The sequence below is a fragment of the Williamsia sp. D3 genome (assembly GCF_000506245.1).
GTDB lineage: Bacteria > Actinomycetota > Actinomycetes > Mycobacteriales > Mycobacteriaceae > Williamsia > Williamsia muralis.
The window spans coordinates 113834-169549 of record NZ_AYTE01000020.1 but is presented as its reverse complement, the minus strand read 5'-3'; the positions used below and the strand labels follow the sequence as shown (position 1 = coordinate 169549).

Below are 55716 nucleotides of genomic sequence, written 5' to 3'. Positions count from 1 at the left end.
ATGATGTACCCGGTGCTCGCCAAGGTCCGCTACGACCGTCTCGACTCCGTGACCGGCGACAAACGACTGCTGGTGGGCTCGTTGGTGCTGAACTGGCTGATCGGCCCCGCACTGATGTTCGCCCTGGCATGGCTGTTCCTCCCAGATCTGCCCGAGTACCGGACCGGCCTCATCATCGTCGGGCTGGCACGGTGCATCGCGATGGTGATCATCTGGAACGACCTCGCGTGCGGTGATCGCGAAGCTGCCGCAGTGCTGGTCGCGATCAACTCGGTGTTCCAGGTGGTCATGTTCGCCGTGCTGGGGTGGTTCTACCTCTCAGTACTCCCGGGGTGGTTGGGCCTGGAACAGACCACCATCGAGGCGTCGCCCTGGCAGATCGCGCAATCCGTGCTGATCTTCCTGGGAATCCCGCTCATCGCCGGGTTCCTGTCCCGTTATCTCGGCGAGAAGCGCAAAGGCCGAGAGTGGTACGAGACAACCTTCCTACCGCGAATCGGCCCCTGGGCGCTGTACGGGCTGTTGTTCACGATCGTCATTCTCTTTGCGTTGCAGGGTGATCAGATCACGTCGCAGCCTCTCGACGTGGTCCGGATCGCGCTCCCGCTACTGGTGTACTTCGCGGTCATGTGGGGTGGCGGATACGCGTTCGGGGCTGCGATGGGGCTGGGGTACGCACGCACCACCACACTCGCGTTCACCGCGGCGGGCAACAATTTTGAACTCGCGATCGCCGTCGCCATCGCCACCTACGGCGCCACGTCGGGGCAAGCGCTCGCCGGCGTTGTCGGGCCCTTGATCGAAGTGCCGGTCCTCGTCGCACTGGTGTACGTGTCGCTCGCCCTGCGTCGACGCTTCACCCCGCAACCTTCCTCCCGGTCAGAGGGCGCGACGCGCAATGTCTGACGAAAAGCCAATGGCCAACAGGGTTCCCAGCGTGCTGTTCGTATGCGTGAGCAACAGGGGCAAGTCGGTGATGGCGCAGGGCCTCGCCCAGAAGATCGCCGGCGCCAAGCTGTCCGCAGGCTCAGCGGGCACCGATGCGAAGGTCGATGGCCGGGTGAACGAGCTGTCCGCCCAGACTCTCGCCGAGGTCGGGGTGGATGTCTCCGATCACCGGCCCCGCCAGCTCACCGACGACCTGATGCGCGCCGCTGACGTGACCGTGGTCGTCGGGACAGCCGCGCAGGTGAACCCTCCCGAGGGAACGACACTCGAGGTGTGGGACACCGATGAACCATCACTGCGGGGGGTCGAGGGCATCGACCGGATGCGCGTGATCCGCGACGACATCGCAACCCGGGTCACCGACCTCATCGCCCGATTGACCTGAGCTGTTCGAGCGGCTCGGTGGTCAGCCCACGAAACCCGGGGAAGCTCGCGCTACAGGCCGAGCAACAGCGAGAACCCCGAGCCGGTCGCGGGTCAGCTCAGCCTGCGGCGCGAGCGCCAGCGAGGGGGCTCGGTGGGCAGCTCACAAAACTCGGGGAGGCTCGGTCTGCGGCGCGAGCGCCAGCGAGAACACCGAGCGGGGTTTCTGGTCAGCTCACCAAACTCGGAGAAGCTCGCGCTACAGGCCGAGCAACGGCGAGGAAGGCGAGCCGGGTAGCGCGTCAGGGCACGAAACTCGCACACGATCGCACTACAGGCCGAGCAACAGCGAGGACCCCGGGCGGACTCGGTGGGCAGCTAGCGAAACGCGCGAAGGCTGGGTCTGCGGGACGAGCGTCGACAAGGACACCGAGCCGGTACGCGGGCCTGCTCGGTCTGCGGCGCGAGCGCCAGCGAGAACACCGAGCGGGGTTTCTAATCAGCTCACCAAACTCAGAGAAGCTCGCGCTACAGACCGAGCAACAGCCAGAACCCCGAGCGGGGCGGACCAGGAACGAACCAACTAGCAGCAGGACTTGCTGAGATCTTCCCCTGTAGCTGAAGCACAGCACACCGAATCAGTCGGGCTCGCCTCGGTACTGCTGTCCAACAACAATTTCGGGCTGGTGCCGAACGTGTCCGAATCCGCGAAGACGGTGTACACCTCCCACTTTTCACCCGCCGGGCCGGTCACCCACACCTTGTCCTGGGTGGCAAAGCAGCATGTCGAGTTGATCTCTTCTTCGGTGAAGAGTCCTTCGCCACTGAGTCGGGCGATTTCGTTGTGAACCTTCTCGCTCGACTCCACCTCGACCCCGAGATGGTTGATCGTTCCGCCTTTGCCCGGGTTTTCCAGCAGGACCAACTTCAGTGGAGGTTCGGTCACCGCGAAGTTCGCATATCCGGGCTTGAGTTTGGCCGGCGGGACGTCGAACAATTTCGAGTAGAACGCGACCGCCTGGTCCAGATCGTCAACATTGAGTGCCAGCTGCATACGGGACATGGTTTGACCTCCACCTGTGAGACATACGTCGAATTACTTGCCACACCCACCCTGGCTACCTTTTCGACATATGTCAAGGAAGTCGGTAGAGTTCAGGCATGCCCAAGACTCTTCCGGTGATCGACATGACGGCACCCATCTGCTGCGCGCCGGTCTCGGCGTCACCGATGGACGATGCGGCCGCGCTGGAAGTTGCGTTGCGGCTCAAGGCACTTGCCGACCCGGTGAGGATCAAGCTCATGTCGATTCTCCTCACGGCTGAGTCGGGTGAGGTGTGCACCTGCGACCTCGCCGCGGCCGTGAAGTTGTCCGAGCCGACGGTCAGTCACCATCTCGGACAGCTCAAGAAGGCGGGCATGGTGCGGCCGGAGCGACGCGGCATGAACGTCTACTACCGCGCCCACACCGACGCGTTGCAGGCCCTGCGGCAGGTTCTCGACCCCTCCTGCTGCCGCTGAGTGCGTCGCCCGGCCGCACACGCACCGATCAGTTCGCCATCTGCGCGAACATGCCTGGGACATAGCCGCCTGCCGGCGTCTTCACGATCACGTTGATCCGATTGGCTGCGTTGATCAATGCGATGAGACAAATCAGGGCGCCAACCTGATCGTCGTCGTGGTGTTTGCGCACCTCCGCCCAGGTTCCATCGCGGACGCCGCGGTGATGATCGGCGAGTCGGGTGGCTTCTTCGGTGAGAGCCAACGCAGCACGCTCGGCGTCTGTGAACACGGTTGCCTCACGCCACACGGCAATCAAATTGAGCCGCGTCGATGTTTCCCCGGCCGCAGCCGCCTCCTTGGTGTGCATGTCCGTGCAGAATCCACACCCGTTGATCTGACTGGCGCGAATCTTGACCAGTTCCTGGGTCGATCTCGGCAGTGGCGAATCGTCGATTACCAGGCCGGCGTTGAGGAACCGCTTGCTGAACTTCGCGGCGACGTCATTGTCGAGCATGTCGAATCGGGCAACCATTGATCATGTCCTCACTTGAGATGGTGTCTGTCGCGGAATGCGACAACCACGAGATGTCGGCGCGCCTCCGGTTGTGACACCCCCAGCCAGGTGTCACACATTCGCCGACACGGGCGTCTGATGGGAACAAGCGACCAACGCAAGGAAGGCACCGATGACCGACGAGCCCCTGACCGCAGCCGGCGCCCCCGGCGGACATTCTGATGCCGCGACCGACGTGTTCCTCGCTCATCGCAATCTGCTGTTCACGATTGCCTACGAGATCCTCGGTTCGGCTGCCGACGCCGAGGATGCGTTGCAAGAGACCTGGATGCGCTGGGCGGGAGTCGACCTCGACGACGTGCGTAACGAGCGCGCGTATCTGGTCACAATCGCCACCCACCAGGCACTGTCACGGTTGCGGACGCTGGGACGCCGACGTGAGTCCTATGTCGGCCAATGGCTGCCGGAACCGTTGCTGACAGCACCCGATGTGGCGGATGACGTCGAGCTGGCCGAGAGCGTGTCGATGGCGATGCTGCTCGTGATGGAGACTCTTGCACCCACCGAGAGGGCGGTGTTCGTATTGCGGGAGGTGTTCGACCTTCCGTATGACGAGATCGCGATCGCCGTCGACAAGACCTCCGCCGCCGTCAGACAGATTGCTCACCGAGCCCGCGCTCACGTTGCCGCTCGCCGACCGCGAGGCTCTGTGAGTCCCGACGAATCGCGGGTTGCCCTGCAAGCCTTTCAGCACGCCGTCGAAACGGGTGATCTGCAAGAGCTGGTCGACCTCCTCGCACCTGATGTGGTTCTCCTCGGCGACGGAGGCGGTGTCAAGAAGGCCGTTGTGCGCCCCATCGTCGGGTCCGACCGCGTGGCACGACTCCTCGCCGGCGGCCTGCCACGAATCGAGGGATCGGTGTCCACCGAGCGAGTCCTGATCAACGGCTCCCCCGCTATCATCGTCAGCATCGATGGACAGATCGACAATGCGGTGTCGTTCAGGTTCGACGAGGGCAAGATCACGGGCCTCTACATCGTGCGCAATCCCGATAAGCTCTCCCGTCTTGCCCAAGAGGTCTCACTTGATCGGTGAGTTCTTCCCCATCGAATATTTCCGAATTCGGTTCGCCCGATAAGAACGCGGAGTACATTCACTGCTCGAACACGCCGAAGGTGCGACTCCTGAGGAGGGCGTATGAGCACCTCACGAGAACGCGCCGAGCAACTCGACCTGATCGCCCGACTTCAGTCGTCCTATCCCGAACTCCCTGACGCACCGACACCAGACCTTCTCGACCACAAACGGTTTGTCGCGTACATGAAGCCCGTTCACGACGTCGGCGGCGAACCCGATGCGCCGTTGAAGTACGAGAACAAGGCGTACGAGTACTGGGAGCACATGACATACGTGATGTGCGAGGTTCTCGCGTGGCGGGGAATCTGGCTGTCCGAAGAACGCCGGCGCATCGGCAACGTCGACGTCGGCCGAGCGGTGTACCTCGGGATACCGTATTACGGCCGTTGGCTTTACGCCGTTGCGCAAATACTCGTAGAGAAGCACCACATCGGGCTCGGAGAACTCGCCGAGCGAATGTTGGAAGTCCAGAACCGCTACCCGGACGGACTGTCCGGCAACAGACTCGAGGCCACACCGCGCCACGAGGGCGACGGGTCCGGCGTCATACGCAACACCCATCATCGGCACGCGGTGGGAATCGGGGATCCGCAGATCTACGCGGGACGGGCCGGTGAGCCCGCGTTCGCAGTTGGCGATCGCGTCCTCGTCCGCGAACTCCCGGTGCTGCTCTACACCCGCACACCCGAGTATGTGCGCGGAGCCCATGGACGGATCGAATCCGTCGCCTACGAGAGTCCGGCACCCGAAGACGAGACATGGGGTCGCGAGGACGCGAAACCGGAGTGGTTTTACGTCGTCGGGTTCGAGATGGCGGAGCTGTGGGAGGGCTATACCGGCACACCAGATGACATCCTGCGCACCGAGATACCGCAACGGTGGCTTGCATCGGCGTAGGGGAAGGACAGGGGGAATGACCGAGCACAACCACAACCACGACCACGACCACGAGCGGACTGTCGCCCCGATGGTCGATGAGGTGACCGATTTCGAGGTGCTCGAGATCGCGTTGCGCGAACTCTGCATCGAGAAAGGACTTTTCACCGCAGAAGAGCACCGGCTGTTCACCGAGTTCGCGGAGCAGATCGGGCCGACGCCCGCGGCGCGCCTCGTTGCTCGCGCCTGGCTCGATCCCGAGTTCAAACAACTCGCCCTGAGTGAACCGATGGCGGCAAGCAAGGAGGTCGGTGTCGATTGGCTCGAACCCACCGGATTCGGAACCCCCAGCGATTTCACTGCCTTCTCCATTCTGGAAGACACCCCCACCGTTCACAACGTCATCGTCTGCGCGCTGTGCTCCTGCTATCCGCGACCCATCCTCGGCAACTCGCCAGAGTGGTACCGCACCCCCAATTACCGGCGCCGCATGGTTCGGTGGCCCCGTCAGGTACTCGCCGAATTCGGTCTCTACCTTCCCGACGATGTTGCTGTGCGGGTGCAAGATTCGAATCAAAAGCACCGATTCATGGTGATGCCCATGCAACCGCCTGGCACCGAGGGTTGGAGCGAAGACGAGCTCGCCGAGATCATCACCCGCGACAGCCTCATCGGGGTGGCGCTGCCGAAACCCGGCGTGACCACCAATGTCATCACCGAGACACGGGCCGCCATCCACCCCGCAGAGGACAATTGATATGGGAGACAGCACTTCCGGGAGCAAGAGCGACTACGCACCGCTCGCCGAGATCGTCGAACGAGGGCAGGTGTGGCCGACAATGGCGCAGAAATACGGCGTCGAGAACCCGGTACCGCCGTGGAAGACCAGTCTTGATGGCGTCTGTGACGCGCTCGATCGAGCCGCTTCTGCACAAGCGCCGAGTGTCACCGACCGTAGGGATGACGAGGACCGCTTGTCATCGACGATCTATGCGGATGTGCCCTACCCCGAGAGCCAGTTGATCTCGCTAGCGCACTCCCTCCTGGATCGTGGCGTGATCGACGAGGCCGAGCTACGTCAGCGGCTCTCCGCCGTCCGTGCCAGACTCGAGGCCTGACGCCTCGCCGTACCGGTGTGCGATCCATGTCCCGAGCGCACGCAACCTGTCGTTCAGTGCGGGCGGCTCCAGCACATCGAAGTCGAAGTTTTGGTAAATCAGCCAGCGCGCAGCCCAATCCAGGTCGTCGGCACCAAGCGTCAGAACGCAATCGTCGCCGTCGTCGGTGACCGAGCCGACCACCGGACGCACTATTCGTCTCGCTTCGTCGCCCGACATGTACAGCCGCACCCGGATGTGGTGCCGCCAGCCGTGAGCGAAGGCGTCTGCTACAAAGGCCGCGGCATCGGGGGGTGGGGGCGGGGTACCGAACCTCGTGCCCAGCGGCCTCACATCGCTGATTCGGTCGAGGGCGTAGGTCAGCCACTGCTGCGATCCACGCTGGTTGCCCACCAGATACCAACGCCCACTTGCCCGGACGAGATTCAGTGGCTGAACATCGCGTGCCTCGCCACGGTGATCTGTGCGTCGGCGATGCCGGAAGCGGACGGCCTCCCCTGATCGGCACGCAAGCGCCAAGGTGACGAGCACACCCGCGTCTGCAGACACCATCTCGCCACCCTCGAGCGCCTCGGCTGCCGCCACCGCCTCGAACCGCCCGCGCAGGCGCGACGGGATGGTCTCGGTCAACTTGGCGAGTGCGGTGACCGCGGCGGGAGCCAGTCCCCCGACCCCCACCGACCCGTGCAGCCCGAGGGCGACCGCCAGTGCCTCGTCGGCGTCGAGGACGAGAGGTGGAGTCACCGATCCGGCGGCGAGCGTGTACCCCCCGAAACGGCCAGGTTCGGCGTCGATCCGATAGCCCAGATCTCGGAGATGTTCCACATCGCGTCGCGCCGTGCGCTCGGTGACATCGAGACGATCGGCCAGCCGGCCCGCGCTGATACCCGGGTTCGACTGCAAGATCGCCAGCATCTGCAGGCGACGACCGGTCGGTGTGGACATTTCGTTGATGATGATGCCAAACCCTGACAGTTCTTGGCAGGGTATTGGTCTAGCTTCACCTCCATGGACACAATCACATTGCTCAGACCCGAAAAGCTGGTACGCAGCCCGGCGTTCAGTCACGTTGCCGTCGTCCCGCCTGGCGCCACCACCATCTACATCGGCGGCCAGAACGCGGTCGATGCCACCGGGGCGATCGTCGGTGGTGACGACGTCGGAGCCCAGACCGCACAGGTCATGAAGAACCTGCAGACCGCGTTGGCCGCCGCCGGGGCGACGATGTCGGACGTGGTGAGCATGACGCTGTTCGCGGTCGACGGCATCGACCTCACCGCTGGTTATGCCGTTGCCGCACAAGCTCTCGACCCGACAGGCGATCCGCCCTTGATCGCGGCGGCGATGGTCTCATCGATGGCGGTCCCCGGCGCACTCGTCGAGCTGTCCGCGATCGCCGCCGTCATGCGATGAGCTCGCGCGAGACCGGTCAAACCAAGGACGCGGGGTGGCAGATCGGTGTCTCGAAGACGGTGGATTGTCCGATCGATGTCGTCTGGGATTTCCTCACCTCGGCCGAGGGGACGCCACTGTGGCTCGGGCACGGGGTGTCGGTGCTGGACGAAAAGGGTCGGGCATACCAGACCCAAGACGGAATCGTCGGCGAGACAAGGACTTTCCACCCGCATGACCGGATCCGACTGACGTGGCAGCCACCCCACTGGGATCACGACAGCACCGTGCAGCTCGCGGTGAGGGCCGGCGGACCCGGCAAGACGATGATCCGCTTCCACCAGGAGCGACTGCTCGATGCAGGCGAGCGAGAACAACAGCGCACCCACTGGCGGGCCGTCATGGCCTCTGTGGTCGCGGCACTGGACGCCCTCGACGCCTGACCACTCCGCAGAGAATCTTTTTTTGACTGATTCCAGAAAAACCTTCCCATCGGGCCGACACTTTGCTTATCGTGGTCACCATGGCCACCACATCGGACAACGCGGAACGGCTACGCGCCGCAGACCTCCGCGTCACCCAACCCAGGGTGGCCGTTCTGGAAGCCGTGGACAGTCATCCGCACGCCGACACCGACACCGTTTTCGGTCTCGTGCGCGCAGTGCTGCCCTCCGTCTCGCGCCAAGCCGTCTACGACGTGCTGGGCGCGTTGACAACTGCACGGCTCGTGCGCCGGATACAACCGGCCGGCCACGTCGCACGGTACGAATCCCGGGTCGGCGACAATCACCACCACGTGGTGTGCCGCGCGTGCGGCGTGATCGCCGATGCCGACTGCGCGGTCGGAGAAGCGCCGTGTCTCAGCGCTTCGGACTCGCACGGATTCCTGCTCGACGAAGCCGAGGTCACTTATTGGGGTCTGTGCCCCGATTGTGCCGACGCGACCAGAGTTTGATCACAGCCCGTGATCACAGCCCGATCAACCTAACCGCGAAAGGAACGCAGTGACCTCCGATAGTCGCCCGCCCCATTCAGACGCCGGAACCGCTACCGCCAGTGAGAGCGAGAACCCGGCGATCCCATCGCCGAAGCCCAAGGGGCATGCCCCGCTCACCAACAAGGACTGGTGGCCGGAACAGATCGACCTGTCGATCCTGCACGCGCACACGTCCAAGTCGAACCCGCTGGGTGAGGACTTCGACTACGCAGCAGAGTTCGCGAAGCTCGACGTGGAGGCACTCAAGGCCGACGTCATCGACCTGATGACCACGTCGCAGGACTGGTGGCCGGCCGACTACGGGCACTACGGCGGCCTGTTCATCCGCATGAGCTGGCACTCGGCGGGCACCTACCGGGTGTTCGACGGACGCGGTGGCGGCGGTCAGGGCGCACAGCGTTTCGCGCCGCTCAACAGCTGGCCCGACAACGCAAACCTCGACAAGGCCCGCCGGCTTCTGTGGCCGGTCAAGCAGAAGTACGGCAGCAAGATCTCGTGGGCCGATCTCCTGGTCTTCGCCGGCAACTGCGCACTCGAGTCAATGGGTTTCCAGACCTTCGGTTTCGCGTTCGGCCGGGCAGACATCTGGGAGCCCGAAGAGGTGTTCTGGGGTCCTGAGGACGAATGGCTGGGCACCGACAAGCGTTACGAAGGCGAACGTGAGCTGAACGAGCAGCTCGGCGCCACCACCATGGGCCTGATCTACGTCAATCCCGAAGGGCCAGAAGGCAAACCCGACCCCATCGCGGCAGCCAAGGACATCCGCGAGACGTTCGGCCGCATGGCCATGAACGACGAGGAAACCGCTGCGCTGATCATCGGTGGACACAGCTTCGGCAAGACCCACGGCGCCCACAACGCCGATAAGATCGGTCCCGAGCCCGAAGGCGCGCCCAAGGAGCAGCAGGGTCTGGGCTGGAAGAACGGCTACGGCAAGGGCAAGGCCGAGGACACCGTCACCAGCGGCCTCGAGGTCGTGTGGACCTCCACCCCCACCCAGTGGGGCAACGGGTTCCTGCAGAACCTCTACGGCTTCGAGTGGGAACTGACCAAGAGCCCCGCCGGCGCATGGCAGTTCGTCGCCAAGGACGGTGCCGGAGCGGGCACCATCCCCGATCCGTTCGACGGACCGGGCCGCGCCCCCACCATGCTGGTCACCGACGTCGCCCTGCGTGAAGACCCCATCTACGGCGAGATCACCCGCCGCTGGCTCGATCACCCCGAGCAGCTCGCCGAGGCCTTTGCCAAGGCTTGGTACAAGCTCCTGCATCGCGACATGGGACCCGTCACCCGCTTCCTGGGCCCCTGGGTCCCCGAGGCACAGCTGTGGCAGGACCCGGTTCCAGCAGTCGACCATGAACTGGTCGACGACCAGGACATCGCGTCGCTCAAGAGCAAGGTGCTCGACTCCGGCCTGTCGGTGGCTCAGCTGGTCAACACCGCCTGGAAGTCGGCCAGCAGCTACCGCAGCACCGACATGCGCGGTGGTGCGAACGGTGCACGTATTCGCCTTGAGCCGCAAAAGAACTGGGAGGCCAATGAGCCTGCCGAGTTGTCGAAGGTGCTCACGGTTCTCGAGCAGATCCAGCAGGACTTCAACGGTTCGGGCGGCAAGAAGATCTCGCTGGCCGACCTGATCGTGCTCGCCGGGTCCGCTGCTGTGGAAAAGGCGGCACAGGACGCCGGCCACGGTGTCACGGTGCCGTTCACCCCCGGTCGCACCGATGCCTCGCAGGAGGAGACCGATGCGGAGTCGTTCAAGGTGCTCGAACTGCGGGCCGACGGGTTCCGCAACTTCGTTCGCACCGGAGAGAAGACACCAGCGGAGGTGCTGCTGCTCGACCGCGCTTACATGCTGGACGTGACCGCTCCGGAGCTGACCGCTCTGGTCGGTGGTCTGCGCGCACTGGGTGCCAATCACGGCGACACCAAGCACGGCGTCTTCACCGACCGCCCGGGCACGTTGACAAACGACTTCTTCGTCAACCTGCTCGACATCGGCACCGAGTGGAAGGCATCCGACTCCGATGCCGGCATCTACCAGGGCAGCGACCGGTCGACGGGTGCTCCGAAGTGGACCGCGACGGATGTCGATCTGGTGTTCGGATCGCACTCTCAGCTGCGTGCGCTCGTGGAGGTCTACGCCCAGGACGACGCCAAGGACAAGTTCGTCAACGACTTCGTCGCCGCATGGGTGAAGGTCATGAACAATGATCGCTTCGACCTGAAGTGATCGTTTGATCAACTGACAGAACAGATCACGTCGGTGCCGGTCCCGTTCACGGGGCCGGCATCGACTTTTGTCACGGCTTGCCTGAAGTACCGATCCCCGAGCGCGGGGCAAACCGGCGAGCCCACACCTCACGCATCGCAACCGCGACCAGCACCAATCCCAGCGTCTGCATCGTCCCGAACCGAACACTGTCGAGGACGCCGGGAGTTGCCAACAACAGCAACCCGAAGGCAACGCACGGCGCCGCAACCGTCACGGCCCCAGGCACCAACCGGCGTACCGAGATGGCCTCGGCAACAGCTGCGAGGATCACCACTGCGAACGCAATCACCGACAACACCTCGAGCTGCGTCCACGGATCGTGTTCGAACGACGACGAGCCGGTGAAGTTGGCGATGGCGACCGGAGCTGTGATCTCGCTGTAGGCCTGCCGATTTCCCGACCACCCCGTGCCGGACGCCGGGCCAAGGTACTCGCTGGCCCCCGTCCAGGTGATGCCACCTGCGAACAACGTCACCACCACGAACACCCACCAGGCAACATGGCCGGTGATGCGGGCGAGCGGGAATATGCGGTGCCAGGTCATCGGCACAGTCTTACATCACCGAACGTCCGCTCTACCGACTTTCCACAGCTGTGCGCAGTGCTTCAAGCGTTTTCGCGATGTTCCGGCGTTGGAACTGCGAGAACGTCATGCCTCGCGTGGCGACCCGGTCAAAGACTGCCGCGACCGCATCAGGCCACTTGATTCTGTCGTCGGACCACGTTTCGGTGACGCGGGTGCGACCGGCCTCCACGGTGTGGAACCTGTACTCCCACGTGGCAATCGGGCCCTTGAGCCGCGGCGTCTTCGGGCCGATCGCATCCACACGAAAAGCAAAATGCGCACCGGGCTCGGCAGCGGTGACCGTGCAACGTGTAACCCAGTTGACGCTCCCACGTCTGTTCCGCCCGTGAAACACCATCCCCACAAAAGCTGCACCGTCGGCCGCCGGGTTCACCACGGTTGCACCCAGGTTCTCCGGGCTCCATTCACCCATCCGGGCCGGGTCACTGACCATCTCGTACAGACGACCGGGGTCCGCAGCGATGTCGATGCTGTCGGAGACCTGCATGAGGCGCTTGGTTTTGGGCATCTCTCGACAGTAGTGGTGGGTAGGCCGCGGCGGATACCTCGCGTCAGCGAACGTGCAATCCGTCCATGAGCAGTCCGACCATCCGTCGTGCGTCGTAGCTCGAGTTGCCACCCGATCCGATGCACAAGTTGCCGACGCCCCTCATCAGCTCCAATGCGGCTACGTCTGAACGGGTTTCGCCGGCTGCCGCGCCGGCTTCGAGCAAAGACGCACACACGGGCACGAGCCGCTCGAGAAAGTAGCTGTGCAAGGTCTGGAACCTGGCGTCGTCCGACTGCAGGGCCTCGGCCAAACCGTGCTTTGTCACCAGGAAGTCGACAAACAGATTGATCCACTGGGTGAGCGCGGCGTGCGGAGACGTCACGGACGTCAGGAGCGCCGGACCGGCCTGCGCGCATTCTTCGACCTGGTGACGGTAGACGGCGACGATCAGGTCGGCCCGCGTCGGGAAGTGCCGATAGATGGTGCCGACGCCCACCCCCGCTCTCGCGGCGATGGCGCGCACGGGCACTTCGACTCCGGAAGTGACGAACGCGGCAGCCGCTGCATCGAGCAGGGTCTTCTCGTTTCGCCGCGCATCTGACCGCTTTCGAGGCTGGGACGTGCCCGTGTCCATCTCCGCCACGTGAGGGCTGGGCGTTTCCGACGTGCGTTTGGCCACCACAGTGCCGCGTCACCCCTTCCGCTTGGCAAACGGAACATTGTTCCGTATCGTTCTTTGCGGAACGTTGTTCCGCTTTATCCAGTATGTCAGAGCCGGACAGCTCTCGCGCCACACCGTCAGAGGAGAACACCATGAAGTACCGCACCCTGGGTCGTACCGGCGTCCAGGTCAGCACGTTGGCGCTCGGAGCGATGAACTTCGGCGCCATCGGTCGCACCACACAGGCGGAAGCGAGCGCCATCGTCGATGCCGCGCTCGACGCTGGGATCAATGTCATCGACACAGCCGACATGTACGGCCAGGGAGAGTCCGAAGAGATGGTCGGCCGCGCGATCTCCGGTCGCCGCGACGACCTCATCCTGGCGACGAAGGCAAACATGCCGATGGGCGAAGAACCAAATCATCAAGGCAGCTCCCGCCGTTGGCTCACCATGGAACTCGACAACAGCCTCCGCCGGCTCGGGGTAGACCACGTCGATCTGTACCAGATCCACCGCTGGGACCCGACCACCAGCGACGAAGAGACACTGTCGGCCCTCACCGACCTCCAGCGGGCGGGCAAGATCCGCTACTTCGGATCGTCGACGTTCCCCGCATATCGCATCGTCCAGGCGCAGTGGACAGCCAGTGAACGCCACCTGAGCCGGTACGTGACCGAACAGCCCAGCTACTCGATTCTGCAGCGGGGCATCGAGACCCATGTGCTGCCGGTGACCCAAGAGTACGGACTGGGTGTCTTGGCGTGGAGCCCACTGGCGTCGGGTTGGCTGTCTGGCGCGATCCGCGAAGGTCGTGAGATCGCAACCAGCCGTTCTGGACTGATGCCGGCCCGGTTCGACACCACGATCCCGGTGAACCGCACCAAGATGGAGGCAGTGGAGCAGCTGGCGGGTGTCGCCGACCAGGCGGGCCTGACCATGATTCAACTCGCGCTCGGCTTCGTCACCGCTCATCCCGGCGTGACCAGTGCGATCATCGGCCCCCGCACGCTGCCACACCTGCATTCCCAGACTGCGGCCGCCGACACGGCGCTCTCGTCAGACATCCTCGACGCCATCGATGAGATCGTCTCCCCCGGAACAGATATCGCCCCGGACGAGAAAGTGGACGCCCCTCCTTCCCTCCTCGACCCCTCTTTGCGACGTCGCTGACGTCCATCGCCACCTAACATTCAAGGACGCATGCTCATGGCCACCCCCAGTTTCGGAATCCTCACCGCCCAACAACAGGTCGATTACCGCGACATACTCCGCGTGTGGCTCGAAGCGGACGCTATCCCCGACATCGAACATGCGTGGCTGTTCGACCACCTCATGCCGATCGGAGGTGACGCCGACGGGCCGATCTTCGAAGGCTGGACGCTACTTTCGGCTCTCGCCGCACAGACCGAGCGCCTACGCCTCGGTCTGCTGGTCACCAGCAACCGATTCCGCCCACCAGCGATGCTCGCGAAGATCGCCACCACAGTCGACATCATCTCCGGCGGCCGGTTGGACTTCGGGATCGGAGCAGGCTCGCGGCCGAACCCTCCAGAAGCTCGACGCGAGTACCCCGCGCACGGCTTGCCGTTCCACGACGTCGCTCATGCGGTGGGGAGTCTCACCGAGGCCTGCGTCGTGATCAAACGCCTGTGGACTGAGGACTCGCCGTTCGACTTCGATGGCCAGTACGTGCAACTGACCGGGGCGTTGCAGAATCCGAAACCTGTTCAGCGTCAACATCCGCCGTTGTTGATCGCCGGGCGTTCGGCCGCAGTGTTGCGCATCGTGGCCGAGCACGCAGACATCTGGAACATTCCCGGCGGTGACATCGCCGATGTCATCGCGCGCAGTGCTTTATTGGATCGCTACTGCGTCGAGATCGGTCGCGATCCTGCTTCAATCACTCGGTCGATCCATGTGCCGGTCTCCTATGAAGAGCCGGAGCGCACCCGGGACGCGATCGGCCGAGTGGTCGATGCGAGCTTCGGGCACATCGTGCTGGGTCTGCCCGCTCCGTACCCGGTCGGCGTGGCCCGCTGGGTGGCCGATGAACTCATCGCCACCTTCACCCACTCGACGGTCTGAGGCCGGGAGTCAGTCCACATCCTCCGACATCGGCCACATCCCCCGACTGCAACCGGAGGAACTCCCTGCAACCGGAGGGTCTGCGGGCCCCACCCTGCTCTGTGGCAGCCTGGCTACATGGCCAAGGAAGTCGAACACACCGACGACGGTCGCTACATCGTGGTGGGCGGGCGCCGCTGGCGCGCCACGGATCCCGCGATTCCTGAGGATCGAAGTGCCGAGTTGCGCTCGATACTGATGGCCTGGCGTCGCGAGGTGAAACGGACCAGCGGCGCGCCGGAGTCACGAGCGGGTGTCCAGGCCACGAAAGTGGCTCTCGGCGAACGCGGTACACCGTGGTGGGAACAGACGGTGGACGAACGGCGCGCACGCTGGGAGGCCGACGTGCCTCGCCCTGGTGAAGACGGCCAGTAGCGCCGTCAGAGTCTGTCCCGTTGCGACCACGGCTTGTCGCGGTCTTCACGCGGCTCAGGCGGAAGGCCGAGTACCCGCTCGCCGATGATGTTGCGCTGGATCTGGTCGGTGCCACCCGCCAGCCGGTAGCCCGGACTGCCCAGTAGATGCTCCGTCCAGGCGAACTGATCAGGGTCCACGGCAGCGGTGATGTTGTTGCCCAGCAGGTCTGCGGCGATCTCACCGATACGTCCGAGCACATCGGAAGCCATCAGTTTGCCCACCGACGCAGCCGGGCCGGGCGAGCGTCCGGCTGCAGCGGCACGAGCGACCCGGTCGGCGGTCGCGGCACGCAGTTCTGAGCGTATGTAGGCGTCCGCTAGGTCTTGACGTACCAGCGGATCGTCCACAAGACCCAGCGATTTGGCCAACGCAACGAGTTCGGCGACCGAACCGCCCTTCTTCCGGGTGACCGACCCGGACGCCGTACGTTCGAATGCCAATGTGGCACTGGCGACCTTCCAGCCCTGACCGACCGAACCGAGTCGCATGCTGTCCGACACCCGAACGTTCTGGAGGAACACCTCGTTGAACGAGGCGCCACCACTCATCTGCCGAATCGGCCGGATGTCGACGCCCTCTGCATCAAGAGGGATCAGGAACGCGGTGATCCCCCTGTGCTTTGGGGCGTCGGGGTCGGTTCTGGCCAGCAGCATGCCCAGATCAGCGAATCTGGCACCCGACGACCACACCTTCTGGCCGTTGAAGATCCAGTCGTCGCCCTCCCGGACACCTCGACAACTCAGAGCGGCCAGATCTGAACCGGCGCCAGGCTCACTGAACAGTTGGCACGCCAGAAGATCGGTACGCAGCAACGGGTTCGCGTAATTTGCCCGCTGCTCGTCAGTTCCGAACATGGCAACGGCGGGACCGACAAGCCCGGTGGTGACGCTGATCAACTCAGTGGACGGTGGGACGTCGAACTCCCGCTCGGCCTGTGCAATCGCCGATGCGAAAGAGGCAGGCAGTCCACGGCCTCCGTGTTCGACGGCGAGCGTGACGGCGCCATAGCCGGCATCAAAACGCTGTCGGCGATACGCCCGGACGGCATCGAGCAAATCGAGTTCGTCTTCGTCGGACAGGTTACGGAACACCGCGAGGTCGGGCTTGTCCGTTGGAGTCGGCGCCGGCCGCGGGTCCACGATGGACGCCAGCCAGTGGCGTACCTCCTCCTGGAAGTCGGCGAGAGCCGGCACGGTGTCGAAAGTTTCGGTCACGATGGTCCTTTCGTGCTCAGACGGTCAAGACCGTGCATGCCGACAGGCCCGGGGCACCGTAGACGTGGGTGAAACCGATCTCCGGCTGATCTGGCACCTGGTGGCCTTCGGCGCGCCCCTGCAACTGGCGGACCACCTCGTGTACCTGGCGTAATCCGGACGCACCGATGGGCTCGCCGCCGGCCAGACAGCCGCCGTCGGTGTTGATGGGCAGTTCTCCGTCATGACGGGTGGCACCCGAGTCGAGCAGTTTGGCTTGCTCGCCGTGCCGGCACAGTCCGGTCTCGGCCATATGGATCAACTCTGAGCCAGAGTCGGTGTCCTGCAACTGCGCAACGCCGACATCAGCCGGGCGCACACCCGCAGCATCGAACGCGGCTGCAGCGGCGTCGATGCTGGGGCTGTTCACCGGGTCGGTGTGCAGCCAGGGTGCGAACACCTCGAACGACCCGAAGCGCCGGGTTCGGACCTCGACAGCCGCGAGCCGAATCGGGTTGTCGCACAGATCATGGGCACGGTCCCCGCGGGCGAGGATCAACGCCACACCACCTTCGCCGGGCGAGCAGAACATGTACTGCGTCAGCGGATCGTTGACTGTCGCGGCGTCGAGCACCTGCTGTGAGGTGAGCGGTGTGCGACGCCACGCCATCGGATGCGCTGCACCATTGGCGAAAGCACGTTCGGCGACTGCCGCCAGCGCTGTCCTGTCGATGCCGTATTGATGCAGATACCGCTGGGTTTTCATCGCGAAGTACTGGGTGGTGACCATCATCCCGCTCCGGGCGTACCATTGACCGAGTCCGTACGCGGCGGGATCCGAGCCGAACGCCCCCCGCTCGTGTTTGTCGAACCCGACGACCGCAACCACATTCGCGCGTCCGGCAGTGAGCATGTCGGCCGCGGTCGACAATGCCACTCCGCCTGTTGCACAGCCGTTCTTGACGGTGGTGAACGGTATGCCGGTCAAACCGAGCCGCGACACAAGCGAATCCGGCTTGCCGGACACATTGCTCCCACCGACGGCGGCATCGATGTCGGACCATTCGAGTCCTGCATCGACGAGAGCGGCCCGCAATGCGTGCTCACCCATGTCCATACCGGTCACCCCGGGGTGCCGACCGAACGCGTGCATGCCTGCACCCACGATGTAGACGTCCCTGGCGCTCATTCGGCGACCTTCTCGAACGCAAAGGAGATGTCGCCCCCGGCCAATGGGAGAAGACGTAATTCCACCTCGTCACCGATGACCACCGGTCCGAGAATCCTTGACTCCACCAGTACCGAACCCAGATCGACGTAGCCGACCACAAACGGCTCGAAACCCGACTCAGGTACCTCGTACGGCGGCTTCGGCGCGAACGACTGCGATGTCCAGGTCCACACCCTGCCGCGGGTCGGGAGTGACCGTTGCTCCATCGCTGCACTCGGACACGCAGGACACCGGGTCGCGGACGGGAACACCACCACACCGCATCCCGCGCAACCCGACCCGGCCAGCACCGGCGGTTCCACTTGGGCGAACAACGTCTCGTCTACAACGCTTCCTTCCATGCCAGAGCCCTGACTAGCGCCCGGCCAACAGTGAGAGCGGACGACCCAAGATTGCACTCAGCGTCTTGAGGTATTCGGCGGCCGGTGCCCCGTCGACTGCGCGGTGGTCAAAGGTCAAGCTCAACGTCATCACCTGCGTGCGGGCGGGAGTCTCACCCTCCCAACGGAAGCCGTCTTTCACTCGGCCGACGCCCAGGATCGCGACGTTGCCCGGGTTGATGACGGGGGTGAAGAAATCGACACCGTACGCGCCGAGCGTGCTCACCGAGAACGTCGCGCCCTCCATGTCCGACAGACCCAGTTTGCCGGTCCGCGCCCCGGACGCAAGGGTTCGGGTGCGGTCGGCGACCTCGGCCACCGACAGACTGTCTGCGTCGCGCACCACGGGCACGATCAGACCACCGTCGACCGCAACCGCCACACCGACGTTGATCTCCTCGAACAGCGTGATCTTGTCGTCGGCGATGCCTGCGTTGAGCAGCGGGTGCTCACGCAGCGCGAGAGCCGCTGCCTTGACGACGAAGTCGTTGAGACTGGGCGCCTTTGAACCGGATTGTGCTGCCTCGGCCTTGAGTTGCTGGCGGACGGCCACAAGTGCGGTGACGTCCACCTCGTAGCCATGGGTCAGCTGCGCCATCGTCTGCAGGCTGTCGATCATGTTGCGCGCGATGGCACCTCGCATGCCTGTCAGCGGGATGACCTCACCCGCTTGGGGACCCGTTGTCGGCGAGCCGACGCCGAGGACCGCCGGAGCTGCCACCGTGCCCGCTGCCGCCTCCACATCTGCCTTGGTGATGCGGCCTCCGATACCCGACCCCACGACCGCCGCGAGATCGACGCCCAGTTCATCCGCGCGACGACGAACGAGTGGTCCAACGAATTGGCCTGCCGCGCCGACGGTCTGGGTGACCTTGTCTGTGGCCGGAGTCGCTGCGGTCGGTTCAGGTGCCTTGGCGGGAGCTGCGGCGAGATGTTCCTCGACGTCCTCGGACACGATCCGGCCGCCGGGCCCCGTGCCACGGATGGTCGAGAGGTCCACGTTCGCAGCAACGGCGACCCGCCGTGCATTCGGAGAGGACTTGATCCGGCCCCCGTCGTCGGGGCCACCCACGACCACCGAGGCAGGAGCGGTGCGCGTTTCGGCGACAGGTTCCTGCTGCGCGACGGCAGCCGTTCCGTCGGGCGCCGACTCGCCTTCGCCCAGGAGCCAACCGATCACCGCTCCAACCGGCAGGACGTCACCGGCCGAAGCACCGGTGGCCAGGATGCCCTCGGCCTCGGCCTCCACGTCCACCTCGACCTTGTCGGTCTCGAGCCGCAGCAACAGGTCGCCCACCGCGATGTGCTGGCCTTCGCCGGCCAGCCACTCACCGATGACGCCCTCCTGCATCGTGAGCCCCAACTTCGGCAGCACGATCTGCTGAGCCACGATCAGTTCCTTTCGAGCAGTCGGCGCGCTCCTGCGACGATGCGGTCCGCGTCTGGGACATAAGCCTTTTCGAGCGGGGTGCTGAACGGCACCGGCGTGAAGGGTGCTCCGATCCGCAGGACCGGGGCATCGAGGTAGTCAAATGCCTCTTCCTGGATCTGGGCGGCCACTTCCGCACCGATCCCGCCGAAGGTCACTGCCTCGTGGACCACCAGGATGCGGTTTGTCTTGGATGCGGACTTCACGATGGTGGCAGTGTCGAGCGGCTGGACCGATCGGGGGTCGACCACCTCCACGGAGACGCCGGACTGCTCGAGGATGTCGGCCGCTTTGAGTGCTTCGGCAACCATTCGTCCGAACGCGACGATGGTGACGTCGTCTCCTTGCCGCGGGACCGCTGCCTGGCCCAGCGGGATCTCGTAGATCTCTTCGGGTACTTCGCCGCGGGCGCCGAGCAAAACCTTGTTGAGCATGAACACCACGGGGTTGTCGTCACGCACCGCAGACACCATGAGGCCCTTGGCGTCATACGCGTTGGACGGCATGACCACCTTCAGACCGGGAGTGTGCGCCAGCCAGCTCTCCAGGCTCTGCGAGTGCTGCGCGCCCGCGCTCACGCCGGCGCCGTATGCCACCGCGATCACCATGGGGACCTTGACCTCCCCGCCGTACATGAACTTCATCTTGGCTGCCTGGTTCACCACCTGGTCGAGCGCGACCGCGAGGAAGTCCATGAACATGATGTCGACGATCGGACGCAGACCCCGCGCCGCGGCACCGACGCCCAGCCCGATGAGGCCCATCTCCGCGATGGGGGTATCGACCATCCGACGATCACCGAACTCAGCGAGCAAGCCGTCGTACATGTGGAAGACGCCGCCGTATGCTGCGACGTCCTCGCCGATGACAAAGACGTCCTCGTCTTCGCGCATGATCTGCGCGATGGCCTCGTTGTAGGCCTTGACGTAGGTTGTCTGACGCGCGGCCGGAGACGTCTCGGTCGTCGTCAATTCTGTTGCAGTAGACATGTGTTCAGCCTTCTCGGGTTCAGTCGCTGTAGACGTTCAGGGCGAAGTCGGCCAGGTCCGGGAATGGGCTGTTCTCAGCGAACTTCACGGATTCGGCGATGTCGGCGTCCACCTCGGTCCAGATCTGTGCGAACTCGGACTCGGTGACAACACCTTCGGAGACCGCGCGGGCCTCGAGCAGCTTGATGGCGTCCCGTTCTTTCCAGGCCTCGACCTCTTCGACGGTCCGGTAGGTCTTGCGCAGACCCTTGACTCCCTGGTGGTCGTAGTACCGATATGTTTTGGCCTCGACCAGCGTCGGACCGCCGCCATTTCGAGCTCGTTCAACGGCGCGCCCCACCGCGGCACGCACGGCGATCGCGTCCATTCCGTCGCAGATCTCGCTGGGGAAGCCGTACGCAGGTGCGCGATCGGCCACGTTCTCGAGCTTCATGTGGTCGCGCAGTGCGGTGAACTCCGCGTAGCCGTTGTTCTCGCAGACGAATACCACCGGGAGGTTCAGGATCCCGGCCATGTTCGCTGCTTCATGGAACGCGCCGATGTTGCTTGCGCCGTCGCCGAAGAACGGGATGGCAACGGTGTCCTCGCCGCGGTAGTTGGCCGCGAACGCAGCTCCGACGGCGATCGGGATACCGCCTCCGACAATCCCGTTGGCGCCGAGCATGCCGATGGAGAGGTCGTTGATGTGCATCGAGCCGCCGCGGCCCTTGCAGTAGCCGTCGACCCGGCCGAACAGTTCGGCGAACATCTGCCGGAACTGCGCCCCCTTGGCCACGGCGTGACCGTGTCCGCGGTGGGTCGAGGAGATCTGATCGGTGTCGCGCAGATTGCTCATGGCGCCGGCGGCCACCGCTTCCTGGCCGACGTACAGATGCAGGAAGCCGGGAAGCTTGCCGCCCTCCATGAGGCGACCTGCCTCGGTCTCGAACTGCCGGATCCGGACCATACGGCGGTGCAGGTCGAGCAGCACTTCTTTGCTCGGAGTGGGGTCATTGGATCCGACGGGCTCAATGGCCTCGCGGGTTGCGTTGGTCGCGGTCGAAGTCACCACGAGCACCTCTTCTCTCGTTTCGTACCTTGCAGTCATGGACGCCGGGGGCGACTTTGTTTACTTCTTCTGCAGTATCGACCACTACTGTAGCCGAATGTAAGTAGAATCACTATAAAGTTACTGCAGCAGATCCGCGGCCCACGTCTTACTTGACTTGGTATCCAGTAAATCGCACGATGGGCGCCTACACGGACGTATTGGAAGGACTGAGTCGATGCTCGACCGAATCCGCGATCGGGCGATGACCGATCCCGCCGGCACAGCCCTGGTGGACGACCGCACCGTCACGACCTGGCAGGAGGTCCTGGGCATTCTCGACGCCCTCGGCGAGCGGCTTATCGGCCTGGCAAGCGATCCAGACGAGCGCATCGCGGTGATCGGCGAGAACAACGTGGAAACCCTGCTCGCGCACGCTGCAGCCATCGGCCGCGGCGTGGGGCCGGTCGCGGTATCCCGCCAGCTCAAGGGTGGTGAGATGGCCGACCAGTTGATCGACTCCGGATCCGTGGCGGTGGTCACCGGACCTCTCGGCCTTCAGTCGGCGACCGAAGCCGCCGGCAAGGCGAACTTGCGCGCCGTGATCGCACACAACGCTCCCGCCGCCGACGGTGTTGTCACCTGGGCTGACTTTCTGGACTCTCCCACCACCTCGGGTGCCACAGCGGCTCCCGGTCAGCGACCCGCACGGCCCCCGTTGGTCTACACGTCTGGCACAACCGGGCGCGCTCGGGGAACCGAGGTGCACTGGCTGCCGGCGCCCGCGGCCAACGCCGCCGACTTCGCGACGCAGTCGCAGGCCGATCGGGGTACCCGGCGGGCACCCACCTCGTGGTCGGTCCCCTGCAACACAACGGACCGCTGACGTCGATTCGCCATCTGCTCTCCGGCCAGCCGGTGGTGATCCTCGGCCGTTTCGATCCGGAGCGGACCCTCGAACTGATCGAGACGCATCGGGTGACCTCCACGTTGATGGTGCCCACACACTTTCAGCGCCTGCTGGCTCTACCCGAAGCCGTGAGGGCTGGGTACGACGTGTCGAGCCTGGAGTATGTGGCACATACCGGCTCGGCCTGCCCGGCGGACGTGAAGCGCGCGATGATCGACTGGTTCGGGCCGGTGCTCATCGAATCGTACGGCGGCAGCGAGATCGGGACCGTGTGCAAGATCGACTCGGCGGAATGGCTGGAGCATCCACGCTCCGTCGGCCGGGCCGTGCCGCCGTTCGAGGCCGTGGTCGTGGGCGACGAGGGCACCGAACTCGAGCGCGGCGCCGTCGGCGTGCTGGGATTTCGTACCCCACCCGAACGCGGTGTGGTCTACCACGCTGATCCCGAAAAGACCGCTGCCGCCTACATTTTGCCCGGCGTCGCGACTCTTGGGGACGTCGGCTACGTGGACGACGACGGGTACGTCTTCATCACCGACCGGGTGGCCGACATGGTGGTGTCCGGCGGGGTGAACCTGTACCCGGCCGAGAGTGAGCGCGTGCTGCTGACCCATCCGGATGTTGCCGAGGTCGCCGTGATCGGTGTACCGGACGGTGATCTCGGTGAAGCGCTCCTCGCGCTTGTTGTTCCCGCACAGGGCACTTCGCTGGACGTCGACGCGCTTGCATCGTTCGCCAAGGAGTCGATGGCCTCGTACAAGTGCCCCAAGCAATACGTGGTCGTCGACGAGCTGGCACGAAACGCGATGGGCAAACTCGACAAGAAGGCCCTGCGCGCCCCCTATTGGGCCACCGGCCGCACGATAGCCGGCTGAGTCACCCGTTCGTCCGCACGACCTGATGCTCTTCGAAAGGCACCGATGATCGAGATCCTGTTCGTCCGGCATGGCCAACCTGTGTCGGGGGTTCGTGATCCCGTCCTGGCGCCAGAGGGGATCGCCGACGCCGGCAAACTCGCCGAATGGTTGCGACACGAGACGGTCGATGCGATCGTCTCCAGTCCTCTGGCCCGCGCGCGTGAAACCGCTGACACCATCGCAGCCGGGTTGGGCCGCGAGGTGGATCTTGTCCTCGAAGATCTTCGTGAATGGGACGACGACATCAGCCCTGAAGACTATGTCGCCCTCGAAGACATGGAACCGGACGATCCCCGGCTGCTCGCCGTGGCGGCCGGCCGGTTCGAAGACTATGTGCCGCAACTTGATCTGCCGAAGTTCCGGGCCCGCGCCAGGAGTGCGATGGAGCAGGTGATCGAACGTTACGGATCGGGACGGGTGGTGGTGGTCGCCCACGGCGGCATCCTCAACGCAGCCATCGCGGACGTACTCGAGATGCCGAAGACGTTCTGGCACAACCCCGCCTACACCTCCGTGGCCCGGCTGCTCCGACTCGATTCCGGTGTAACCGTTGTTGATGCCATCAACGACACCGCCCACCTGCGTGGCACGGTGAACCCATGACACAGGTCGACAACACGGTCACCGCTACCCCAGACACCACCGCCGCCGACACCATCGCCACAGCCAGTCAGATCATCCTGGTCCGCCATGGACTACCTGGAGGCCCCGCAGTGGCCGACCCTTCACTGGGCGCCGAGGGTGTCGCTCAGGCCCGGCGTCTCGCCGAATGGCTGAGCGCGGAGCCGGTGGCCCAGTTCGTCTCCAGCCACTACGCCCGAGCACACGAAACCGCGCTGCTGGCAGCGCAGCCGCACGCCCTGGATGTGCAGGTGGACAAGCGGCTTCGCGAGTGGGACAGCGACCGCACCACCTACGCCACGCCCGAGGCCATCGCAGCCACGCCGCGAGGAAAAGCCTTCGCGGAGGGCCGATATGACGAGTTCATCCCCGACTACGACAAGGTCGCAACAGCGGCCCGCATGCGCACAGCGGTGACCGAGGCGGCCGAGCGGGCATCAGGGCAGCTGACCGTCATCGTGTCCCACGGCGGTGTGATCAACACCCTGCTGACCGACATCCTGCAGGCCCCTTCGCCGTTCTTCTTCAACCCCGGCTACACCTCGATGACGCGCGTCGCGGTGCTGCGCTCGGGCAGGTTTGTCATCCAGTCCGTGAATGAAACCGCGCACCTGCGGGATTAGCAGGTCAGCGACGCCGGAGATCTCCGGCGAGCCGAACTCGGTGGGGATTGTCAGACCCCCCCGATATACTCGAACACATGTTCGGGGGGACAAGATCAGAGCAGGAACGGGCAACCGGAATAGTCGCCGCGGCGGTGTCGCGGCCCAATGAGCTGCTGCGTAACGCCGAGGCAGCGGTTGCAGGCCAGGCCTACTTGGAGTGGGCGCGTTACGACGCTGCCGCACAGCTGCATCGGCGACTGGTTGAGCCACATGACGACACGGCGGTGGCGCTGAGGGCGCTCGACCCGTTCGCCGTCTGCGCGGCGCGCTTGGCAGCGGCGCAGCAGATCACACAGCAGGGTGCCGAGCACCACCTGTCGCGAGCATTGGCTCTGCGAGACCGGCTACCGGCCGTCAACGAACAACTGCGGCAAGGACGGGTTGTAGCTCATCACATCGCGACGATCGTCTCGAGGACCGACCTGATAGACGGGTCAGCGTTCATGGCCGACATCGACCACGAAATAGCTGGGCACCTGCAACGAAACGGATCGTGGTCGAAGAACCGTATGCGAGACATGGTTGACTCCACGATATTTCGCCGCGACCCTGACCTCGTCCGTAACGATCGGGAAGACGCGAAGAACAAGCGCGGCGTGTGGTCGAACAACATCGAGCACGGAATGTCCGCCATCGATGCGGTCGCGAGCGCCGAAGAGACCGCCATGATCATGGCGCGTCTCGAGAGGCTGGCGATGTCGGTCTGCAAGGCCGACCCACGACGCAAGTCCGACCGGATGGCCGACGCTCTGTTCGCAGTCGTGATGGCCCGCGAGTTCTACTGCCAGTGCCCCAACGACCCGAAGCACCCCTGCACAGCCGACATTCGCACGGTCCCGACCCACGAGGCCGTGGCGTCGGGCATCGACGTGAAGATCATCCTTCACGTGATCGCCGATCAAGCCACCGTCGACGGCAGCGCAGACAGCCCCGGATACCTCGCCGGACATGGGGTGATCAGTGCTGACCATGTGCGCGACATCGCAACCAAACCGGAAGTCGTCGCCCGTTCCATGGGAAACGACTACCGGGAGGTGCGACGGGACGAGTCTTTCGCAGAGACCGCCCCCACGTCGCATCTGGACGACCCCCGGTCCGCAGAAGCCCCCAGTTTCGTTCGCGACCGCGGAGATCCCGAGCAGGTGTCCGAAGAACACACATCATCCGACGGTGACCTCACCCCGCGGACGTTGTATCGCCGGGCACCACGGAGCATTCCGAGCGTCGACGTCAGAGGTACGCCGGACGCCGTCGAACCGCCTTTTGTGCAGGCCGTTCCACTGCCTGCCGTACAACCAGGCGACCCGTACAGGCCATCCGCAGTCGCAGACAGCTACATACGCATCCGCGACTGCTACTGCACGTGGCCTGGCTGCGACCGCAAGGCCTGGGGCGCCGACCTCGACCACACCCACGAGTACAACCACAACGATCCGGCCACCGGAGGACATACCCACCCGGGCCACATGAAGGTTCTCTGCCGCTTTCACCATCTGCTCAAGACCTACTCCGACTGGCTCGATGACCAGTACCCGGACACGCGCAACGGTCGCACCCGGCCCGTCTTCATCACGCCTGAAGGGCGCACCTATCGCGGCCCAGCCTGGACCGGCGAAGACCTGTTTCCGGTGCTCGCGCGTCTCGTCTGGGACGCCGGCCCGGTGCCCCGCAGACGCCCATCATCTCAGTCGCCACCATTCACGGACGGCCGACAGAAGACGCGTACCGCTGCCAAACACGTACGCCGTCAACAGGAAAGGAAACGAAACCGCCGACGAAGTCAGGAGACGGACGAGCTCGCTCCTCCACCCTTCTCAGTTACTTGACAACGCCACCTGTTTGTTGATTGACTGTCGATATTGAGACGCGCGTCACAGTGTGCGTATCGTTCGCCGAGGGAGTCCCCTATGAGCACAGCCGGGTTGGTCGCGAGCAAGAAGCTCGCCGAGAGGTACTCGGACGTTGTCCGCAGCCTTACGGCCGACGAGTGGGAGGCGCCAAGCCGCTGCGCCGGGTGGTCGGTGAAAGACCTGGTGGCACACACGGGTTCGAACTTCAAGGTGATGGTCGATCCCCCGGCCGAGGATCCCGGAGCACCGGCTCCCGCCACTGCCGAGGAGATGCAGGAACTGCTCGTGGCGCAGCGCCGCGACTGGACCAGCCTTCAAGTCGCCGACGAGTTCCTGAGCAGCGCCGACGGCGCCATGGGCGTGCTGGAGATGATGCAACAAGACGGTGTGGCAAGCACTCCGATGACCATGACAGACCTGGGAACGTATCAGAGTCACCAACTTTCGGATGCCTTTGCGTTCGACATGTGGTGCCACATGTATGTGGATCTACTGGCACCCGAAGGCCCGGTCACTCGCTCGGTCGCCGAGCCGGACAACGAGGTGCTGAGCGCTGCGATCGGCTGGATGTGGGCCGGACTGCCGCAGATGTGCAAGCCGGTCAGTTCGGTGCTCGACCGCCCGCTGGGCGTCCGTCTTTCCGGCCCGGGCGGCGGCGAGTGGACCCTGCGACCCGGCTCCGAGCTCCTCACCGTCGTGGCCGGAATCATCGACGCAGACACCGTGATCGCCTCTACTGCAACGTCTTTTGTGATGTGGGGCACAACTCGTACTTCATGGCGTGACCACGTGTCCGTCGATGGTGACTCCGACTACGCCTCGACCGTGTTGGACACCATCAACATCGTGTGACGGCCGACTCCCTGGGTTCCGAAACGGTTTGCCCGTGCGCGACGATGGGTACAGCGAGCGTGATCAGCCGGGTTCTGCCCATGTGCCCGGTGATCTGACGCCACGTCTGTCTCTCACCCACCACCTTTAGGGCTCGCACATGGGATCCATCCGGAAACGCCGCTTCGCTGCGTGCACATTTGTCGGCCTCGTCGGCGCCACACTCATCGGTGGAGGTATCGCCAACGGCGATCTGCCCATGAACTTGTCGATCTCTGGTCAGTCGTCACTGGCGACGATTTCGTCGGGCACGGCGCAGAACGTCACCTTGTTCGCCCGGGAGGTGGAGACCACCACCGAAGGAAATCTGCCCAGTGCCGCCATAAGCATGGAATCCGCGCAACTGACCGACGTGTGCCTCTCGACTGTGGCACACGGCCTTCCGTTCATCGGTGACGTGACCATGTACATCCGGGTTCCAGGCAACAACACAACCGTGGACAACCTGGTTGTCGATGCCTCCTCCGTGGGAGGGTCCGTGAAGGCGGGACCGGCGCAGCTCGGACTCGACGTCTCCGCGACGGGCCAGGCCGAGGGCGTGGTGACAGCCGGGAAGACGGCAGCGAACGCGACGATGACGCAAGCCCGCATCGACGTCATCTCCCTGAACGCCAGCGCGGTGTCGATGAAGAACTTCACCATCGACGTCGACAAGGGATCCACAACTTGCTGACCACGGAAAGCACTCAGACCCGACGCGCGCGATTCCGGAACTGGCGGACACAACGTCCGTTCTGGGGTGCCACCTTGATCATCTTGTCAGGTCTGTGCCTGCTGCTGCCCGCCTACACGACCATCCATGTCGGCGATGTCCTGGTCACCATCAGCACCATCTCCGGCGTATCCACCCTGTTGCTCGGCGCGCTGATGTTGCTGTGCGGAGTGGCTTCGTTGTTGCGTCCGAGCGTGAAGTTGCCCGCGGGTGTCAGCGCCATGATCATCGCGCTGGTAGCACTCCCGGCAGCCAACTTCGGCGGCTTCATCATCGGCACGTTGCTCGGCATCATCGGTGCGAGCCTGGTGCTGGCCTGGTCTGATGCCCCGCGTTCACCGGTCTCGGCAGAAAGCGCGGCCGACCGCCACGCGTAGGGCCGCCCGTCGTCGGCTGTGATCCTCCGGGCGGTCGTCACCGGTCGCGGTGTAGACGATGGCATTCTGGGCCCAGGTGCTCGCCAACGCGATCAACATGGACCACAAGTCTTCCGCACCTACATCGTCGACGAGGATCCCGCGCGCCTGGCCGTCCGAAATCGCCTGAAGCACATCGGCATCGCGGTTCGGTAGGTGCGCGAAGAGGGCGCCTGTGGGCGTGCGCTCCAACCTCGCCCAAGACAACAACCGAACAAGACACGGGTCCTCGAGGTACATGTCGTACAGACGTACGGCGTAACCGGGGAGATCGTCCGCGTCAAACGGCACGGTGTCCACGTCGGCATCAACACGCGCTGCGAACACGGCGTCGAACAACTTGTCCTTGCTGCCGAAGTAGCTGTAGATCTGCGACTTGTTGATCGGTGTGGTGGCAGCGATCCGGTCGACCCGGGCGCCGGCGATCCCGTAGGCCGCGAACTCCGCGGTGGCCGCGGCCAGTATTCGCCGCCTGGTCTCTGATGCGTCGCCCATGAACGCCCACTCTACCCAAAACCAACTCGTTGGTTGCACGGTCGGCGAACATGCCCTACCGTCAGATCCAACTGGTTGGTTGGTTATCGAGATGAGGAACAGATGCGAACAGTCACGGGCTATCGAGCGAGCACCACAACGTCAGGTGTCGAACCCTTCCGCTTCGAACGGCGAGAGCTCCGGGATGACGATGTTGCCGTACAGGTCACGTTCTGCGGGGTCTGCCATACCGACCTGCACGCGGTGCGCAACTCTGCGCCCGACCGGGGCTCGTCCCCCGTGGTCCCCGGTCACGAGTTCGTCGGGACAGTCACCGCGGTGGGAGGGGCGGTCACCGCATTCGAAGTGGGCGATGAGGTGGCGGTGGGCAACATCGTCGACTCGTGCGGGGACTGCGACATGTGCGGGGTGGGTCAGGAGAACTTCTGCCGAAACTATCCGACATTGACCTATGGCGGCACGGACCGACGTGACGGTTCGACCACCCTGGGTGCGTACTCCACCGAGTACGTTGTTCGCGACCGTTTTGTCTACCACCGTCCTTCGCTCCTCGATCCCGCAGCAGTGGCGCCTCTGATGTGCGCGGGAATCACGGTGTGGGAACCATTGCGCAGCAACTCTGTCGGTCCGGGCATGTCAGTCGGTGTGGTGGGAGCCGGCGGCCTCGGCCACATGGCCGTCAAGTTGGCGAATGCGCTCGGCGCCGAGGTCACGGTGTTCACGACGTCGACCGGAAAGGCCGAGGACGCCTCTCGGCTCGGCGCTCACCGCGTGGTGATCTCGACCGATTCCGCCTCGATGGCGGAGATGACCGGGAAACTCGACCTCATCATCGACTGCGTACCGGTGGAGCACGACCCGGCCCCATATCTCCGCTGTCTCGCTCTGGACGGAACCCTCTGCGTGGTGGGGCATCTCGGGCCGATGACGATCGACACCGTCGACCTGCTGATCGGCCGCAAGAGCCTCAGCTCTGCGGGCAGCGGCGGCCGCAGACACACGCAGGACCTGCTCGACTTCTGCGGTGAGCACAACATCACCGCAGATGTCGAAGTGCTGCCTTCACGCCAGGTGAACGAGGCATTGGAGCGGTTGTCTCGCAACGACGTGCGTTACCGGTTTGTCCTCGACATGGCCGATGCCGCCGAACTCAGCCGAGTCTGACCAACATCTTGCCGACGTTCCCGCCGCCGAGCATCGACAGGAAAGCGTCCACGGCGTTGTCCAGACCGTCGTAGATGGTGGATTCGGCGACCAGTTCGCCAGCCTCAAGCCAACCGACAACCCGATCCTCGAACTCGGGCCTCAGATCTTCGTGGTCACGGACGATGAAGCCGCGCAGAGTGATTCGCTTGAGGATGGCGTTCATCAACACGTCGATGGGCGGACGGTCAGGCCCACCGTTGGAGATCATCCCGCACAGCGCAACTCGGCCCCCGACCTTCAGAGACGACAGCGCGGCGACAAGATGGTCTCCACCGACGTTGTCGAAGTAGAGGTCGATGCCATCGGGAGCCGCGGCCCGCAGAGCCGAACCGATCGGCTCGCTGCGATAGTCGATGCCCGCGTCGAAGCCTAGATCCTCTATGAGCTTCCCCGCCTTCGACGGGCCTCCCGCGCTGCCGATCACGGTGCGCGCACCCATCAATCGCGCGAACTGGCCGGCTGTGCTGCCGACCGCACCGGCGGCAGCCGAGACGAAGACGTCGTCACCCGGACGTAGTTCGCCCGCACGGACCAAACCTGCGTAAGCGGTGAAACCTGTTTGCCCCAGCGCCCCGAGCCAGTGGTGCAGTTCGAGCCCGCGGGGATCGATGACCGCCGCGGCGGAAGCGTCGACCACGGCGTGTTCGCGCCAGCCCAACCGGTGGCGCACGTACGACCCGTTCGGGATCAGGCCGTTCCCGTCGACCACCACGCCCAGCGCCGAGCCGTCCAGCGGGGCGTCGACCTGGAAGTTGGTGGTGTAGTGCATCTCCGAAGTGCCCAGACGGCCCCGCATCGACGGGTCGACACTCATGAACAGGTTCTGCACCAGCACCTGACCGCCCGAGATCTCGGGCACAGCCGTGTCACGAACCTCGAAATGCTCTGGACGGGGCTCCCCGTCTGCCGGCCGCTCCTTCAGGAAGACCGCGCGCGTGGTGGTGATGACACCGCTGCTCACGGCAGCTCCAGGATTGTTACCGTGCCCTTGGAGCCATCGACCTCGACCAGCGCGCCGTCCGGGATCCTTCGGGTGGCCGCGGGAACGCCCGCTGTGCAAGCGATTCCGAGCTCGCGACTGACGATCATGGCGTGCGAACCCATGGCACCCACGTCGTGATCGCACCGGCGGACACCATGAACAGCGGAGTCCACGACGGATCGGTCTGCGGCGCGACGAGGATCTCGCCGACCTCGAACGTGTCGAGTGCGTCCATCGAGGTGATGACGCGGGTGCGCCCCGTGGTGACGCCCGGCGAAGCACCCGAACCCTGCAGCACGTCACCGACTTTCACACCCTCGACGACCGATTCGCCCTTGCGCTTGAGACCCGACAGCGGGGGCATCGGCTCCCGGGTGTCAAGGAACGTCGGCAGTTCCAGTCCGAACAGCTCGCGCCATTGCCGGTGCCGGTCGGCCAGTGTTCGTGTCATCGACTCCGGCGCGCTGGCCAGGGCGTCGAGTTCGTCGTCGACTGCCATGAAGACGTGGTCGGGTGAATCGAGATGACCCTGCGCGTGCAGCCGTCGGCCCAACTCGACCAGCGGGACACGTGCCTCGTGCAACACCTTGATGCAGTTGGTCTTTGCCCGTTCACGCCAGGCTGCGAACCGTCGGGCCGATGCGACCGCGGCGTCGAGGGTCGCGAGTGCCTCGGTGTCGTCACCCACGATGGCCCGGGCACGCGCCAACGCGTCGTCGGTGGCGGACGCATGTTCTGACAGCCGAGCGGCGGGTGATGCCGAATCGTCTTGCAGCCGGAGGCGATCGATCAGCGAGAAGACCAGGTCGGGCTTGGTCTCCCAGGAAACCGAACCGAGGTCCCACTCGTTCGGTCCTCGGTATCCGAAGTCGAGGAGGAACTGCTCGAGGGACGCGTCGAACTTCGGATCGATGCCGGCGATCCGCGCACCCACCCCGGCGACGCCACCGTCGAAAGCCGCCATCAGCTGCTCGTCGGCGCGGACAAGGCGACCGAGCTCCCACAACGCATACGACGGCAGGGCCGAATCGACGTCGCCGGCCGAACCGACAAGCGTGACGATGAGGTCCTGATGATCGGCACCCAGCAGTTGGCCGAGCACGGCGGGGCCGACAGCGGCGCAGTTGGTGGCCACCACCTCGCCACGCCAGGCGACCCGCTCCAGCGGCATCACCGAACGTGCTCGCGCGACGAGGGCTGCCGGGGTCAGCGACGTGAGGTCGGGCCGCTCGGTACGCAGTCGATCCGCGAGCGTGCGATCTTCCTCCAGTTCCGGGAAGGTTTCTGTAGATAGCGCCCAGGCGTTACGGTCGGCCAGGCGACGGCTGGCGTCTGCGTTCTCGTCGTCCGGATGGCCCACGTAGGCGGGGATGTCGGGGTCGCCGCCGTACCAGAGCTGGTCTACCAACTCCACCGGCAGTCCACCGCGGATCCCGACGAGCCGCGACATCGAGAGGTTGATGTACAGGTGGCCGTAGAAGATGCCGGATGATGCGGCCACGTCAGGCTTCTCCGCCAGCGAATAGCTGCCCAAGCTGGCGTAACCGAAGTTCCAACCGGGCAAGATGTTCTGGATCCATCCGAGATCGGCGCCCAGTGGGGTGATCGGATCGGACAGCACGTCGCTGGCGTTCAGCCGGGTGTACACGGGCAGGCGGTTGCTGGGATCGGTATCGACCAGCCAACGTTCTTCGGTCATCTCATCTCGACTCTGGGATAGTTTCTATATTTTGGGTGCAGTACTGTATGTGACATGTAACACTGTACCGAGACTGTAGACGAATACAAGTAACTTGTCTGCACTCACCGACCGTTGGTTCAAGGGAGATTTGATGAAGCTGCAAGACAAGGTCGTCGCCATCACCGGCGGTACCCAGGGCATTGGACGAGGGATCGCCGAGGCGGCTCTCGCCGAAGGCGCCAAGGTGGCGCTCAACGGACGGTCGGCCGAGAAGGGCGAGAAGGCACTGGCCGATCTCGGAGTCGGCGAGCGAGCCGCATTCTTCCCCGGCGACGTGACCGTACAGGCGGACGTCGAGGACTTCATCGAGCAGACGGTCGCCACGTTCGGACGCATCGACGTGCTGGTCAACAATGCCGGTGGTGCGAAGGACCTTCAGCCCACCGCCAAGCTCACCGATGACGAGTGGAATCTGGTGATGAACTGGAACCTCAACGCCAACTTCTGGGCCACCCGCCGCGCGCTGCAGCACATGCTTCCCAACAAGTACGGGCGCATCATCAACATCTCGTCGGTGGAGGGCAAGCAGGGCAAGCCTGTCTTCACCGCCTACGTCGCCGCCAAGCACGCGATCAACGGGATGACCAAGTCGATCGCCCGGGAGGTGGGCACCGAAGGCATCACCGTGAACGCGATCTGCCCGGGCCTGGTGATCACCGACATCATCAAGGACAACGGCCCCGCCACCGCCGAGGCGATGGGTATGTCATTCGAAGAGATGGTTGCTCTGTTCGCCGAGGAGTCGGCGATCAAGCGCCCCAACACTGTCGAGGAAGTTGCCGCAATGGCGATGCTGCTTGCCTCGGACGCGGGCGCCGGAATCACCGGAGCGCTACTCAGCGTCGACGGCGGCACCGCGTCCTACTGACTTCACCGGACTTCTCCGACCACGGAGGAGAGACATGAACCCACCGGTCGAGCCGCACATCGGCCGGTGGGTCCACTGTCCGATAGACCCGCGCCACCCCTGCGGTGTCACCTACGATTGCTCATCATGGACACACCCACGGCGCCTCTCGGCCACCGATGATCGGCCGCATCCGAAACCGCGCCGAGTTCCATCCCGACCTGCGCTTGGCATCGATGCTGTTGCCGCCTCGACTGGTGAGCCGTCGGACCCTGCCGATCATGCGGAAATTGAGGACCATCCTCCCCTCGGGCGGAGATGTGAAGGTTCACCAGCTCGAGACAGGCGCCTCTGCGCGGGTGTTCAGGCATCCGGGTGCCACCGCGCCATCGCCTGCACTTCTGTGGATACACGGTGGCGGATACGTCATCGGTGCAGCCGCGCAGGACGACGGCCTCTGCCGTGCCTTCGCCGAGAAGCTCGCCGCGACAGTGGTTTCCGTGGACTATCGGCTGGCTCCGGACAATCCGTACCCGGCCGCACTCGACGACTGCGACGCCACCCTGCAATGGATGGCCACTCGGCCGGACATCGACCCTGCCAACATCGCAATCGGTGGTGCAAGCGCAGGAGGTGGGCTGGCGGCGGCACTGGCGTTGCGTGCTGCCGACCGCGGCGAGATCAACCCGGTGCTACAGCTCCTGTCGTATCCGATGCTCGACGACCGGTCGGAGACACCTGATCGACATCATCGGCTGTGGGACGCGCGGAGCAATCGCTTCGGCTGGCAGAGCTATCTCGGCGACGCCGATCCGGCGACGGCGGTGCCGGCACGTCGCGAGAACCTCAGCGGCGTCGCGCCGGCATGGATCGGGGTCGGCACACTCGATCTGTTCTTCGACGAGGACAAGAGGTATGCCGAGCGCCTCGAAGAGGCCGGCGTGCCGTGTGAGTTCGTCACCGTACCGGGCGCCTTCCACGGGTTCGATCTGGTGGCGCGAGGGGCAGAGGTGTCCAGGACGTACTTCGGATCGCAATGTGATGCTCTGAGAAGGGCTTTCGCAGCCTAAGCGGGTCCCGGGCTGATCAGTCCGGTGATGGCCCATTCGAGGCACCGCGCCAGGATGGTGTCGAATTGGGGAACCACCCAGCTGCCCCGGTCCACCTTGCCGAGGTCGTCGATGCCCAGGTCCTGCACGTCGAATCGTCCCCGGCAGTGACCGAGAGTGAAGTAGCAGACCGTTCCATCGCCGTGGTCCTTGAGGTACAAGACGGGCCGGGGCTCGTCCACACTGGTATGCCCCTCCTCGAAACCTGTTGATGCGCCGACGAACCGGGTGTGCGCGAGCACCTGAATGGGCGGGTGCAGTTCGCTGATGTACAACTCGTCGGTCACCTCGAACGGTTCCACGTCGGCCACGAACGGATGGCCCGGATCGGTGATCTCGACGAGGTACGGTGCAATCGGCGGGTGTCCGAGGAACTGACTTCCGATCACAGCCGGCAGCTCACCCATCGACCTGGGGGTCACGTACTTGCTCGGGCTTCCCGGCGCCGTCGGCTCGATCGCCGAGTTGGTCCCGTGCAGGGCGAGCCATCTACCGCCACGTCCGACGAAGTCGATCAGTGCTTGTTGCTGGCCGGCGTCGGGGACCACGTTGCACGTATAGGTGATCAGCATGTCCGCCGAGTCGATCGCTTCGAGACAGTCGTAGTTCTCGAAGACGCGGGTACGCACGTGCTCGTAGTCCGCCAAGGCCGAGAGCAGTTGCAGCCGAGCGTAGTCGAAGTCGTGCCATTGGCCACCACACACCAGTACCGCGTCGGTACGGCCCGAGGGTCCAGACATGTGTTCCTCTCTCCGCGTGAACCGGTACCGCGTTCAGCCGTGTGCGTGCAGTGCCTTGCCCGCCAACGCGAGATGCGCCTCACCGAGCGCTTCAGCCTGTGTGGGATGGGCGTGGATCAACTGGGCGACATCGCCGGCAGTCGCTTCCCAGTTGTAGATGAGTTGTGCTTCACCGATGAGCTCACCGACGCGGGCACCAACCATGTGGATACCGACAACCGGTCCGTTCTCGCCGGCACGCACGAGCTTGATCCCGCCTGTCGTGCGCAGGATGCGGCTCTTGCCGTTGCCACCGAGATCGTAGACGGCCGTGGAGACGTCGCCGTACTTCTCGGCCGCCTCCGACTCTGTCAGGCCCACCGATGCCACTTCCGGGTTCGAATACGTCACCCGGGGAATTCCCTTGTCCGCGATGGGCATCGCGTCCAGTCCGGCGAGTTGCTCGGCCACCAGGATGCCCTGGGCAAAGCCACGATGCGCCAGTTGCGGCCCGGGCACGATGTCCCCCACCGCGAACACACCTGGCACGCCGGTCTGCAACAACTCGTCGGTGATCACCCACCCGCGGTCGACTTCGACGCCGGCCTCTTCGAACCCCAGCCCGGCAGTCCGTGGACCCCGTCCCACCGACACCAGCAGCAGATCCGCGCTGACGTGCCTGCCGTCGGCCAACCCGACGTCGACGCCGCCGTCGGCGTCCGTGGCCACGGATGCAAAAGCGGTACCCGTCAGGCTCTTGATGCCTCGTTTGCGAAATGCGCGCTCGACCTGCTTCGAGCTCCACTCGTCCTCGGTGGGCAACAGGCGCGGAGCAGCTTCCACGATGGTCACCTCGGTGCCCAGAGATGCCCAGACACTGGCGAATTCGCATCCGATGACACCACCACCGAGAACCACCACCCGATCGGGAACGGTGTCGAGTTCGAGTGCCCGGTCACTGGTCATCACAGGCCCTCCGAGCTCGAGTCCGGGGAGGCTCCTGGCCTGTGAACCTGTCGCGAGCACCAGCGCCTCTCCGCGGTATCGGGCACGCCCACCCGCGGCGAGTTCGACTTCGACCGTGCGGTCGGCGACCACTCGGCCGTAGCCGGCGACAACCTCGATACCGCGCGAGGCCACCAAGCCCTGGAGCCCGCGATAGAGGCCGGCGATGACGTCGTTCTTGTAGCTGTTGACGGCACTCATGTCGATGCCGTCGAGGGTGGCCTTGATGCCGAAGCCGTGGGCTTCGCGCACCGAGTCGGCCACCTCGGCCGCGTGCAGCAACGCCTTGGTGGGGATGCACCCGTTGTGAAGGCATGTGCCGCCGAGTTTTCCGGCTTCGACGAGGACCACCGACATGCCCAGCTGCGCCGCACGCAGGGCGCACGCATAGCCGCCGGATCCGCCGCCGAGGATGACCACGTCGGCCGGCTGATCATTGTTGACGCTACTGGTCATGTCGTTTTCCACTCGCCGAGATATCGATCAGAAGTCGAAGCGGTTCGTGAATCCGCCGTCGACGACCAGGTTGGTTCCGGTGATGTGACCGGCAGCGGGGGATGCCAGGAACACCACGCGTTCGCCACGTCCTCGGCCGAACCGAGTTTGCCCATCGCCGCGGCCTCGAGCGCACCCTCGTAGAGAGCCGGACGACTGGTCTTGATCGTGTCCCAGGCGCCGCCTTCGAAGAAGATCGGCCCCGGCGATACCGAGTTGACGCGGATACCCTTGGGGCCGAGTGCTTTTGCCTGTGCTGAAGCATGCTGCAACGCGGCCGCTTTCAGGGCGCCGTAACTGTTGGCCGTGGTGATCGGGCCGGCCTCGAGAGCGAGGTGGTCGCGATGGCGACCACGGCGGCCGCCTCGCTGTTCTCGAGATGACCGGAGGTCGATTCGATGAAGTTGACCAAGCTCATCAGATCCACGTTGAAGCTGTTCACCCACGCCTGCGGGCCCTTGCCGGTGGCGGCAGATGCGTTGACGATCACGATGTCGATTCCGCCGAGGGCTTCTGCGGATGCATCGACAAACGACTTGACCGACTCACTGTCGCCGACGTCGACCGCCTTGTGAAAAACCGTTCCGTACTCGGACAATTCGGCGGCGACCTCATCGAGGTGTTCCTGACCGCGCGCACAGATTCCGACGGAGGCACCCTCGTTCAACAGGGTCCGGGTGATGGCCAGGCCGATGCCGCGGCTCGCACCACTGACGATTGCGCGCTTGCCTTTGAGATCGAGATCCATTGGTACTCCTTGTGATGGCGGAGGCGGGTGGCCCCCTGGAAGGTCAGAGATTCATTGCTCCCACGTGTGTCTGGAACGACAGCACGTGGGAGAAGTCGTTGATGGACTGCACCGCGCGGCGCGTGTCCGCCCCCCGCAGAACCGAGATGGATGTGTGGTGCACCCGCACCGGCATGTCGAATCCACTGCCCAGTGCGTCGGCGAGCGCGGCGTTGATGACGCCGCCGTGAGCGGTGACGACCACCCGTTGACCGGGATGCGCGTCGATGATGCGCGACAGCTCGCCGAGCACACGTGCCCGGAATGCGGCCCCGTCCTCGGCGTACGGAAAACGCCTCGTACCGTCTGGTGCGGATGTGTTCGCGGAAGATGGTCGAGATCTCTTCGTGAGGCAGCACCTCGAACGGCGACTGGTCTGCGGGGAAGTTCTGCCACGGTTCGAACTCGGTGAGGGTGTCGCGCACCTCGGGGGTCAAACCGTGCCGGGCACCGATCTCGGTGCCGGTACGCAGCGCCCGTTGCAACGGCGAGCTGTACACGGCGTCGACCCGGGTGGCTGCCAGGCGGTCGGCAACCGCCTGCACCTGGCGTTCACCGGTCTCCGACAGCGGCGGGTCCACGATCTCCCCGGCGCTCAACTCCTTGGTGAGCTGCTGCTCACCGTGACGCACCAACACGAGCTCGCACAAGCCGTCCAGAGGCGCGAACGGATTGTCGAGGTCTATGGAGCGGGCACGCGGCTGACTGAGCACTCTGCCAGTGAACCACAAACTGTCGTCGGTCTAAAGATACGTTTTCGAATTGCCAGCTAGATGCCCTGAGCGAGCGTCAAAAGTGCGGTCGGAGACCAGCGATGTGCATCACACGCTGCAGATGTCCGCCGCCAACTCTCGGACCTCGTCGGAGAACTTTCGGCGGCCGAGGTTGGCCAGCACAGCGTCTTCGGTGAGCCATGACGCGGCTGAGACCTCCAGCAGACTCGACAGCGCGGTTGCGGCGGCAGCCTGCTTCGCCTTCGACGCGACACGATTTCGCGTCCGCAGCTCGGCCGAGAACACCGCGAGCATCTCGAGGCGCACCTCTCGGCGTAGTGCCTCGATCGACAGACTCCAGCCGGGCGACCGGACGAAGTAGACCAGCGACGCAGACCGCTGGCTGTCGGTCCATTCCAGCAATCGCACGATGATGTCGCCCAGCGGTGCGTCTGGATCCTCGGCCACTGTGCCCCGCAGCTCATCGAGCAGTTGCTCTGCGAAAAGGCGCAGGCCACCGAGCAGCACCTCGTCTTTGGACGGGTAGTGGTAGTAGACCGCGGCCGACGTCATGTGCGCTTCGGCAGCGATGTCGGCGACGGTGACGTCCTCGATCGACCGGACGGAGTACAGGTGCATCGCCGCTTCGACCACCACTTCGCGCCGCGAGGGCCTGTGTGCTGCTCTTTTGGTCCCCTTGCCCACCGGGGTCGCGGCAGCAGACGTACCAGCGCCGGACCTCCCTGGCTCCCCACCCTTGCTTGTCATGCACTAGATGATGACAGGCGGAACAAGTTCTCGAGGCTGTGACATCCTGATGTGGTAACTCAAGGGGCAATGCAGTCATCCGGGGCGAGGAGGAACGACTGTGGCACGGCGGAAGACAACCACACCGGCATCGAACGGTGAACGCACCACCGACAGCCGGACGCTGGACACCGACGAGAACTGGCTGGGCTGGGACTCGCTGCCTGCGGCGGATGACCAACCGGGCGGTGGCCTCGGGTCGCCGACACCCGAACCGGCAGACGACTCCGACCCCGATGAGCCCGTGAAGAAGACCGCACCGGCAAAAGGCACGGCGCACCGGCCGTCACGGCGCCACCTGATCGTGAAAGCGGCGGTCAGGGTGTTTTCGAAGAAAGGCTTTGCCGAGGCCTCCATCCAGGAGATCGCCGAGGAAGCCGGCATGGTCCCCACCGCCGTCTACTACCACTTCGCCAGCAAGGAAGAGCTGTTCGAGAGCGCTCTGGGATACGCGATGGACGCCAGCTCCAAGGCGGCGTACTCGGCCCGACCCGATGACGTCTCTGCAGATGCCGACTCGTTCAAAGAGGTCGTCTCGGCCGTGTGGGACTGGACCGCGGAGCACCCGAACTCGGCACGCATGCTGTTCCTGCAGATGGCGGGCGGCGCGACTCCCGGAACACGCCTGCTCACCAAGGAGTACGAGGAACGGCACATCCGCCGCGCATTCGACTACTTCCCGGTGACCGATGTGCCTCCCAACAAGCGGGCCGCCGCGGCACAACACGCAGCCCGCTCACTTCGGGTGCGCACGATGATCGCGATGACCATCGCCATCCAGCCACTCCGTATCGAGGGTGGGCCGCTCGCCGACATCCCCGCCCCCCGGCTACGGACTGCGACCACCGAGGTCTGCTCGAGGATGATCGAAGGTCGCTGACCCACCCCTCCATGCCACTCCGTCGAGTAACTTGACAGCAATACCAGTTGAGTTCGATGAAGTGGAGCGTTTCGATGCGAGTTCTGGCTGTCACGGGTGGGCATTCCTTCGACCGGGAGGCCTTCGCGGAGTTCCTCGACTCCCTGCCTGCGGACATCACGTGGCGTGAGCATCCGGACGCAGACATCTCCGCTGCGGAACTCGCCGAGTTCGACGCATCACTCCACTACGACATGCCCGGGACCCTTCCGGAGCCGACCGATCCCCCAGAATCGATCCGTGAGGCCGTCCGATCAGCGCCCGACACGGGCCACGGGTACGTGGTGCTCCACCACGCGCTCGCATCCTGGGCGCGCTGGGATGAGTGGGCAGAGTTCGTCGGGGGTCGCTACCTCTATCAGCCAGGCGTGGTCCGTGGCGTCACCTGCCCCGATTCGGGCTATCGACACGCAGTGCCAGAGACGATCTCGGTGGTCGACGCGGCTCACCCGGTGGTCTCGCGGGTGCCCGCAGAGTTCGGGCTGACCGACGAGACGTACCTGTGCGAGGTCTTCGAAGACGACGTCGAGCCACTGCTGCGCACCGATGCCGAGATGACCGACGCCGTCCACTGGTCGACGTCGCTGGCCATGGCGGGCCGCCGCGACCACCGCGAGGGCTGGCGACATCGCGAGGGCTCCTCCCTGGTCGGGTGGACGAAGACCAATGGACGAAGCCGGCTGGTCTACCTGCAACCCGGCGACAAGGCCCCCACGTTGCGCGACGCCAACTACCGAGCCCTGGTGTCGGGTGCACTCGAATGGGTGGGCCGTCGCCGCTGACCTACTTTTTGGTGACAACCTAAAGAAATCTGTGCTCGCGATCACTCTTCGCTGCTACAGTTAGTGCATTCGGTACCAAGTAAGGCAGCGAGTCTCAGAAGAGGGAGCACGCGATGCGTCAGATCAAGCATCCGATGAGCCGGGCGATCTATGAATTCGATGAGGATTTCAACGTCCGGGTCACCACCAAAGACGGCAAGACCGGCACGTTCGACCCCGAGGGTCGGTACCTGCACGGTGAGGTGAAGGCTGTAGATCCCGAACTGGCCCGGTGGGTGGGTCTCGGACCGCGCGAACCGGTGCCGATCACCCAGAACCGGCGTTTCATGGGCGCAGCCAAGCTGCTCGAGAAGATGCAGGCCGACAAAGCAGCACAGGATGCTCTCGCCGTCAGCCTGGAACAAGGAGGCAAACTGTGACCACCGAAGCGCGCCCCACCGGGCAGTCGGCAGCCGACGACGGTTTCATCGAGAACGGAACCGCGTACCAGCGACTGCTCGACACCGACACCCATCCGGTGCCCGACATCCTGCGCGAGGAGTCGCACGAGAAGTACGAAGACCAGAACTTCGTGCCGGTCTCCCGCTACATCAGCCGCAAGTACCACGAGCTCGAGCGCGACCGCATGTGGTACAAGGTCTGGCAGATGGCATGCCGCGAGGAAGAGATCCCAGAACCGGGCGACACCCTCGTCTACGAGATCTGCGAGAAGTCGATCCTCATCGTGCGGGGCAAGGACATGAGCATCCGCGCGTTCTACAACTCGTGCCTGCACCGTGGCCGCACGCTGCGCGAAGAGGACGGGCCAGCAGGTAACGAGATCCGTTGTCCTTTCCACGGATTCGCCTGGAACTTCGACGGGTCGCTCAAATCCATGACCTGTGCCTGGGACTTCCCTCAGGTCGACCAGGGCAAGATGGATCTGCCGCAGGTCAAGGTCGACACCTGGGGTGGTTTCGTCTTCATCAACATGGACCCGGCGTCTGAATCGCTCGCGAGCTTCCTCGGCGATCTCGGAAAGCACTTCGAGGCCTGGCCTTTGGAGGACCGCTACATCCAGGCCCATGTCGCCCAGGTCATCCAGGCCAACTGGAAGATCGCGCAGGAGGCCTTCTCCGAGGCATTCCACGTCATCACCACCCATCCGCAGCGAGTGGTGGGCACCGGCGACTCGAACAGTCAGTACGACAGCTGGGGAAACTTCAACCGCGGCATCACCGCGAACGGTGTACCCAGCCCGCACATCAAGTTCGTCCCGTCCGAGCAGGAGATGTTCGACTCGATGGTCGACGCCCGCATCGACGAGGACCCGATGGTGACACTGCCCGACGGCGTGACCGCCCGCGAGATGTCCGGGATGCTGGCCCGCGAGGGCCTGCGCGACATCATCGGAGATGTCAAGGCAGACAACATGTCCGATGCCGAGTCGCTCGACAGCATCTACTACACCGTGTTCCCCAACTTTCATCCGTGGGGCGCCTACCAGCGCATCGTCTACCGATTCCGGCCCAACGGCGACGACCACGAGACGTCGATCATGGACGTCTACCTGCTCGGCCCCTTCAAAGGCGAGCGGCCCAAGCCGGCGAAAACCCAATGGCTCGAGCCTGATCAGTCGTGGATCGAGGCGACCGTTCTGGGTAGCTCTGCGCGGGTGTTCGACCAGGATGCCTACAACATGCCCAAGGTGCACAAGGGTCTGAAGTCGGCACAGTCGAAGTACCTGCCATTGGCCCGGTACCAAGAGGTGAAGATCCGCCACATTCATCATCTGCTCTCGCAGTGGATCGGCGAGGACGTCGACTGACCGTGTCCGCGACCATGAAAGCGCTGCAGTACCGCGAGTTCGGGGCGCGTCCGGAGGTCGTCACAGTCGACAAACCGGTGCCGGGGCCCGGCGAGGTGCTGCTGAAGATGACCGCATCGGGTGCGTGCCACTCCGATGAGTTCATCATGTCGACGCCTGCCGACCAATACGTGTTCGCACCACTGCCGTTGACCCTCGGGCACGAGGCGCCGGCATCGTCGAGGAACTCGGCCCGGGCACCACCGGCATCGAGGTCGGCCGAGCGGTGCTGGTGTACGGACCGTGGGGCTGCGGGATGTGCCATTCCTGCGCGCAGGGCAGTGAGAACAACTGCGTTCACGGGATCAGCGCACCCGGAATCCACCGACCGGGCACCATGGCCGAGTACATGATCGTCGACAGTCCAAGGCATCTCGTGCCGTTGGGTGATCTCGACCCGGTCGCGAGCGTTTCACTGACCGACGCCGGACTCACGCCGTATCACGCCATCAAGCCCTCGCTGTCGCGTCTGTCCCCCGGCACCACCGCACTGGTGATCGGGGTCGGCGGTCTGGGTCACGTGGGTGTTCAGTTGCTCCGTGCGCTGACTCAGGCAACTGTCATCGCTGTTGATCTCGATCGATCGCGGGTCGATCAGGCCCTCGAACTGGGTGCGCACCACTCTTTCATCTCCGATTCCGATGCGGGAGAACGCATCAGGGAGCTCACCGGTGGTCGCGGCGTCGATGCGGTCTTCGACTTCGTCGGTGCGCAGAGCACCGCCGATCTGGCGCAATCGTTGGTGGCCGTGGCCGGCGAGATCGTCCTGATCGGTGTCGGCACAGGCACCGTGGGAGCCGGGTACCTCACCCTGCCGTTCGATGTGTCTGTGCGCGTGGTCAACTGGGGCTCGCGTAGCGAACTGATGGAGGTCATCGAACTCGCCAGACGCGGTGCGATCAGCGTGACGGTGTCCGAGTTCTCGATGGACGACGCGCCATCGGCCTATGAACAACTCCACGCGGGCAAGGTCCGGGGTCGGGCCGTGGTGGTTCCCACCCGCTAGCTCCGCCGACCGTGCCCTAACATCCGCCGACCGTGCCCTTATCTCGATCGACCGTGCCGTTATATCCGCCGAACGTGCCCTTATATCCGCCGAACGTGCCTTTATCCCGATTGAACGTGCCCTTGTTTCGGCCCGTTCGACCGATCCGATGAAGTAGTCGATCGTCACCGATGCATGACTGGCGAATCGCGTCGTCACGCTCAGCGGTGGGATCGAATATCGGCCCGGTCAACGGGTTTAACGGCCCGGGCGGCGGGTATAAGGGCCCGGTGGGCGGGGATAAGGGCCCGGTCAACGGATTTAACGGCCCGGTCGACGGGGTTATCGGCCCGGTCGGCGGAGATTAGGGCCCGGTTGGCGGGTCAGTAGATCGCTTCGCGGTGCGGATCGAAGTAGTGGCCGATCCGCCGGGCGGAGAGCTGACGGAAGATCTCGCCTGCGGCCGTCGGCCACGCGGAGGTGGTGACTGCCTCGCTCGCTCGCAACAACGTCACCGAGACCAGGGCGACGCGGCCGAGTGGGGTGTCGAAACCACCCGGGGCGCCCCAGCCCTTGTTGCTCAGCAGTACACCCACAGTGCTGCCGACCGCCCACTCGCGGGGCGCTCGTACCCCGGCGAGCTCCACATACACCGGGTCGACCGAAGCGGTGATGGTGCGTACGAAGTCTTGCCCACCAGAGGCGGCATGGGCCGCGACCGCGGCGATGATCGTGAAAAGCCAATGTTCGCGCGCGCTTTCGTCGGCACGCAGCTCGGGGTCGATGGACTCGACGAAGAACTCCGCGCCCACACCGACCATCGATCCGTTCAGCGCACCGACAAGACTCGGCGCCGACAGACCATCGGTGGCCACCACGGTGGTCCGTTCGCGCGCCACCACCCGAAAGCCCCTGGTACCGCCTGGCCACAACACCTCGTTGTCGGGTAGCGGTGCGAGTATCTGCTCATACATCCGTCCGACGCCCCGCCAGATGTTGTCGCGTGCCGTCTGCGCCTCACGTGCGCCCGGAACATCCTGTGTCGACTCCTGGCCGCGAATCGCAACGCCCACTCCTCCGCCGTGCTGCACCGGAGCCGGAGTCGACGGCACCTGCGAACGGGCATGCGCCCGTTCGAACGCACGCTGGGTGAACGCCATCTCGTTGGACTCAGGAGTCATTGCAGGCGAGGGGATCTCGACCACCGCGTCGTCGGCTACGAGAAACACCAGACGCATGCGGCCGCCTGATCGCGCCGGGTCGGCTGGTGTTTGGGTGAAAACCCGCCAGCCCGCCTGAATCCGTTGCGCTGCCAGGGAGTACAGATTGTGCCCCGCGTGGTCGATCCGGTGGTTGCGGATGAAGTCCAGCGTGATGGTCACCGCTGCAGCGGCATCGGTGGCGCGGGCGGGCACCGACCCTGCGGATGGGAACGGGAAGTAGGAGCCCGACAGCAGGTGTGCGAGGGGAACGCCGCCGACGTAGTCGACCAACCACTGCGGGGCATCCCGCGGATACCTCAGCAGATCGTCGCGGTAGGCATCGGCATCGAAGATGAGCGCCGGATCGATCGGCCCGTGCTCACCGTGGTCGAACCGGACAACCGGGGCGCCGGGCCCCAGCACGATCTCGAGCAGCAGGCACGCATCCGCCCCGGATTGATACCGCCCCACCCTCAGGTCTCTGGCCACTTCGAGCGCAGGCAGCGGCATCGGAATGGGCGTCGGTGGCACAGGCCCGAAGTACGTCAGGGCGTAGCGGGTGGCGGTACCGGCAAAACTGAATGTGGCTTTCGCTCCGGTGGCACCGAGAGGCGCGACCGATTGGATGAGCCTGCCGATGGTCGAGATGAACTCGGGCTCAGCCATCAGGCGGGCTTGCGTCGAGGACCAATACGTCATCGCGCAGTCACCTCCCCACCTGCGGCCTTCGGATCCGTCACGTGTCGCGATCTTGTGATCGGCGTGCGATCGAAGCCATTATCGCGCATGTGGGGAGGTGCGCGTCTACCTATCCGTTCCGGCGGTCACGCCACTTGCACAGTTCGGTGGCCAGCGAGATGTCGTAGTCGGGGCCGTTGACACCGACCGTGAACAGGGAAACGCCCTCGTCGGCGAGACTGTCGGCGAGCTTCACGGCTTCGTCGAGACCGCCTGCCTGCGACAGCTCCGCCGAGTGGGCGATCTCACCGGGGTCGCGACCGACTGTTGCGCAGTGATCGGCCAGTACCTGCGACTTGTGCCGGTAGGTCTCCAGGTCGACGAACGAGTGCCAATAATGAGCGTGCTGGGCGACGAACTTGAGCGTCTTCTTCTCGCCGCCGCCACCGATCAGGATCGGGATCTCGCGAACGGGCGCCGGGTTGAGCTTCGCGAACCGGTTCTTGATCCGGGGCAGTGCCTCGCCGAGGGCGTCCAAACGGCTTCCCTTGGTCCCGAAGTCGTACCCGTACTCGGTGTAGTCGCGCTCGAACCAGCCCGAGCCGATACCGAGGATCAGCCGGCCACCCGAGATGTGGTCGACGGTGCGGGACATGTCGGCCAGCAGATCCGGGTTGCGGTAGCTGTTGCAGGTGACCAGCGCGCCGAGCTGAATGCGTGAGGTCTGCTCGGCCCACGCCGCGAGCATCGTCCAGCATTCGAAGTGCGCGCCGTCCGGCTCACCGTAGAGCGGGTAGAAGTGGTCCCAGTTGAACGCGACATCAACACCGGCGTCTTCGGCGCGGCGAACCGCGTCACGGATGTTGTTGTAGTCGTCCGCGTGCTGTGGCTGTAACTGGACTGCGATCTGAATTGGTGTGCTCATGAGTTCCAGTGTGCATCAACCGTGCCGACGGATCGCGGCCTGCGCGGCATGCATGCCACACATACCGTGGACACCGCCGCCGGGCGGGGTCGACGACGCGCACAGATAGACACCGTCCACGGGGGTTGCGTATGGCACGCGCGCAGCCACGGGCCGCGTGAACAATTGCCGCAAATCGGACACGCCCGAATTGATGTCGCCGCCTACGTAGTTCGGGTTGTACACCGAGAGCTGCTTGGCCGTCATGCTGTGCCTGGCGATGATCACGTCCTTGAACCCTGGGGCGCAGCGTTCGATCTGCGCTTCCACCGCTTCGGTCATGTCGACGTCAGAGCCATGAGGCACATGGCAATACGCCCAGGCGACGTGTTTGCCGTCCGGAGCACGTGATGGGTCGATCACGCTCGGCGTTCCGCCGATGAGATTGGGACGCTCCGGATGGCGTCCTGCCTTCACGTCCTCTTCGTTCTGCCTGATCTGCTGGTCGTCCGAGGCGATGTGAAAGGTCGCCGACTTCGCGGTGTAGGGGTCGTTCCACGGGATCGGTTCACTCAATGCGTAGTCGATCTTGAACGACCCTGGGCCATAACGGTATTTGGCCAGGCGGCTACGGTACCGGGTCGGCAGACGGTCGCCCATGATCCTGCTGAACTGGGTCGGGTCGATGTCGAAGAACTTCAGGCGGGTGTCGGGCATGTCATCGAAACTCCGCACGGGATGATCGGTTCGGATCTCGCCACCGTGAGCTTTGAGCGCGCCGGCGAGGGCATCGGCGATCGACTGACTCCCGCCTCGCGCGATCGGCCACCCGCCCGCGTGCGCAAGCATCCCGAGTATCAACCCGAACGATGCCGTGGCCACCCCGCTGGTGGGCCGGACCACGTGAGTTGCGATGGCCGCGAACAACGTACGGGTGCGTGGATCTCGGAACATGATCTTGTTGAACGCGTCTGCACTCAGCAGCGCCTGCGGCCCGAACCTGGCCGCCACCAACAGGTGGCGCGGGATCCGGAACGGGCCGAAGAAGTCGCTGATCAGGTCTTGCGAGTGTTTGGCCGCAAATCCGAGGGTCGCGCCCCACGCGGCAGCGTCACGGCCGAGCGTCTCCTGGGTACGCGCGAGATCCCGGAACAGCGGCAGAGCGGTGCCGTCACCGAACACCTGCGACAGCTGTACCTCGGGGTCGAGCCATTCCAGCCCATACCGGCCCAGATCCATCGAATTGAATGCCGGCGAGGCCAATCCGGTCGGGTGCACCACCGAGCACATGTCGTGCCAGAAGCCGGGTTCGGTCAGTTCGCTCGTCCGGGTTCCACCACCGATCGTCGGATGAGATTCGAGCACCAGGACCTTGTGACCGGCTTTGGCGAGTGTGACCGCTGCCGACAAACCGTTGGGTCCTGATCCGACCACCACCGCGTCGTAACCATCCGCCCTCACAAACACCAACCTTAATCGCGTAACCGCGAGTCTTTACCGCTGATTCATGTTCAGGTTCCCGCCGGTTTCACTGCGATGCCTACCGTTCGACAAGTTGGTCGAAGCCCGCGACCTCGTCAGCCCATCACTTTCGTCAGCACAGGGAGTCACCACGGTGAGAGTTCCACTTGCCATTTTTGATAAACACGCAGGCGCCTCGAAACGCTCCCGCGTGACGTGCCACTACAAATGTGGCGACGCATGCTGGCATGAACCTCCCAACACCAGCGACAACGAGTACTTCCGGGACATCGCCCGCAACGCGGTCTCACGTCGCTCGGTACTGCGTGGTTCGGCCGCTGCAGTGGTCGCGGTGGGAGCCACCTCGGCCCTCGCCGCATGCGGTGATGACAGCAAGTCGACGGCACAACCGTCGAGTGCGGTGGAGGTCACCGGCACCGGCGACGGCAACGGGATGAACTTCGTGCCCGTCGCGCCGAACACCGAGGACGCCCTGGTCATCCCCGATGGGTATGAGCAGGCCGTGGTGATCATGTGGGGCGACCCGGTGGTCCCCGGGGCACCCGCGTTCGATTTCGACAACCAGACCCCTGAGGCGCAGGAAAAGCAGTTCGGGTTCAACAACGACTTCGCCGGACTGATCCCCATCGAGGGACAGGCGGGGCACTACTACCTGGTGGTCAACCAGGAGTACACCAGCGAAGAGTTCATGTTCAAGGGATACAAGCCGAAGGAACCGACCGAGCAGCAAGCGCGGATCGCCATGGCTGCACACGGCATCACCGTTGTCGAGGTGAAGAGCGAAGACGGGTCGGGCAAGTTGACTCCCGTTGTCGGCGAACGGAATCGACGCCTCACGGCGATGAGTCCGTTCACCCTGACCGGCCCGGCGGCCGGCAGTGAGTTCGTGAAGACCAACGCCGATCCCCAGGGGACCACGGTGCTCGGCACCATCGGCAACTGCTCCGGTGGTCTCACGCCGTGGGGAACCATGATCTCCGGCGAAGAGAACTTCAACGGTTACTTCACCGGCGCGTCCACCGTCACCGATTCCACGGCGAAAGACCGCCTCGAGCGGTACAGCTTCGACGATGAAGACGACTTCCATCAGTGGGGCAGGTACGAGACCCGGTTCGATCTGGCGAAAGAACCCAACGAGGCCAACCGATTCGGCTACGTCGTGGAGGTCAATCCACACGACCCCAAGTCCACTCCTGTCAAGCATTCCTCGATGGGTCGCCTCAAGCACGAGGGCGCCAACATCTTTGTCACCGACGACGGCACCGTGGTCGCCTACACCGGTGACGACGAGCGCTTCGAGTACATCTACAAGTTCGTGTCCAGCAGGAAGATTCAGCCAGGCGTGGGTGCGGCGGCCATGCAGCACAACATGACCATCCTGTCGAACGGCACCCTGTACGTGGCCCAGCTGACCGGCAACCAGCCCGATCAGATCGACGGCAGCGGCAAGCTCCCTTCCTCGGGATCGTTTGCCGGAACGGGCAAGTGGTTCCCGCTTCTCACCGTCACCGACGACGGCGCCGAGTCCAAGGTCGAGGGCATGACGGCCCAGGAGGTGGCAGTGTTCACCCGGCTGGCGGCCGACAAGGTCGGTGCCACCAAGATGGACCGTCCCGAAGACATCGAGCCACATCCCAAGACCGGCAAGGTCTACTGCGCGCTGACCAACAACGACAAGCGCGGCACGGCGGGCAAGGCCGGCGTCGACGAGGCCAATCCCCGGAACGAGAACAAGAACGGACAGGTCATCGAGTTCACCGACGACCATGCCGGTACGGAGTTCACCTGGGACCTGTTGCTGGTGTGTGGTGACCCGGCCGCCGCCGACACCTACTACGGCGGATTCGACAAGACCAAGGTCAGCCCCATCTCGTGCCCGGACAACGTGGCCTTCGATCCGCACGGGAACCTGTGGATCTCCACCGATGGCAACGCGCTGAAGAACAACGACGGACTGTTCGCCGTGGCACTCGAGGGCGACAACCGCGGCGAGACGAAGCAGTTCCTCACCGTGCCGAGAGGTGCCGAGACCTGCGGTCCGATCATCGACACAGACCGGATCATCGTGTGCGTCCAGCACCCCGGCGAAGAGGACGAGTACTCGGCCGACAAGCCTTACTCGAACTGGCCCGAAGGCGGCGATTCGCAGCCTCGCCCGTCGGTGGTCTCGGTGTGGAAGTCGGGCGGTCAGATCGGCGTCTGACCCGCTCCCTGCCGGATTCGCTCCGCTTACCGACGTCTGCTCCCGTTGTAACGGGCGCGAACGCGCGTGAGTGGAGCGAATCTGCCGGTGAGGTCAGGGCTTGGCTGTCAACGCGGCGACGATGGCGGCGACCTGCGCGGCCAGCGCGTCGGCGGAACCCTCGTCACCGGTGAACCACCGGAAGAGTGCTTGCTGGAACAGACCGTCGAAGATCGCGTAGGCCACCGGCGGACTCAACACCGGGGGCCGACCGGTGAACTCGGAATGGCGTGTGACCATTCGCCAGATCATCGCTTCCAGACCCTGTTCGATCTCGCCGACGGCGGGCCGGAAGACCTCGTCGAAGTAGCTCTGGGCCCGCATGTCGTACCAGAGACGGTGCATCGGAGCCTCGTCCGTCAGGCTCGTCGCCATGGCGGCCGAGAATCGTTTGGCGAGGTCATCGACGTTTTCGGAGCCGTCGATAGCCGCGTCGTACCGGGTGACACATTCGGCTTTGTACTCGCGGACTCCGAAGATGATGAGTTCGTTCTTGTCGGCGAAGTAGTAGTGGAGCACCCCGTGGGTGAAGTCGGAGTTGCTGGCGATGTCGCGAAGACTGGTGTTCGCATAGCCCCGTTCCGCCAGAGTGGCCAGCGCCGACCGGGCAAGCTCTCGCTGCCGTTCGCCGAACTTGTCCACGCGACTCTCTGCGCGCGTCCTCCGGGTTGAGGTGCTCATCACCGAGCAGTTTAGATCCGGGTCACGGCCGGAACAATGGCGAACTGACTGTTTTTGCAGTCAACGCGTCACGCCAGGAACTCGATGATCAAGTCGCCGACGACCTCGGGTTGTTCGAGATGCAGGAAATGCCCGGCTGCCTCGACAACGCGGACGTCGCTGCCGGCAGGCAACACCGCACCCGCCCGTTCGGCGAAACCGGCCTGCATACATCCGTCGTCGGCACCGTGCAGGTAGAGGGTGGGTGTGCGGGCTTCGCCTGTCATCGCCCTCTGCATCGATCGGTATCGCTCGGCGGGCCGGGTGGGTCGCAGCGTGGCCCGGTAGTACGCCAAGACCGCGGTGCGATGCGCTGCGGTGGGCAACGAGTCGAAGACGTACCGCAGGTCTTCGGTGGCGTCGAATCCCGGTGACCATCTCCGCCAGAGGAGCGGGATGAGCTTGTCCAATGTCCGCTCAGACAGGCGCGGCAACTGGACGAACATGGTGTACCAGCTCAGAAAGGCCTGCCGTGCATACAATTTCGCCATCGCTGCGGGATCGGAACGCACCTGGGTGAAGGCCCCGATCGGAGGTACCGCCATCGACACCACGGTGCGGAACGGCGAGCCTTCGAAGGCCGCCAGCCCATTCGATGTGAGTGCACCCCAGTCGTGTCCGACGACCACGGCCTGATCATCGGCGCCCACGGACCGGTGGATCTCCACGGCGTCGTACATCAGTGCGCCCACGTGGTAATCGCCGTCGCGGGCGAGCCCGGAGGGCGCGTATCCCCTGCCGAACGGAGCGATCACCCGGTAGCCCTGCTCGGCCAGCCGCGGTCCGAGGTGCCGCCACGTGTACGCGGTGTCAGGGAACCCGTGTAGGCACAGAGCCAGTGTGCCGTCTGCCGGCCCCCAGGCGAACGCCTGCAGATCCACGGTCGGCAACGTCAGTGAGATCGACTCGGCTCCGGCGGGTGGCTTTTGCATGTACTGATCCAACCAGGTCGGCTAGTCCAGCCAGTCCAAAACGGCTGCAGCGGTCCAGGATTGCTGCATACTACCCAGCGGCTCTCCGGTGAACGGCTCATAATATTCGGCGAACGACCCGTCTTGCGCCTGCCTCAGCCCTTCTTCACGCAGCCGCGCCGAACGTTCCGTCCAACCGCGACGGGCGAATGCCCACGAGAACAGCCAGGTCATCACCGGCCATACGGGCCCGCGCCAATACTCCCGCGATTTGAAGTCCGCCGAGATCGGTGAGGTCGACGGCGGCACCGCGTACTTGAGGTCGGGGTGACCGCAGAAGCGAGGACCTTCGAAGAGCTTGAGCAGTGCACGCTCACGATCGCGCGGCAGGCCACCACACAACAGCGGGGCAAACATCGCGATGGTCTCGGTGTTGATCCAGCGGCCCGCACGCAGATCGAAGTCGCGAGCGGCCCCGTTGCGTTCCGAGGTCGCCGCCGCGACGCCGGCACGGTATCGATCCGCCCAGGCCCGCAGGTCACGAACATCCGAGCGAGGTTTCGAATAGTCCTCGCCGATCGTCGCGAGCACGTCGCACGCCACCGCGAAGATCGCGCTGACGAAGACGTCCTCGATGGCGAAGCTCATCACCTCGGGCAGCACCGCATCGTCGTAGTTCGCCATCTTCATCTCGTGGACGAGCCACAGATAGCGGTCGTACTCGACGTCGGATGGGCGCATCGAGGCGTCGGCGCCGTGAGAAAGGTCGGCACGGGTGTACGGCGGCAGATCGGCCCCCGGCTTCACGTTCTCGTAGGCGGCATCCCAGCGGGGCGAGTTGTCCATCCCCGATTCCCAGCCGTGGTACAGCGTGATGCGACCGCGGCCCTGCGGATCCCGGGCATGCGCAAGCCATCTGTGCCACCGGACGAGGTCGCCCCATCTGCGGTCGAGGAACTCCTCGGCGACCGAGCGTGTGGTGCGGCCCTGACGGCGAGAGTGGTCGAGGATGCGTTGCACCGCAATGGCGTGGACGGGCGGCTGGGTGATGCCCGAGGTGTGCGGCGCCCGCGGTGCATTGAACGCGAGCTGTGAACACTCCCATCGCGCCGGACCCGGGAAGTACCCGTCGCGGCCGTTCGCGAAGACGATGTGCGGGATCATGCCGTTGCCCCACTGCGCCGAGAGCAGGGTGTCCATCTCGACCACCGCTCGTTCCACACTCAGCGGCGCGAGGCCGACCGTGACGAAAGCCGCATCCCAGCTCCACATGTGCGGGTACAGACGCGGCGCCGCACTGGTCATGGTGCCCAGATCATTGCCACGCAGCAGATAGGCCGCGCGCGCCGACAGTTGCGTGTTGGTGAAGCCGACGTATCCCACGGTCACATTCTGGCCCCACGGGCGCGATCGTGCCCATCTCGCTGTCCACACCCTCTGGCAGCCCAGGGTGCTGACTAGGGTGGCGATCATGCCAACCGCGTTGATCACCGGGGCCAGCCGTGGTCTGGGCGCTTCCATCGCCCGTCTGCTCGCGCCCAGTCACGACCTCTTGCTCGGCGGTCGACCGTCGACCGAATTGGACAACATCGCATTGCAACTCGACGGGGCGACCACCTGGCCCGTCGAACTCACCGATGCCGACGAGCTCGCGGCCGCCACCGAGGCGATCAGCGAACTCGACGTCCTGGTGCACAACGCCGGCGTGATCAGCTGGGGTTCGATCGAAGACACTCCGGCCGACGAATGGCGTCGTGTGCTCGAGGTCAACCTGATCGCCGCTGCCGAGCTGACCCGCCTCCTGCTGCCCGCTCTCCGTGCCGCGCGGGGGCACGTGGTGTTCATCAACTCGGGTGCCGGCCGACACGCCAATCCGGGGTGGGGCGTCTATGCCGCGAGCAAGTTCGGCCTACGCGCACTGGCCGATGTTGTTCGGGCCGAGGAACCATCGTTGCGGGTCACGTCGATCTTTCCCGGGCGCATCGACACCGACATGCAGCAGGAGTTGGTGGCGATGGAGGGCGGCGAGTACGACGCCACCCAGTTCTTGCTGCCCGACACGGTGGCGTCGGCGGTGGTGGCAGCCATCCACACGCCGGCCGACGCCCATCCCCATGAGGTGGTGCTCAAACCGACGGGCCGTCGCTGAAAACGTCTGACCTAGACGATGCAGCCGGGTTCGGTGTCAACGGCCCGCGGCCGGATTCTCGAACCGTAGGGTGAGGTTCATCGGGCGCACAGCGCAATCGGCAGTTGGGGAGAACATGACGTTGAAGTATTCAGAATCCGATCGGGCACTTGCCCGGGCGGCGTACGAGACCCTCGAACCGTTTCACGTTGTCGCCTACTTCAGCCCCGACATCAAAGCCGCATGCGCCGACACCGGCCTGGACTTCCACGGCTGGTACGTGGGCGCTCGGGGCGCTCCGCTGGGGCCATGTGACGCCTCGGTTGTCGCTGCGGCCTTCTTCAACTTCAGCCCCGCGGTGGTCGGTCCCGGGTGGGATGCCGCCAAAGCCGTGGGCCTGGACGTGGTGAACGACCGCCGGTACCAAATGCTCGACGAGACGTTGGGCCGGGCGCTCGGCGACCACGTCGGGAATCCCGTGCTCGATGAGCTGGCGGATCGCTACGCCCAGAAGGCTGCAGACCTGCCCATGGGCGGGCGCACACTCGCCGCGGCATGGGCCAACTCGAAGCCCCCGACGCAACCGCACGTTCGGCTGTGGCATTCCATCGCAATCGTCCGCGAGTGGCGGGGTGACGCCCACATCGCCGCCTTGGTCACCGCGGGCCTCGACCGGCTCGAAGCGCTGGTGCTTCACGAGGCACAGCATCCCGACCCCACGGTGCGGCGCCGTCTGCTCGGTAAGAAGCTGGTGATGGTGACCCGCGGCTGGTCCGAGGACGACTGGAGTGCGGCCGCGGACAATCTCCGGGCGCGCGGGTTGATCGATCAGGCGGAGGCGGGCGAGATCCTCACTGCAGCCGGCGCCGACCTCTACAACCACATCGAGGAACTCACCGACGATGCAGCGGCCGCTGCCTGGTGCACAGACGACGACACCGAGCAATTGCTTACGGCGACAAAGCCATTCGTCAAATCGGTGATCGACGCGGGAATCCTCCCGGGGACCAAGAAGAAGTAACCGGTTCGGTCAGCTGGCGAGCCAGAGCCGACGTCGGATCACTCCGCGCATCCGTTCGACATCGTGCGGATTGAGCGACGACGGCGGTTCTTCGTCGACGATGTTGTTCAATTCGGCGAAGAAGTCACGGACGGGCATGCCGAACCGCTCACGGATCTGATCGGACGGGCCACCGCCGAACTGGTACCAGTGCGACTCGAACTCCACCATTTGCTGCTGCTGTGGTTTCAGCGACATCGCAAACACACCTCCCCGATCGACGTAAGAAGAATCCCCGGTTGTCCGACGGTTTCTGCGTCGGGCCATCGATTCTTGATACCGCAAACTTCGGTTCGATGCGAGATTTAGATCACAC

60 protein-coding genes and 2 pseudogenes (1 of these 62 running past the window's edge) are annotated in these 55716 nt (G+C 64.6%); 33 read left to right on the top strand and 29 right to left on the bottom strand.

What is annotated here, in order from left to right; translation table 11 throughout:
- A protein-coding gene (gene arsB / locus W823_RS44050) for an ACR3 family arsenite efflux transporter (RefSeq protein ID WP_023958617.1) crosses the window boundary here: on the top strand, positions 1-906 show its 3' portion. The gene continues 201 nt to the left of window position 1, outside the view; the window shows 906 of its 1107 coding nt (coding positions 202-1107); its start codon lies off the left edge, out of view; the stop codon is at positions 904-906.
- A gap of 10 nt (positions 907-916) precedes the next feature.
- A complete protein-coding gene (locus tag W823_RS44045; protein WP_023958615.1) occupies positions 917-1333 on the top strand; it encodes a low molecular weight phosphatase family protein in 417 nt (138 codons plus the stop codon).
- A 561-nt stretch (positions 1334-1894) separates the two neighbouring features.
- On the opposite strand, the gene W823_RS44040 is transcribed toward W823_RS44045, so the two are convergent.
- Positions 1895-2374: an ArsI/CadI family heavy metal resistance metalloenzyme gene (locus tag W823_RS44040; protein ID WP_023958613.1), complete on the bottom strand. Its 480-nt coding sequence runs from the start codon at positions 2372-2374 to the stop codon at positions 1895-1897.
- 98 nt (positions 2375-2472) lie between these two features.
- Here W823_RS44040 and W823_RS44035 point away from each other — a divergent pair, with 98 nt between their 5' ends.
- The gene (locus tag W823_RS44035; RefSeq protein WP_023958611.1) at positions 2473-2832 is read left to right on the top strand and encodes an Rv2640c family ArsR-like transcriptional regulator; all 360 of its coding nucleotides are present in this window, start codon (positions 2473-2475) and stop codon (positions 2830-2832) included.
- Positions 2833-2860: 28 nt separating this feature from the next.
- Here the strand turns inward: W823_RS44035 and W823_RS44030 are convergent, their stop codons facing one another.
- On the bottom strand, positions 2861-3346 hold the full coding sequence (locus W823_RS44030; RefSeq protein ID WP_023958609.1) for a carboxymuconolactone decarboxylase family protein: 486 nt from the start codon (positions 3344-3346) through the stop codon (positions 2861-2863).
- Positions 3347-3500: 154 nt separating this feature from the next.
- Here W823_RS44030 and W823_RS44025 point away from each other — a divergent pair, with 154 nt between their 5' ends.
- The 4 genes from W823_RS44025 (at position 3501) to W823_RS44010 (ending at position 6460) form a co-directional block, all read left to right on the top strand.
- Complete coding sequence (locus tag W823_RS44025; RefSeq protein WP_023958607.1) at positions 3501-4424, top strand: RNA polymerase sigma-70 factor; 924 nt, start codon at positions 3501-3503, stop codon at positions 4422-4424.
- 102 nt (positions 4425-4526) lie between these two features.
- On the top strand, positions 4527-5363 hold the full coding sequence (locus tag W823_RS44020; protein ID WP_023958605.1) for an SH3-like domain-containing protein: 837 nt from the start codon (positions 4527-4529) through the stop codon (positions 5361-5363).
- A 16-nt stretch (positions 5364-5379) separates the two neighbouring features.
- Entirely contained in the window at positions 5380-6099 is a 720-nt protein-coding gene (gene scnC, locus W823_RS44015) for a thiocyanate hydrolase subunit gamma (RefSeq protein WP_023958603.1), read from the top strand.
- A gap of 1 nt (position 6100) precedes the next feature.
- Positions 6101-6460 carry a hypothetical protein gene (locus W823_RS44010; protein ID WP_023958600.1) on the top strand — a complete coding sequence of 120 codons (360 nt, stop codon included), beginning with the start codon at positions 6101-6103 and terminating at the stop codon, positions 6458-6460.
- On the opposite strand, the gene W823_RS44005 is transcribed toward W823_RS44010, so the two are convergent.
- Positions 6416-7405 (bottom strand): YafY family protein, encoded by a 990-nt coding sequence (locus W823_RS44005; protein WP_023958598.1) that lies wholly within the window; start codon positions 7403-7405, stop codon positions 6416-6418. The genes W823_RS44010 and W823_RS44005 overlap by 45 nt on opposite strands.
- 63 nt (positions 7406-7468) lie before the next feature.
- Here W823_RS44005 and W823_RS44000 point away from each other — a divergent pair, with 63 nt between their 5' ends.
- The 4 genes from W823_RS44000 (at position 7469) to katG (ending at position 11082) form a co-directional block, all read left to right on the top strand.
- Complete coding sequence (locus W823_RS44000; protein ID WP_023958596.1) at positions 7469-7873, top strand: RidA family protein; 405 nt, start codon at positions 7469-7471, stop codon at positions 7871-7873.
- Positions 7870-8295, top strand: coding sequence for an SRPBCC domain-containing protein (locus W823_RS43995; protein ID WP_023958594.1), 426 nt, complete (start codon positions 7870-7872; stop codon positions 8293-8295). The genes W823_RS44000 and W823_RS43995 overlap by 4 nt, the downstream gene beginning before the upstream one ends.
- An 80-nt stretch (positions 8296-8375) precedes the next feature.
- Positions 8376-8807 (top strand): Fur family transcriptional regulator, encoded by a 432-nt coding sequence (locus W823_RS43990; RefSeq protein WP_038253332.1) that lies wholly within the window; start codon positions 8376-8378, stop codon positions 8805-8807.
- 49 nt (positions 8808-8856) lie between these two features.
- Complete coding sequence (gene katG, locus W823_RS43985; RefSeq protein ID WP_023958590.1) at positions 8857-11082, top strand: catalase/peroxidase HPI; 2226 nt, start codon at positions 8857-8859, stop codon at positions 11080-11082.
- 70 nt (positions 11083-11152) lie between these two features.
- Here the strand turns inward: katG and W823_RS56620 are convergent, their stop codons facing one another.
- From W823_RS56620 to W823_RS43975, 3 genes are read right to left on the bottom strand one after another with little or no spacing between them, the layout of a single operon-like run.
- Positions 11153-11668, bottom strand: coding sequence for a hypothetical protein (locus W823_RS56620; RefSeq protein ID WP_023958588.1), 516 nt, complete (start codon positions 11666-11668; stop codon positions 11153-11155).
- Positions 11669-11699: 31 nt separating this feature from the next.
- Entirely contained in the window at positions 11700-12218 is a 519-nt protein-coding gene (locus tag W823_RS43980; protein WP_023958586.1) for an SRPBCC family protein, read from the bottom strand.
- Between the two features lie 43 nt (positions 12219-12261).
- Positions 12262-12834 (bottom strand): TetR/AcrR family transcriptional regulator, encoded by a 573-nt coding sequence (locus tag W823_RS43975; protein WP_200866382.1) that lies wholly within the window; start codon positions 12832-12834, stop codon positions 12262-12264.
- Between the two features lie 179 nt (positions 12835-13013).
- Between W823_RS43975 and W823_RS43970 the strand changes: the two genes are divergently transcribed.
- The 3 genes from W823_RS43970 to W823_RS43960 all read left to right on the top strand — a co-directional run bounded on the left by W823_RS43970 (position 13014) and on the right by W823_RS43960 (position 15362).
- A complete protein-coding gene (locus W823_RS43970) occupies positions 13014-14033 on the top strand; it encodes an aldo/keto reductase (RefSeq protein ID WP_023958582.1) in 1020 nt (339 codons plus the stop codon).
- Between the two features lie 36 nt (positions 14034-14069).
- Positions 14070-14948: an LLM class flavin-dependent oxidoreductase gene (locus W823_RS43965; RefSeq protein ID WP_081729772.1), complete on the top strand. Its 879-nt coding sequence runs from the start codon at positions 14070-14072 to the stop codon at positions 14946-14948.
- 117 nt (positions 14949-15065) lie between these two features.
- Positions 15066-15362 (top strand): hypothetical protein, encoded by a 297-nt coding sequence (locus tag W823_RS43960; protein WP_023958578.1) that lies wholly within the window; start codon positions 15066-15068, stop codon positions 15360-15362.
- Between the two features lie 5 nt (positions 15363-15367).
- Here the strand turns inward: W823_RS43960 and W823_RS43955 are convergent, their stop codons facing one another.
- From W823_RS43955 to W823_RS43930, 6 genes are read right to left on the bottom strand one after another with little or no spacing between them, the layout of a single operon-like run.
- Positions 15368-16618, bottom strand: a complete 1251-nt coding sequence (locus tag W823_RS43955; RefSeq protein WP_023958576.1) for an acyl-CoA dehydrogenase family protein — start codon at positions 16616-16618, stop codon at positions 15368-15370.
- A 16-nt stretch (positions 16619-16634) separates the two neighbouring features.
- On the bottom strand, positions 16635-17786 hold the full coding sequence (locus tag W823_RS43950) for a thiolase family protein (RefSeq protein WP_023958574.1): 1152 nt from the start codon (positions 17784-17786) through the stop codon (positions 16635-16637).
- Positions 17783-18169, bottom strand: a complete 387-nt coding sequence (locus tag W823_RS43945) for a Zn-ribbon domain-containing OB-fold protein (protein WP_023958572.1) — start codon at positions 18167-18169, stop codon at positions 17783-17785. Before W823_RS43945 ends, W823_RS43950 begins: the two co-directional genes overlap by 4 nt.
- Positions 18170-18182: 13 nt before the next feature.
- Entirely contained in the window at positions 18183-19598 is a 1416-nt protein-coding gene (locus tag W823_RS43940) for a 2-oxo acid dehydrogenase subunit E2 (RefSeq protein WP_023958570.1), read from the bottom strand.
- 2 nt (positions 19599-19600) lie between these two features.
- The gene (locus tag W823_RS43935) at positions 19601-20626 is read right to left on the bottom strand and encodes an alpha-ketoacid dehydrogenase subunit beta (protein WP_023958568.1); all 1026 of its coding nucleotides are present in this window, start codon (positions 20624-20626) and stop codon (positions 19601-19603) included.
- Between the two features lie 19 nt (positions 20627-20645).
- Positions 20646-21674: a thiamine pyrophosphate-dependent dehydrogenase E1 component subunit alpha gene (locus W823_RS43930; RefSeq protein WP_235189542.1), complete on the bottom strand. Its 1029-nt coding sequence runs from the start codon at positions 21672-21674 to the stop codon at positions 20646-20648.
- A gap of 217 nt (positions 21675-21891) precedes the next feature.
- Between W823_RS43930 and W823_RS59295 the strand changes: the two genes are divergently transcribed.
- The 8 genes from W823_RS59295 to W823_RS0129305 all read left to right on the top strand — a co-directional run bounded on the left by W823_RS59295 (position 21892) and on the right by W823_RS0129305 (position 28596).
- Positions 21892-22539, top strand: a complete 648-nt coding sequence (locus W823_RS59295) for a class I adenylate-forming enzyme family protein (protein ID WP_255326186.1) — start codon at positions 21892-21894, stop codon at positions 22537-22539.
- Positions 22506-23438, top strand: a complete 933-nt coding sequence (locus tag W823_RS59290; RefSeq protein WP_255326185.1) for an AMP-binding protein — start codon at positions 22506-22508, stop codon at positions 23436-23438. Before W823_RS59295 ends, W823_RS59290 begins: the two co-directional genes overlap by 34 nt.
- A gap of 45 nt (positions 23439-23483) precedes the next feature.
- A complete protein-coding gene (locus W823_RS43920) occupies positions 23484-24083 on the top strand; it encodes a histidine phosphatase family protein (RefSeq protein ID WP_023958564.1) in 600 nt (199 codons plus the stop codon).
- Positions 24080-24724 carry a histidine phosphatase family protein gene (locus tag W823_RS43915; protein WP_023958562.1) on the top strand — a complete coding sequence of 215 codons (645 nt, stop codon included), beginning with the start codon at positions 24080-24082 and terminating at the stop codon, positions 24722-24724. Before W823_RS43920 ends, W823_RS43915 begins: the two co-directional genes overlap by 4 nt.
- 77 nt (positions 24725-24801) lie before the next feature.
- Positions 24802-26592, top strand: coding sequence for an HNH endonuclease signature motif containing protein (locus tag W823_RS43910; protein ID WP_023958560.1), 1791 nt, complete (start codon positions 24802-24804; stop codon positions 26590-26592).
- Between the two features lie 81 nt (positions 26593-26673).
- Positions 26674-27468, top strand: a complete 795-nt coding sequence (locus W823_RS43905; RefSeq protein ID WP_023958558.1) for a maleylpyruvate isomerase family mycothiol-dependent enzyme — start codon at positions 26674-26676, stop codon at positions 27466-27468.
- A 139-nt stretch (positions 27469-27607) separates the two neighbouring features.
- A complete protein-coding gene (locus tag W823_RS0129310; protein ID WP_031332417.1) occupies positions 27608-28180 on the top strand; it encodes a DUF6230 family protein in 573 nt (190 codons plus the stop codon).
- Positions 28174-28596, top strand: coding sequence for a DUF6114 domain-containing protein (locus W823_RS0129305; RefSeq protein ID WP_235189541.1), 423 nt, complete (start codon positions 28174-28176; stop codon positions 28594-28596). Before W823_RS0129310 ends, W823_RS0129305 begins: the two co-directional genes overlap by 7 nt.
- On the opposite strand, the gene W823_RS43900 is transcribed toward W823_RS0129305, so the two are convergent.
- Entirely contained in the window at positions 28555-29130 is a 576-nt protein-coding gene (locus W823_RS43900) for a TetR family transcriptional regulator (RefSeq protein WP_023958556.1), read from the bottom strand. The genes W823_RS0129305 and W823_RS43900 overlap by 42 nt on opposite strands.
- A 102-nt stretch (positions 29131-29232) precedes the next feature.
- Here W823_RS43900 and W823_RS43895 point away from each other — a divergent pair, with 102 nt between their 5' ends.
- Positions 29233-30294: an NAD(P)-dependent alcohol dehydrogenase gene (locus tag W823_RS43895; RefSeq protein ID WP_023958554.1), complete on the top strand. Its 1062-nt coding sequence runs from the start codon at positions 29233-29235 to the stop codon at positions 30292-30294.
- Here W823_RS43895 and W823_RS43890 read toward each other — a convergent pair.
- Genes W823_RS43890 through W823_RS43885 form a run of 3 tightly spaced genes read right to left on the bottom strand, consistent with a single transcriptional unit; the run spans position 30281 to position 33017 of the window.
- On the bottom strand, positions 30281-31297 hold the full coding sequence (locus W823_RS43890; protein WP_023958552.1) for an NADP-dependent oxidoreductase: 1017 nt from the start codon (positions 31295-31297) through the stop codon (positions 30281-30283). The genes W823_RS43895 and W823_RS43890 overlap by 14 nt on opposite strands.
- A complete protein-coding gene (locus tag W823_RS58855; RefSeq protein ID WP_023958550.1) occupies positions 31294-31440 on the bottom strand; it encodes a PEP-utilizing enzyme in 147 nt (48 codons plus the stop codon). The genes W823_RS43890 and W823_RS58855 overlap by 4 nt, the downstream gene beginning before the upstream one ends.
- Complete coding sequence (locus W823_RS43885) at positions 31422-33017, bottom strand: hypothetical protein (RefSeq protein WP_023958548.1); 1596 nt, start codon at positions 33015-33017, stop codon at positions 31422-31424. The genes W823_RS58855 and W823_RS43885 overlap by 19 nt, the downstream gene beginning before the upstream one ends.
- 133 nt (positions 33018-33150) lie before the next feature.
- Here W823_RS43885 and W823_RS43880 point away from each other — a divergent pair, with 133 nt between their 5' ends.
- On the top strand, positions 33151-33927 hold the full coding sequence (locus W823_RS43880; RefSeq protein ID WP_031332414.1) for an SDR family NAD(P)-dependent oxidoreductase: 777 nt from the start codon (positions 33151-33153) through the stop codon (positions 33925-33927).
- 158 nt (positions 33928-34085) lie between these two features.
- Positions 34086-34976, top strand: a complete 891-nt coding sequence (locus W823_RS43875) for an alpha/beta hydrolase (RefSeq protein WP_023958544.1) — start codon at positions 34086-34088, stop codon at positions 34974-34976.
- Here the strand turns inward: W823_RS43875 and W823_RS43870 are convergent.
- From W823_RS43870 to W823_RS43845, 6 genes and pseudogenes are all read right to left on the bottom strand, one after another.
- Positions 34973-35755, bottom strand: coding sequence for a ThuA domain-containing protein (locus W823_RS43870; protein ID WP_023958542.1), 783 nt, complete (start codon positions 35753-35755; stop codon positions 34973-34975). The two genes, W823_RS43875 and W823_RS43870, sit on opposite strands and share 4 nt — an antisense overlap.
- A gap of 33 nt (positions 35756-35788) precedes the next feature.
- Positions 35789-37195 carry a dihydrolipoyl dehydrogenase gene (gene lpdA / locus W823_RS43865; RefSeq protein ID WP_031332412.1) on the bottom strand — a complete coding sequence of 469 codons (1407 nt, stop codon included), beginning with the start codon at positions 37193-37195 and terminating at the stop codon, positions 35789-35791.
- Positions 37192-37506, bottom strand: coding sequence for an SDR family oxidoreductase (locus W823_RS59285; RefSeq protein WP_255326182.1), 315 nt, complete (start codon positions 37504-37506; stop codon positions 37192-37194). Before W823_RS59285 ends, lpdA begins: the two co-directional genes overlap by 4 nt.
- Positions 37507-37517: 11 nt before the next feature.
- Complete coding sequence (locus tag W823_RS59280) at positions 37518-37982, bottom strand: SDR family NAD(P)-dependent oxidoreductase (RefSeq protein WP_255326179.1); 465 nt, start codon at positions 37980-37982, stop codon at positions 37518-37520.
- Positions 37983-38025: 43 nt separating this feature from the next.
- Positions 38026-38602, bottom strand: a pseudogene (locus W823_RS56615) (histidine phosphatase family protein).
- 240 nt (positions 38603-38842) lie between these two features.
- A complete protein-coding gene (locus tag W823_RS43845) occupies positions 38843-39502 on the bottom strand; it encodes a TetR/AcrR family transcriptional regulator (RefSeq protein WP_051406521.1) in 660 nt (219 codons plus the stop codon).
- Positions 39503-39602: 100 nt separating this feature from the next.
- Here W823_RS43845 and W823_RS43840 point away from each other — a divergent pair, with 100 nt between their 5' ends.
- The 5 genes and pseudogenes from W823_RS43840 (at position 39603) to W823_RS43820 (ending at position 44094) form a co-directional block, all read left to right on the top strand.
- Positions 39603-40421 carry a TetR/AcrR family transcriptional regulator gene (locus W823_RS43840; RefSeq protein ID WP_023958532.1) on the top strand — a complete coding sequence of 273 codons (819 nt, stop codon included), beginning with the start codon at positions 39603-39605 and terminating at the stop codon, positions 40419-40421.
- 74 nt (positions 40422-40495) lie between these two features.
- Positions 40496-41242: a ThuA domain-containing protein gene (locus tag W823_RS43835; RefSeq protein WP_031332410.1), complete on the top strand. Its 747-nt coding sequence runs from the start codon at positions 40496-40498 to the stop codon at positions 41240-41242.
- Between the two features lie 113 nt (positions 41243-41355).
- Entirely contained in the window at positions 41356-41661 is a 306-nt protein-coding gene (locus tag W823_RS43830) for a hypothetical protein (RefSeq protein ID WP_023958528.1), read from the top strand.
- Complete coding sequence (locus W823_RS43825) at positions 41658-43049, top strand: SRPBCC family protein (protein ID WP_023958526.1); 1392 nt, start codon at positions 41658-41660, stop codon at positions 43047-43049. The genes W823_RS43830 and W823_RS43825 overlap by 4 nt, the downstream gene beginning before the upstream one ends.
- A gap of 14 nt (positions 43050-43063) precedes the next feature.
- Positions 43064-44094: pseudogene (locus W823_RS43820) on the top strand (NAD(P)-dependent alcohol dehydrogenase).
- Positions 44095-44456: 362 nt separating this feature from the next.
- Here W823_RS43820 and W823_RS43815 read toward each other — a convergent pair.
- The 3 genes from W823_RS43815 to W823_RS43805 all read right to left on the bottom strand — a co-directional run bounded on the left by W823_RS43815 (position 44457) and on the right by W823_RS43805 (position 48318).
- Complete coding sequence (locus tag W823_RS43815) at positions 44457-45974, bottom strand: hypothetical protein (protein WP_031332409.1); 1518 nt, start codon at positions 45972-45974, stop codon at positions 44457-44459.
- A gap of 109 nt (positions 45975-46083) precedes the next feature.
- Entirely contained in the window at positions 46084-46878 is a 795-nt protein-coding gene (locus W823_RS43810; protein ID WP_023958520.1) for an LLM class F420-dependent oxidoreductase, read from the bottom strand.
- 15 nt (positions 46879-46893) lie between these two features.
- Positions 46894-48318 carry an NAD(P)/FAD-dependent oxidoreductase gene (locus tag W823_RS43805; protein ID WP_031332408.1) on the bottom strand — a complete coding sequence of 475 codons (1425 nt, stop codon included), beginning with the start codon at positions 48316-48318 and terminating at the stop codon, positions 46894-46896.
- A gap of 154 nt (positions 48319-48472) precedes the next feature.
- Between W823_RS43805 and W823_RS43800 the strand changes: the two genes are divergently transcribed.
- The gene (locus W823_RS43800; RefSeq protein WP_031332407.1) at positions 48473-50542 is read left to right on the top strand and encodes a PhoX family phosphatase; all 2070 of its coding nucleotides are present in this window, start codon (positions 48473-48475) and stop codon (positions 50540-50542) included.
- Positions 50543-50635: 93 nt separating this feature from the next.
- Here W823_RS43800 and W823_RS43795 read toward each other — a convergent pair whose 3' ends face one another.
- The 3 genes from W823_RS43795 to W823_RS43785 all read right to left on the bottom strand — a co-directional run bounded on the left by W823_RS43795 (position 50636) and on the right by W823_RS43785 (position 53595).
- Positions 50636-51262 (bottom strand): TetR/AcrR family transcriptional regulator, encoded by a 627-nt coding sequence (locus W823_RS43795; RefSeq protein WP_038253236.1) that lies wholly within the window; start codon positions 51260-51262, stop codon positions 50636-50638.
- Between the two features lie 68 nt (positions 51263-51330).
- Positions 51331-52233, bottom strand: coding sequence for an alpha/beta fold hydrolase (locus W823_RS43790; RefSeq protein ID WP_023958513.1), 903 nt, complete (start codon positions 52231-52233; stop codon positions 51331-51333).
- A gap of 21 nt (positions 52234-52254) precedes the next feature.
- A complete protein-coding gene (locus tag W823_RS43785) occupies positions 52255-53595 on the bottom strand; it encodes a glycogen debranching protein (RefSeq protein ID WP_030166637.1) in 1341 nt (446 codons plus the stop codon).
- A gap of 88 nt (positions 53596-53683) precedes the next feature.
- Between W823_RS43785 and W823_RS43780 the strand changes: the two genes are divergently transcribed.
- The gene (locus tag W823_RS43780) at positions 53684-54361 is read left to right on the top strand and encodes an SDR family oxidoreductase (protein ID WP_031332405.1); all 678 of its coding nucleotides are present in this window, start codon (positions 53684-53686) and stop codon (positions 54359-54361) included.
- A gap of 115 nt (positions 54362-54476) precedes the next feature.
- A complete protein-coding gene (locus W823_RS43775) occupies positions 54477-55361 on the top strand; it encodes a hypothetical protein (RefSeq protein ID WP_023958507.1) in 885 nt (294 codons plus the stop codon).
- A 9-nt stretch (positions 55362-55370) separates the two neighbouring features.
- Here the strand turns inward: W823_RS43775 and W823_RS43770 are convergent, their stop codons facing one another.
- Positions 55371-55598, bottom strand: a complete 228-nt coding sequence (locus W823_RS43770) for a DUF3263 domain-containing protein (protein WP_031332404.1) — start codon at positions 55596-55598, stop codon at positions 55371-55373.
- Positions 55599-55716 lie beyond the last annotated feature (118 nt).

What these genes read in the sequence shown, in the direction of transcription:
- W823_RS44045 (WP_023958615.1), top strand. Translation starts at nt 917, where the DNA reads ATGGCCAACAGGGTTCCCAGCGTGCTGTTCGTATGCGTGAGCAACAGG.
- W823_RS44040 (WP_023958613.1), bottom strand. Translation starts at nt 2,374, where the DNA reads ATGTCCCGTATGCAGCTGGCACTCAATGTTGACGATCTGGACCAGGCG.
- W823_RS44035 (WP_023958611.1), top strand. Translation starts at nt 2,473, where the DNA reads ATGCCCAAGACTCTTCCGGTGATCGACATGACGGCACCCATCTGCTGC.
- W823_RS44030 (WP_023958609.1), bottom strand. Translation starts at nt 3,346, where the DNA reads ATGGTTGCCCGATTCGACATGCTCGACAATGACGTCGCCGCGAAGTTC.
- W823_RS44025 (WP_023958607.1), top strand. Translation starts at nt 3,501, where the DNA reads ATGACCGACGAGCCCCTGACCGCAGCCGGCGCCCCCGGCGGACATTCT.
- W823_RS44020 (WP_023958605.1), top strand. Translation starts at nt 4,527, where the DNA reads ATGAGCACCTCACGAGAACGCGCCGAGCAACTCGACCTGATCGCCCGA.
- scnC (WP_023958603.1), top strand. Translation starts at nt 5,380, where the DNA reads ATGACCGAGCACAACCACAACCACGACCACGACCACGAGCGGACTGTC.
- W823_RS44010 (WP_023958600.1), top strand. Translation starts at nt 6,101, where the DNA reads ATGGGAGACAGCACTTCCGGGAGCAAGAGCGACTACGCACCGCTCGCC.
- W823_RS44005 (WP_023958598.1), bottom strand. Translation starts at nt 7,405, where the DNA reads ATGTCCACACCGACCGGTCGTCGCCTGCAGATGCTGGCGATCTTGCAG.
- W823_RS44000 (WP_023958596.1), top strand. Translation starts at nt 7,469, where the DNA reads ATGGACACAATCACATTGCTCAGACCCGAAAAGCTGGTACGCAGCCCG.
- W823_RS43995 (WP_023958594.1), top strand. Translation starts at nt 7,870, where the DNA reads ATGAGCTCGCGCGAGACCGGTCAAACCAAGGACGCGGGGTGGCAGATC.
- W823_RS43990 (WP_038253332.1), top strand. Translation starts at nt 8,376, where the DNA reads ATGGCCACCACATCGGACAACGCGGAACGGCTACGCGCCGCAGACCTC.
- W823_RS56620 (WP_023958588.1), bottom strand. Translation starts at nt 11,668, where the DNA reads ATGACCTGGCACCGCATATTCCCGCTCGCCCGCATCACCGGCCATGTT.
- W823_RS43980 (WP_023958586.1), bottom strand. Translation starts at nt 12,218, where the DNA reads ATGCCCAAAACCAAGCGCCTCATGCAGGTCTCCGACAGCATCGACATC.
- W823_RS43975 (WP_200866382.1), bottom strand. Translation starts at nt 12,834, where the DNA reads ATGGACACGGGCACGTCCCAGCCTCGAAAGCGGTCAGATGCGCGGCGA.
- W823_RS43970 (WP_023958582.1), top strand. Translation starts at nt 13,014, where the DNA reads ATGAAGTACCGCACCCTGGGTCGTACCGGCGTCCAGGTCAGCACGTTG.
- W823_RS43965 (WP_081729772.1), top strand. Translation starts at nt 14,070, where the DNA reads ATGGCCACCCCCAGTTTCGGAATCCTCACCGCCCAACAACAGGTCGAT.
- W823_RS43960 (WP_023958578.1), top strand. Translation starts at nt 15,066, where the DNA reads ATGGCCAAGGAAGTCGAACACACCGACGACGGTCGCTACATCGTGGTG.
- W823_RS43950 (WP_023958574.1), bottom strand. Translation starts at nt 17,786, where the DNA reads ATGAGCGCCAGGGACGTCTACATCGTGGGTGCAGGCATGCACGCGTTC.
- W823_RS43945 (WP_023958572.1), bottom strand. Translation starts at nt 18,169, where the DNA reads ATGGAAGGAAGCGTTGTAGACGAGACGTTGTTCGCCCAAGTGGAACCG.
- W823_RS43935 (WP_023958568.1), bottom strand. Translation starts at nt 20,626, where the DNA reads ATGTCTACTGCAACAGAATTGACGACGACCGAGACGTCTCCGGCCGCG.
- W823_RS59295 (WP_255326186.1), top strand. Translation starts at nt 21,892, where the DNA reads ATGCTCGACCGAATCCGCGATCGGGCGATGACCGATCCCGCCGGCACA.
- W823_RS43920 (WP_023958564.1), top strand. Translation starts at nt 23,484, where the DNA reads ATGATCGAGATCCTGTTCGTCCGGCATGGCCAACCTGTGTCGGGGGTT.
- W823_RS43915 (WP_023958562.1), top strand. Translation starts at nt 24,080, where the DNA reads ATGACACAGGTCGACAACACGGTCACCGCTACCCCAGACACCACCGCC.
- W823_RS43910 (WP_023958560.1), top strand. Translation starts at nt 24,802, where the DNA reads ATGTTCGGGGGGACAAGATCAGAGCAGGAACGGGCAACCGGAATAGTC.
- W823_RS43905 (WP_023958558.1), top strand. Translation starts at nt 26,674, where the DNA reads ATGAGCACAGCCGGGTTGGTCGCGAGCAAGAAGCTCGCCGAGAGGTAC.
- W823_RS0129310 (WP_031332417.1), top strand. Translation starts at nt 27,608, where the DNA reads ATGGGATCCATCCGGAAACGCCGCTTCGCTGCGTGCACATTTGTCGGC.
- W823_RS43900 (WP_023958556.1), bottom strand. Translation starts at nt 29,130, where the DNA reads ATGGGCGACGCATCAGAGACCAGGCGGCGAATACTGGCCGCGGCCACC.
- W823_RS43895 (WP_023958554.1), top strand. Translation starts at nt 29,233, where the DNA reads ATGCGAACAGTCACGGGCTATCGAGCGAGCACCACAACGTCAGGTGTC.
- W823_RS58855 (WP_023958550.1), bottom strand. Translation starts at nt 31,440, where the DNA reads ATGGGTTCGCACGCCATGATCGTCAGTCGCGAGCTCGGAATCGCTTGC.
- W823_RS43885 (WP_023958548.1), bottom strand. Translation starts at nt 33,017, where the DNA reads ATGACCGAAGAACGTTGGCTGGTCGATACCGATCCCAGCAACCGCCTG.
- W823_RS43880 (WP_031332414.1), top strand. Translation starts at nt 33,151, where the DNA reads ATGAAGCTGCAAGACAAGGTCGTCGCCATCACCGGCGGTACCCAGGGC.
- W823_RS43875 (WP_023958544.1), top strand. Translation starts at nt 34,086, where the DNA reads ATGATCGGCCGCATCCGAAACCGCGCCGAGTTCCATCCCGACCTGCGC.
- W823_RS43870 (WP_023958542.1), bottom strand. Translation starts at nt 35,755, where the DNA reads ATGTCTGGACCCTCGGGCCGTACCGACGCGGTACTGGTGTGTGGTGGC.
- lpdA (WP_031332412.1), bottom strand. Translation starts at nt 37,195, where the DNA reads ATGACCAGTAGCGTCAACAATGATCAGCCGGCCGACGTGGTCATCCTC.
- W823_RS59280 (WP_255326179.1), bottom strand. Translation starts at nt 37,982, where the DNA reads ATGGATCTCGATCTCAAAGGCAAGCGCGCAATCGTCAGTGGTGCGAGC.
- W823_RS43845 (WP_051406521.1), bottom strand. Translation starts at nt 39,502, where the DNA reads ATGACAAGCAAGGGTGGGGAGCCAGGGAGGTCCGGCGCTGGTACGTCT.
- W823_RS43835 (WP_031332410.1), top strand. Translation starts at nt 40,496, where the DNA reads ATGCGAGTTCTGGCTGTCACGGGTGGGCATTCCTTCGACCGGGAGGCC.
- W823_RS43830 (WP_023958528.1), top strand. Translation starts at nt 41,356, where the DNA reads ATGCGTCAGATCAAGCATCCGATGAGCCGGGCGATCTATGAATTCGAT.
- W823_RS43815 (WP_031332409.1), bottom strand. Translation starts at nt 45,974, where the DNA reads ATGACGTATTGGTCCTCGACGCAAGCCCGCCTGATGGCTGAGCCCGAG.
- W823_RS43810 (WP_023958520.1), bottom strand. Translation starts at nt 46,878, where the DNA reads ATGAGCACACCAATTCAGATCGCAGTCCAGTTACAGCCACAGCACGCG.
- W823_RS43795 (WP_038253236.1), bottom strand. Translation starts at nt 51,262, where the DNA reads ATGAGCACCTCAACCCGGAGGACGCGCGCAGAGAGTCGCGTGGACAAG.
- W823_RS43790 (WP_023958513.1), bottom strand. Translation starts at nt 52,233, where the DNA reads ATGCAAAAGCCACCCGCCGGAGCCGAGTCGATCTCACTGACGTTGCCG.
- W823_RS43780 (WP_031332405.1), top strand. Translation starts at nt 53,684, where the DNA reads ATGCCAACCGCGTTGATCACCGGGGCCAGCCGTGGTCTGGGCGCTTCC.
- W823_RS43775 (WP_023958507.1), top strand. Translation starts at nt 54,477, where the DNA reads ATGACGTTGAAGTATTCAGAATCCGATCGGGCACTTGCCCGGGCGGCG.
- W823_RS43770 (WP_031332404.1), bottom strand. Translation starts at nt 55,598, where the DNA reads ATGTCGCTGAAACCACAGCAGCAGCAAATGGTGGAGTTCGAGTCGCAC.